Source organism: Anaerofustis sp., from assembly GCF_019420015.1.
In the GTDB taxonomy this organism is placed as follows: domain Bacteria; phylum Bacillota; class Clostridia; order Eubacteriales; family Anaerofustaceae; genus Anaerofustis.
This window is the reverse complement of record NZ_JAHZIA010000047.1, coordinates 28268-76587: the sequence shown is the minus strand read 5'-3', so window position 1 is coordinate 76587 and position 48320 is coordinate 28268. Positions and strand designations below refer to the sequence as shown.

47 protein-coding genes, 1 tRNA gene, 1 other RNA gene and 2 pseudogenes are annotated in these 48320 nt (G+C 31.7%); 38 read left to right on the top strand and 13 right to left on the bottom strand.

What is annotated here, in order from left to right:
- Positions 1-179, bottom strand: a pseudogene (locus QZ357_RS08550) (hypothetical protein); the annotation flags it as partial.
- A gap of 293 nt (positions 180-472) precedes the next feature.
- Here QZ357_RS08550 and QZ357_RS08545 point away from each other — a divergent pair.
- The 4 genes and pseudogenes from QZ357_RS08545 to QZ357_RS09845 form a co-directional block, all read left to right on the top strand.
- Positions 473-874 (top strand): hypothetical protein, encoded by a 402-nt coding sequence (locus QZ357_RS08545; protein ID WP_290776200.1) that lies wholly within the window; start codon positions 473-475, stop codon positions 872-874.
- A gap of 233 nt (positions 875-1107) precedes the next feature.
- Positions 1108-3774, top strand: coding sequence for a calcium-translocating P-type ATPase, PMCA-type (locus QZ357_RS08540; protein ID WP_290776198.1), 2667 nt, complete (start codon positions 1108-1110; stop codon positions 3772-3774).
- Between the two features lie 319 nt (positions 3775-4093).
- Positions 4094-7084 carry an SHIRT domain-containing protein gene (locus QZ357_RS08535; RefSeq protein ID WP_290776196.1) on the top strand — a complete coding sequence of 997 codons (2991 nt, stop codon included), beginning with the start codon at positions 4094-4096 and terminating at the stop codon, positions 7082-7084.
- A gap of 310 nt (positions 7085-7394) precedes the next feature.
- Positions 7395-7505, top strand: a pseudogene (locus tag QZ357_RS09845) (hypothetical protein); the annotation flags it as partial.
- 145 nt (positions 7506-7650) lie between these two features.
- On the opposite strand, the gene QZ357_RS08530 reads toward QZ357_RS09845, so the two are convergent.
- The gene (locus QZ357_RS08530) at positions 7651-8601 is read right to left on the bottom strand and encodes a Gfo/Idh/MocA family oxidoreductase (RefSeq protein WP_290776194.1); all 951 of its coding nucleotides are present in this window, start codon (positions 8599-8601) and stop codon (positions 7651-7653) included.
- A gap of 154 nt (positions 8602-8755) precedes the next feature.
- Positions 8756-9595, bottom strand: a complete 840-nt coding sequence (locus tag QZ357_RS08525) for a peptidoglycan-binding domain-containing protein (RefSeq protein WP_290776192.1) — start codon at positions 9593-9595, stop codon at positions 8756-8758.
- 93 nt (positions 9596-9688) lie between these two features.
- Between QZ357_RS08525 and pyrR the strand changes: the two genes are divergently transcribed.
- From pyrR to rpmB, 16 genes are all read left to right on the top strand, one after another.
- Positions 9689-10189 (top strand): bifunctional pyr operon transcriptional regulator/uracil phosphoribosyltransferase PyrR, encoded by a 501-nt coding sequence (gene pyrR / locus QZ357_RS08520; RefSeq protein WP_290776190.1) that lies wholly within the window; start codon positions 9689-9691, stop codon positions 10187-10189.
- A gap of 14 nt (positions 10190-10203) precedes the next feature.
- Positions 10204-11142, top strand: coding sequence for a DNA-binding protein WhiA (whiA, locus tag QZ357_RS08515; RefSeq protein ID WP_290776188.1), 939 nt, complete (start codon positions 10204-10206; stop codon positions 11140-11142).
- A 152-nt stretch (positions 11143-11294) separates the two neighbouring features.
- Entirely contained in the window at positions 11295-12065 is a 771-nt protein-coding gene (gene codY, locus QZ357_RS08510; protein ID WP_290776187.1) for a GTP-sensing pleiotropic transcriptional regulator CodY, read from the top strand.
- A 177-nt stretch (positions 12066-12242) separates the two neighbouring features.
- On the top strand, positions 12243-13382 hold the full coding sequence (locus QZ357_RS08505; RefSeq protein WP_290776186.1) for an AI-2E family transporter: 1140 nt from the start codon (positions 12243-12245) through the stop codon (positions 13380-13382).
- Between the two features lie 69 nt (positions 13383-13451).
- Positions 13452-13721, top strand: a complete 270-nt coding sequence (gene rpoZ, locus QZ357_RS08500; RefSeq protein WP_290776185.1) for a DNA-directed RNA polymerase subunit omega — start codon at positions 13452-13454, stop codon at positions 13719-13721.
- A 21-nt stretch (positions 13722-13742) separates the two neighbouring features.
- A complete protein-coding gene (priA, locus tag QZ357_RS08495) occupies positions 13743-16172 on the top strand; it encodes a primosomal protein N' (protein ID WP_290776183.1) in 2430 nt (809 codons plus the stop codon).
- A 9-nt stretch (positions 16173-16181) separates the two neighbouring features.
- Positions 16182-16691: a peptide deformylase gene (gene def, locus QZ357_RS08490; RefSeq protein ID WP_290776182.1), complete on the top strand. Its 510-nt coding sequence runs from the start codon at positions 16182-16184 to the stop codon at positions 16689-16691.
- The gene (gene fmt, locus QZ357_RS08485; RefSeq protein WP_290776180.1) at positions 16691-17629 is read left to right on the top strand and encodes a methionyl-tRNA formyltransferase; all 939 of its coding nucleotides are present in this window, start codon (positions 16691-16693) and stop codon (positions 17627-17629) included. Before def ends, fmt begins: the two co-directional genes overlap by 1 nt.
- Positions 17630-17894: 265 nt before the next feature.
- Positions 17895-18581 carry a zinc metallopeptidase gene (locus QZ357_RS08480; RefSeq protein WP_290776178.1) on the top strand — a complete coding sequence of 229 codons (687 nt, stop codon included), beginning with the start codon at positions 17895-17897 and terminating at the stop codon, positions 18579-18581.
- Between the two features lie 320 nt (positions 18582-18901).
- Positions 18902-20254 (top strand): 16S rRNA (cytosine(967)-C(5))-methyltransferase RsmB, encoded by a 1353-nt coding sequence (gene rsmB / locus QZ357_RS08475; RefSeq protein ID WP_290776176.1) that lies wholly within the window; start codon positions 18902-18904, stop codon positions 20252-20254.
- A gap of 52 nt (positions 20255-20306) precedes the next feature.
- A complete protein-coding gene (rlmN, locus tag QZ357_RS08470; RefSeq protein WP_290776174.1) occupies positions 20307-21335 on the top strand; it encodes a 23S rRNA (adenine(2503)-C(2))-methyltransferase RlmN in 1029 nt (342 codons plus the stop codon).
- A 2-nt stretch (positions 21336-21337) separates the two neighbouring features.
- Positions 21338-22069: a Stp1/IreP family PP2C-type Ser/Thr phosphatase gene (locus QZ357_RS08465; protein WP_290776173.1), complete on the top strand. Its 732-nt coding sequence runs from the start codon at positions 21338-21340 to the stop codon at positions 22067-22069.
- Positions 22069-24018 (top strand): Stk1 family PASTA domain-containing Ser/Thr kinase, encoded by a 1950-nt coding sequence (pknB, locus tag QZ357_RS08460; protein WP_290776172.1) that lies wholly within the window; start codon positions 22069-22071, stop codon positions 24016-24018. Before QZ357_RS08465 ends, pknB begins: the two co-directional genes overlap by 1 nt.
- A 2-nt stretch (positions 24019-24020) precedes the next feature.
- Complete coding sequence (gene rsgA, locus QZ357_RS08455; protein WP_290776170.1) at positions 24021-24899, top strand: ribosome small subunit-dependent GTPase A; 879 nt, start codon at positions 24021-24023, stop codon at positions 24897-24899.
- Complete coding sequence (locus QZ357_RS08450) at positions 24899-25531, top strand: thiamine diphosphokinase (RefSeq protein ID WP_290776168.1); 633 nt, start codon at positions 24899-24901, stop codon at positions 25529-25531. Before rsgA ends, QZ357_RS08450 begins: the two co-directional genes overlap by 1 nt.
- Before the next feature lie 118 nt (positions 25532-25649).
- On the top strand, positions 25650-25838 hold the full coding sequence (gene rpmB, locus QZ357_RS08445; protein WP_290776166.1) for a 50S ribosomal protein L28: 189 nt from the start codon (positions 25650-25652) through the stop codon (positions 25836-25838).
- 47 nt (positions 25839-25885) lie between these two features.
- Here the strand turns inward: rpmB and QZ357_RS08440 are convergent, their stop codons facing one another.
- Together QZ357_RS08440 and QZ357_RS08435 are read right to left on the bottom strand one after the other, a co-directional pair.
- Positions 25886-26056, bottom strand: coding sequence for a hypothetical protein (locus tag QZ357_RS08440; RefSeq protein WP_290776165.1), 171 nt, complete (start codon positions 26054-26056; stop codon positions 25886-25888).
- Between the two features lie 116 nt (positions 26057-26172).
- Positions 26173-27090, bottom strand: a complete 918-nt coding sequence (locus QZ357_RS08435; protein ID WP_290776164.1) for a ketopantoate reductase family protein — start codon at positions 27088-27090, stop codon at positions 26173-26175.
- A 158-nt stretch (positions 27091-27248) separates the two neighbouring features.
- Between QZ357_RS08435 and QZ357_RS08430 the strand changes: the two genes are divergently transcribed.
- On the top strand, positions 27249-27785 hold the full coding sequence (locus tag QZ357_RS08430; RefSeq protein WP_290776162.1) for a GDSL-type esterase/lipase family protein: 537 nt from the start codon (positions 27249-27251) through the stop codon (positions 27783-27785).
- A 13-nt stretch (positions 27786-27798) separates the two neighbouring features.
- Here QZ357_RS08430 and QZ357_RS08425 read toward each other — a convergent pair whose 3' ends face one another.
- Complete coding sequence (locus QZ357_RS08425) at positions 27799-28686, bottom strand: YihY/virulence factor BrkB family protein (RefSeq protein WP_290776160.1); 888 nt, start codon at positions 28684-28686, stop codon at positions 27799-27801.
- Positions 28687-28946: 260 nt separating this feature from the next.
- Between QZ357_RS08425 and QZ357_RS08420 the strand changes: the two genes are divergently transcribed.
- The 3 genes from QZ357_RS08420 to QZ357_RS08410 all read left to right on the top strand — a co-directional run bounded on the left by QZ357_RS08420 (position 28947) and on the right by QZ357_RS08410 (position 30464).
- On the top strand, positions 28947-29270 hold the full coding sequence (locus QZ357_RS08420; RefSeq protein ID WP_290776158.1) for a MerR family transcriptional regulator: 324 nt from the start codon (positions 28947-28949) through the stop codon (positions 29268-29270).
- Positions 29271-29399: 129 nt separating this feature from the next.
- Positions 29400-29819: a hypothetical protein gene (locus QZ357_RS08415; protein ID WP_290776157.1), complete on the top strand. Its 420-nt coding sequence runs from the start codon at positions 29400-29402 to the stop codon at positions 29817-29819.
- A 135-nt stretch (positions 29820-29954) separates the two neighbouring features.
- Positions 29955-30464, top strand: a complete 510-nt coding sequence (locus QZ357_RS08410) for a helix-turn-helix domain-containing protein (protein ID WP_290776156.1) — start codon at positions 29955-29957, stop codon at positions 30462-30464.
- Between the two features lie 276 nt (positions 30465-30740).
- Here QZ357_RS08410 and QZ357_RS08405 read toward each other — a convergent pair.
- Positions 30741-30816 (bottom strand) — tRNA-Thr (locus QZ357_RS08405).
- A gap of 97 nt (positions 30817-30913) precedes the next feature.
- On the opposite strand from QZ357_RS08405, the gene QZ357_RS08400 reads away from it, so the two are divergent.
- The gene (locus tag QZ357_RS08400; RefSeq protein WP_290776154.1) at positions 30914-31759 is read left to right on the top strand and encodes a patatin-like phospholipase family protein; all 846 of its coding nucleotides are present in this window, start codon (positions 30914-30916) and stop codon (positions 31757-31759) included.
- A gap of 24 nt (positions 31760-31783) precedes the next feature.
- Here the strand turns inward: QZ357_RS08400 and QZ357_RS08395 are convergent, their stop codons facing one another.
- Positions 31784-32755 (bottom strand): sugar-binding transcriptional regulator, encoded by a 972-nt coding sequence (locus QZ357_RS08395; protein ID WP_290776152.1) that lies wholly within the window; start codon positions 32753-32755, stop codon positions 31784-31786.
- 187 nt (positions 32756-32942) lie between these two features.
- Between QZ357_RS08395 and QZ357_RS08390 the strand changes: the two genes are divergently transcribed.
- Positions 32943-34274, top strand: a complete 1332-nt coding sequence (locus tag QZ357_RS08390; RefSeq protein ID WP_290776150.1) for a RuBisCO large subunit C-terminal-like domain-containing protein — start codon at positions 32943-32945, stop codon at positions 34272-34274.
- A 294-nt stretch (positions 34275-34568) separates the two neighbouring features.
- Here QZ357_RS08390 and deoC read toward each other — a convergent pair whose 3' ends face one another.
- Positions 34569-35261 (bottom strand): deoxyribose-phosphate aldolase, encoded by a 693-nt coding sequence (deoC, locus tag QZ357_RS08385; protein WP_290776149.1) that lies wholly within the window; start codon positions 35259-35261, stop codon positions 34569-34571.
- 183 nt (positions 35262-35444) lie between these two features.
- Between deoC and QZ357_RS08380 the strand changes: the two genes are divergently transcribed.
- Together QZ357_RS08380 and QZ357_RS08375 are read left to right on the top strand one after the other, a co-directional pair.
- The gene (locus tag QZ357_RS08380) at positions 35445-35786 is read left to right on the top strand and encodes a hypothetical protein (RefSeq protein ID WP_290776147.1); all 342 of its coding nucleotides are present in this window, start codon (positions 35445-35447) and stop codon (positions 35784-35786) included.
- A 79-nt stretch (positions 35787-35865) separates the two neighbouring features.
- Positions 35866-36276 carry a thioesterase family protein gene (locus QZ357_RS08375; protein WP_290776146.1) on the top strand — a complete coding sequence of 137 codons (411 nt, stop codon included), beginning with the start codon at positions 35866-35868 and terminating at the stop codon, positions 36274-36276.
- Between the two features lie 53 nt (positions 36277-36329).
- Here QZ357_RS08375 and QZ357_RS08370 read toward each other — a convergent pair whose 3' ends face one another.
- Entirely contained in the window at positions 36330-37118 is a 789-nt protein-coding gene (locus QZ357_RS08370) for an HAD-IIA family hydrolase (RefSeq protein ID WP_290776145.1), read from the bottom strand.
- A 180-nt stretch (positions 37119-37298) separates the two neighbouring features.
- On the opposite strand from QZ357_RS08370, the gene QZ357_RS08365 reads away from it, so the two are divergent.
- A complete protein-coding gene (locus QZ357_RS08365) occupies positions 37299-38177 on the top strand; it encodes a metallophosphoesterase (protein ID WP_290776144.1) in 879 nt (292 codons plus the stop codon).
- Positions 38178-38208: 31 nt separating this feature from the next.
- Here QZ357_RS08365 and QZ357_RS08360 read toward each other — a convergent pair whose 3' ends face one another.
- On the bottom strand, positions 38209-38562 hold the full coding sequence (locus tag QZ357_RS08360; protein ID WP_290776143.1) for a helix-turn-helix transcriptional regulator: 354 nt from the start codon (positions 38560-38562) through the stop codon (positions 38209-38211).
- A 257-nt stretch (positions 38563-38819) separates the two neighbouring features.
- On the opposite strand from QZ357_RS08360, the gene QZ357_RS08355 reads away from it, so the two are divergent.
- A complete protein-coding gene (locus QZ357_RS08355) occupies positions 38820-39038 on the top strand; it encodes a hypothetical protein (RefSeq protein WP_290776142.1) in 219 nt (72 codons plus the stop codon).
- Positions 39039-39085: 47 nt separating this feature from the next.
- Here the strand turns inward: QZ357_RS08355 and QZ357_RS08350 are convergent, their stop codons facing one another.
- Both QZ357_RS08350 and ssrS read right to left on the bottom strand, forming a co-directional pair.
- Positions 39086-39598: a ferritin gene (locus tag QZ357_RS08350; protein WP_290776242.1), complete on the bottom strand. Its 513-nt coding sequence runs from the start codon at positions 39596-39598 to the stop codon at positions 39086-39088.
- Between the two features lie 184 nt (positions 39599-39782).
- Positions 39783-39948: non-coding RNA, 6S RNA (gene ssrS, locus QZ357_RS08345), on the bottom strand.
- Between the two features lie 219 nt (positions 39949-40167).
- Between ssrS and QZ357_RS08340 the strand changes: the two genes are divergently transcribed.
- The 8 genes from QZ357_RS08340 to nusG all read left to right on the top strand — a co-directional run.
- Positions 40168-41385 (top strand): argininosuccinate synthase, encoded by a 1218-nt coding sequence (locus tag QZ357_RS08340; RefSeq protein ID WP_290776141.1) that lies wholly within the window; start codon positions 40168-40170, stop codon positions 41383-41385.
- Positions 41386-41651: 266 nt separating this feature from the next.
- On the top strand, positions 41652-42242 hold the full coding sequence (locus QZ357_RS08335; RefSeq protein ID WP_290776140.1) for an SIS domain-containing protein: 591 nt from the start codon (positions 41652-41654) through the stop codon (positions 42240-42242).
- Positions 42243-42526: 284 nt separating this feature from the next.
- Positions 42527-43987 carry an Asp-tRNA(Asn)/Glu-tRNA(Gln) amidotransferase subunit GatA gene (gene gatA, locus QZ357_RS08330; RefSeq protein ID WP_290776139.1) on the top strand — a complete coding sequence of 487 codons (1461 nt, stop codon included), beginning with the start codon at positions 42527-42529 and terminating at the stop codon, positions 43985-43987.
- A 10-nt stretch (positions 43988-43997) separates the two neighbouring features.
- Complete coding sequence (gene gatB, locus QZ357_RS08325) at positions 43998-45428, top strand: Asp-tRNA(Asn)/Glu-tRNA(Gln) amidotransferase subunit GatB (RefSeq protein WP_290776138.1); 1431 nt, start codon at positions 43998-44000, stop codon at positions 45426-45428.
- Between the two features lie 414 nt (positions 45429-45842).
- Complete coding sequence (locus tag QZ357_RS08320) at positions 45843-46889, top strand: alcohol dehydrogenase catalytic domain-containing protein (RefSeq protein WP_290776137.1); 1047 nt, start codon at positions 45843-45845, stop codon at positions 46887-46889.
- A 489-nt stretch (positions 46890-47378) separates the two neighbouring features.
- A complete protein-coding gene (rpmG, locus tag QZ357_RS08315; RefSeq protein WP_007049596.1) occupies positions 47379-47528 on the top strand; it encodes a 50S ribosomal protein L33 in 150 nt (49 codons plus the stop codon).
- An 11-nt stretch (positions 47529-47539) separates the two neighbouring features.
- Positions 47540-47776: a preprotein translocase subunit SecE gene (gene secE / locus QZ357_RS08310; protein WP_290776136.1), complete on the top strand. Its 237-nt coding sequence runs from the start codon at positions 47540-47542 to the stop codon at positions 47774-47776.
- Between the two features lie 7 nt (positions 47777-47783).
- On the top strand, positions 47784-48320 hold a 537-nt coding region (gene nusG / locus QZ357_RS08305; protein WP_290776135.1), incomplete at its 3' end, for a transcription termination/antitermination protein NusG.

Below are 48320 nucleotides of genomic sequence, written 5' to 3'. Positions count from 1 at the left end.
ATTTGAAAGCCGCTGTTTTTGATTGCGGCAAATACTCTTTCTTTTGATTCTTTTACCGCAACATCGGCAAGTCCAACTACTGCTATTGATGGCAGAGCTTTACTTATAATATCAATTTCCACACTGACTATTATTCCATCTACTCCGATTATACTTCCTGAATATAATTTGCTGAACATTTTAGTGCCTCTTTTCGTTTTTTTATATTTTATTAGAACGTTAGTTCGTAGTCAATGGTTTTGTCGAAAGTGGTCACATTTTAGTCACAAACTTAATATAAAATTATATTTTTTATGTTATTTTGCATATATATAAAAGTTGTTAATATATTTTTATTATGAAGAAAAATAAATTTTTAAGGATTTTCATCGCATTTTTAAGTGTTGTTTTTATAGGGCTTGTTGTTTTTACACTCATGTTCAATAAAAGTACTTTTCCCATATCGAATATAGAAAAAAACGTGCCGGTCAATATGAAAGAATTATTAAAGAAAGATTACGGAAAGAGTACGTATTATCAGTTAAAGGACGGGATAAGCATAGACTTGGAAAGGATTGTAAATGAAAATTATTTTATAACATATTCTTGGATGAGCGGAAATAAAAGTTCATTTTATCTCGTTTTTTTGGTTGAGAATAAAAACCGAAATCCTATAAGCAACCATAAGATAAATAATTTAAAGGCCATAGATAACCTTGGTATGGAATATAAACCTATAAGTTTCTTTTTCGATGATTATCCCGTAGATGAACCTCTTAAATATAAAGAAACTTTAAATGTCAGATTTCTACCTTTTAACAGTAATGTAAAAAGTATCACGATTACTTTTAACTATAACGGGAATGACTACATATTTAAAAATATCCCGGTATGATTTTAAGGTTTGGCAGTTTTCATATTTATATATTCTATTTGTTTTGCCGCTCTTTTGAGCGGTTTTTTATTTTAATTTGAATGCTATAAATTCTTTCTAATAATAATTTTATCTTTTAAAAATTTTAATATTGTCGGTAAGTACATAAAACTAAAATCCAATATATTTTGTTGTCAAAATATGATAAATTGTACCTTTTGTATTTAATATAATTTTTTATAAGGAGGCATGTTATGTTTTTTAATATAAAAATAGATGAAGTTATAAATATGTTAAGAAGTGATGAAAAAAACGGGCTTACAAGTGAGGAAGCCAAAAGCCGTCTTGAAAAATACGGGGAGAATATAATTATTGAAGAGAAAAAACATACTTTTCTCGATATATTTTTGAGCCAGTTTCAAGATTTCTTGATTTTGGTATTATTGGTAGCAAGTGCAGTTTCTTTTTTCATAGGACAAGCCAGCGATGCTTTAATCATACTTGTCATCGTTTTTGTGAATGCATTAATAGCGGCATTTCAAGAGTACAGAGCCGACGGGGAGTTGGAAGCGTTAAAAGAACTCAGCGTGAATGAAGCTAAAGTATATAGGGATGGACAGGTTATAAAAGTTCCTTTTCCCGAAGTTGTTGTGGGGGACGTTGTTTTTGCCGAAAGCGGAGATTTGATTGCGGCGGACGGGAGAATATTGGAAAGTGTGAATTTAAAAGTGGACGAGTCCTCTCTTACCGGTGAAAGCATACCTGTAGATAAAAACAGCGATATAATAGAAATGGACAAAGTTTCTCTTGCAGACAGGAAAAATATGGTATTTTCATCCGGAATCGTTACATACGGAAAATGCCGATATGTTGTTACTTCAACGGGTATGGATACAGAAATAGGCAAGGTTGCAAAAATGATCAACAGTGAAGATGATACGATTACGCCTATGGCTGAAAAAACTCAGGAGATAGGTACTGTTTTATCGATAGGATGCCTCATTATTTGCGCTTTGATTTTTGCGATAGGATTTTTTCACGGAAATAAAGCTTTGGATATGTTTATGACGAGTATATCTCTTGCCGTTGCGGCAATTCCCGAAGGTCTTCCCAGTGTAATTACGATAGTATTATCCATTGGCGTTACAAGGTTAAGTAAAAAGGGTGCAATTATAAGGAAAATGCATGCCGTGGAGACTTTGGGAAGTGCAAATGTTATTTGTTCGGATAAGACGGGAACTCTTACAATGAATAAAATGAGCGTGGAAAAAGTTTATGTGGCAGGAAGAACAATAGACAAAGAGGAATTTTCCACAAATAAGAGTATTGCATTAAAAATGCTGATGAATATAGCATACGACTGTAATGATGCCAATATCAATTATGATGAAGAAGGAAATGAAATAAAAGTCGGGGATACCACTGAAATAGCGCTTATAGAGCTTGCAAGATGCGGAGGAATTTCGAGGGATAAAAAAGAACGTTTTATGGAACTTCCCTTTGATTCTGCAAGGAAAATGATGAGTAGTGTATACAGTGAAGAAGGTAAGTATATCGTTTATACGAAAGGGGCCAGTGATGTTTTAATAGATAAATGTACGCATTATGTTTGTGAAGATAAAGTAAAAAAATTGACATACGAAGCTAGGCTTTCCTTTTTGGATGAGGTAAATAACCTTTCTGAAAATGCTTACAGAGTTCTCGGTTATGCTTATAAAGTGGTTGATAATATACCTTTAAAAGACGATATAGAAGATAATTTGATATTTGTCGGATTGACTGCTATGATCGATCCTCCAAGAGAAGAGGTTTTCGATTCTATTCAAACATGTAAAAAGGCAGGTATAAAACCTGTCATGATAACAGGAGACCATAAGCTTACGGCTCAAGCTATTGCCAAAGAACTAGGAATACTGAGTGAAGGTGAAGAATGCCTTACTGGACTTGAGCTTGATAAACTCAGTGATGAAGATTTAGAAGAAAGAATAGACAATGTAAGTGTGTATGCCAGGGTTTCTCCGAAGGACAAGGTCAGAATTGTTAAGGCTTTTCAAAGAAGAAATAATGTAGTTGCGATGAGCGGAGACGGCGTTAACGACGCTCCTGCCTTGAAGATGGCAGATATAGGCTGTGCTATGGGCATTACAGGTACGGATGTTGCGAAGAACGCTTCTGATATGGTTTTGTGTGACGATAATTTTTCTACGATTGTAATGGCTGTTAAAGAGGGTAGAGGCGTTTTTCAAAATATAAAAAAAGCGATACACTTTTTGATATCATGTAATATAGGGGAGATATTTACGTTATTTTTGGCTACACTGTTTAATTTTCCTATGCCGTTGCTTCCGGTACATATTTTATGGGTAAATCTGGTAACAGATTCCCTGCCTGCTTTGGCGCTTGGTGTTGATGATAACGGCAAAGATATAATGAAGCAAAAACCGGGTAAAAAAGGTGAGAATATATTTACTCCGGGCTTTAGTATCAGAGTTTTGCTTGAAGGTTTGATGATAGGCTGTGTTACATTAGTTGGTTTTTGGTTTGGTAATACATACTATTCTTTGGAAGTGGGAAGAACCTTTGCTTTTTTGATACTTTGTTTGTCTCAATTGTTCCATACGTTTAATGTTCGTGCGGTTAAGGAAAGTATATTTGATAATTCACCTCTTAGAAACAAAACTCTAATAGCTGCAAACATCATATCTGCTTTACTTGCGATTTTTGTTGTGATTATCCCTGTATTTCAAAAGATATTTGTTTTATCTCCTTTGGAGATTGAAAAGTGGGATTTTGTGTTGACTTTATCTTTGGTGCCTTTGGTTACATCTGAGATAGTCAAATTGGCAAGAGGGTTGTTTGTAGAGGAGAACAGTTTGTTAAACAGAGCAAAAGAAAATAAAAAAAGAAAAGAAATTGTTTAAGACATTATTTGAAAATGATGGATAATTTTTTTTAAGAGCTTATTTAAGCTCTTTTTTATTTTTGGTTCATGAATAGATAAAATTATCAGAAAATTCGAAAATAAGATTTTTCGTGAAAAAAATGTATACTTTTTGTGATAAGCAAAAATGCTTAATAACTAAATATAAAATGTAATATAAATATTTAAATTTAATAATATCGAGTAAAGACTCGAAGTCTATTACAATATATCATAAATGTTACAAAAAGTATACTTTTTATGGTTTACTTATATATTAAAATGTATTTGACTTCAAGATATAAGGAGGAAATATGAACATGAACTTAATTAAAAGGTTAATGGTATATTTGCTCATACCTGCTATGGTATTAAGCATGATACCTCAAACTGTATTTGCACAAGAAAAAGTTACTTCTTTACTTAAATATGAAGTTACACAAGAAATGAACGAAGATAAAACAGAAGTGACGATTTCATTAAAGCTTACTGATACAGAAAATATTCAGTTAGAAAAAGTAACATTACCAAACGGTACAGAAAAAGTAGAGGATTTATCAGAGGTTACTTATAATGTATCTGAAAATGGGAAATATGAATTTGTAGTAGATTATTTCAAAGATGGCATAGAAAAGGAAGAAATGATACCAGTTGAAGTAACTGAATTAGTGGAAAAGAAAACAGAAGAGGAAATTCCAACAGAAGAAAAGGAAAATCTTACTGATGTTGAGACAACTTATAATCTGTTGCAAACAGAAGGAAATACTTATGAGGTTTATAATGCTGATGAATTGACAAATGCATTAGAGCAGATTAAAAACAGTCAAGGAACAGCAGCAACGATTGTGTTAAATGCTGATATTGGAAGTAATGTGAAGTTTGTTGGTGTTGTTGATAAATCCATTACTGTGAAAAGTACAGACGGACAAAAACACGCACTTACTCTTGGAAGTGAATTGGTAGGTGATGTAACATTAGATAATGTAAAGGCAACTGCTGGAACCTTGTATTGTAGTGGATATAAAACCATTTTTACAGCGAGTTGTGAGTTTACGATTTCTGGTACTCTTTATGGTGGTGGAAAAGCAAAGACTGTGCCAAGCGTTTATGTAAAAATAAACGGTACAGGAAAAATCAACACTGCCGATATGGAAAATGTAGTTGTTGGCGGTAGTTATAAAGGTTCTGTAGAAGGCGATATTTATCTTGAACTTGCAGGAAATATTACTTACGGAACTGACGAAGGCGGTAATTATCTAGTAGGTACTAACAAATCAACCGCTTATGGTGGTGATAAGCCAAATACAGAAAAACCTTATGTAGGAGGCAATGTAACGCTTATTCTTGATAGTCCAATTAAAGATACAATGCCACAAAATGTTGTTGGTGCTTATAATTCTCATGTAAAAGGTAATGTAACTGTACAGGTTAAATCTGGTTACACAGTAGGAATTGAAGGTATGCGAGAAGATCCAAAGCAATCTATTGTTGATGGAGATATACATATTATTGTTGGAGATCCTGCGTATGCTGGTACGGATCGAACTTGTTTGATTGGTGGTAACTGGGATATTGTTGGAGCAGGAGAAAAAATAAATTTAACAGGAAACCTATTTCAAGTGGGTGGCAATGTAACGATTGATACATATGAAAATGTTTGGGGATGGAATAAAGGTGATGCTCTAGAAAGTGATCCACCAGGGATTGTGGGTGCAGAATCGGCGTCAGTTGAAGGGAATGTAACAATAAATGCTAATGGCTCACATTTAGAAGATATTATTGGTGTTGATGACTCTGCAACAACGGGCTCAGTTGTTAATGGAGATATTGTTATTAATGCTACTAATATTGATTTAAGAAATAGTTCCAATTATCAAAGTGGTATTATATCGGTTTATGCAACAGTTGGAAAGAATGTAACGGTAAATTTAAATGGTGGTTCTTTATCAGGAATATATGGCTATGGTGGTACTGTAGTTGGTAACATGGATATTAATATTACTGGGAAACCAGTGTTTACAAGTGATACAGCCGGAGTTTGGGGAGTGAATAATACAGATACAAAAGAAAGATCCGTGCTTAATTTTGATAAAGCTGAAACTTCTATTCCAATTGTCGGCTATTTTACAGAAATGAATGTTACCAATGATTCAGATGTAACCTTAGGAAATGAAAAAAAGAATGCGTTTAATATTTATGATATAAATATCAATTCAAATTCAAAATTAACAACGAATAAGCAAGCTTTTTCGAAAGGTGCTTTGACAATGGATCATGGTACTTGGGTTGCAAATGGTTTTCTTTATGTTACGGCTACAACAAATACCAAGAACTCTAATATTGTAATGAATGATTACGCGGCATTTGGATATGGTCATAAAGACGACAATGCATATAGTAATACAGTTGTGACAAGTAACAATGATACATATACATTTAATAAAAATGACTATACAGATAAAATCTACGGAAATGCTGAAATTACTGGCAGTACATGGAGCGTATTTGTACCAACGATTATTGGTGGAAATTATAATGCGACTACAAGTAAATTGAATTTATTAGTCTTCACAGGTGATGAAAATTATCCTGATAAAAAGATTCCTTTAGAAATCTTAGGAATAGCAAAAGGAAGTACAGCAGTGACGCTTGTTGATAAAAATGATACTTCAAAAGAAGGAAAACCTATTGTTGGGCAAAACTATATCAATGCATTAAAAACAAGTGAAAAAACTTTTGAATTAGCAAATGAAAATGCAAAATCAGAAGGTCTGTACTTTAAGAAGCTTGCAGATGCTGATACAAAAGATAAAGCAGATTATGATATGTGGCAAGTAGCTAAAAAAGATGCATACAGAGTTCTTTATTCTTTTGAAAGTGGAACATCTGAAAAGAGTCTTCCAGATGAAATAATTGATTTATTACCTACAGATTCTACAAAATACTATGAAGGAGATACAGTTACCGCAAATAATCCAACTCAATTAAAGTTTGAAGTATCTGATGGAGTATGGACATTTGAAGGGTATGATGCTGATAGCAAGATTGCAAATGCTGACAATCTAAACGATGAAGGTTATATACAGTTTATAGGAACATGGGAATTTAAAGAAAATGAAAATATGCCGGTTAATCCGAATGATTCAAATAATACAAACAAAGATAATACAATTAAGAACGAATCGGTAAATAATAAACAAAGTGCAAAAACAGGCGACCATACAAATATAGATTTATATCTATCTTTATTTGCAATTAGTGCATGTTGCATTATATGCTTGATATTATATAAAAATAAAAAAGAATACTAAAAAACAAATAAAAGTCTAAGAAATTTTTCTTGAATACGCAACTTTCAAATAATAAAACCGGGAATAAATATTTTTTATTACATAACAAAAAATATGCACTAATATATGATAAACTTTACATTTACTAAATAAACATTGTGTTTAAACTTAAAATTTAAAACTTATACATATATACTAAAAAAAATCATAAATAAAATATTAAAAATGTCAAAATAATAAATTAAGTAAGGGGTATAAAGATAATACCAACGTTAGCAAAGGTGTAAGTGTTTCTTCTGATAAAGAATTAAAAGCCTCTTCTGTAACACCAAAGACGGGAGATGATGCAAATATAGTTCTTTATGTCGGTATTTCTTTAATATCTTTTGCGGGAATCGGTATATGTATAGTTCAGTTTATAAAAAGAAGATATCTGCACTAAAGATAATAAATTAATTATTTAATATCGTTAAAAAAAAATATATATATAACTGTGTATTTAAGGATGTACAATAAAAACAAGTATACTATTAATAGATATACTTGTTTTTTAGTTTTGATAGTATTTGCTTAAATTCGTTTCATTCTTATTTCCATGAGTTTTGTATGTTTTCCAGTATTTCAACTGCATGGATTGTCATATCTTTTGTTATGATATCGCTTGTGGTTTTGCCTTTTTTTATACAGTTGTTAAAGTGATTTACCTCATATGTCATTTCACATGATGCCGGATGATTTATGATTTTGTCTTCTTTTTCGTCATAGTAATGTATTGTCATTTTATCCGCTTTGTAAAAATTATCTATTTCGATATATCCTCCGGTTCCGTAAATGACAAGTTTGTTTTGGAATTGTATATATCCCGAAATTTTGCTTGTGGCTAAAGTTTTATTGTCGATTTTGAAGTTTAATATACATTCCTTATCGCCCTTGAATTCTTCGCTTATTAGCCTCATTCCTGAATAATCGGTTATTTTGCCGATTACAAATTCAATATATTCTATACAGTATACCGCATTTGTGAAGAATACTCCGCCACCTTTGGATAAGTCAAGCGTCCAAGGGTTATAATCTCCGGGAAAAGATGTTGCGAAATCCAAAAGTCCTATTTCGCCTATTTCTTTTGTTTCCACTATTTCTTTTACTTTTTTTGTTATAGGCAGAAATACTTCTTTTTGTGCTTCTGCCAAAAAAAGTCCTTTTTCTTCAGCAAGATTAAACAGTTCTATCGCCTGAGATTTTTCTAATACCATAGGTTTTTCGCATACTACGTGTTTACCTGCATTCAAAGCATCCTTAATGTTTTGATAGTGGGCAAAGTTGATTGTTGCAATGTATATTACATCTATTTGTTTGTCGTTATACAGTTCTTCGTAAGTACCGTAATATTTAGGGATGTCTAATTCTTCCGCTTTTTTCTTGGATTTTTCGATTTCTCTGGATGCAATTGCCACAACTTCTGCATTTTCACTTTCTCTTATCGCTTTTACAAATCTTGGAACTATTGACGCTGTGCTTAAAATACCGTATTTAATCATATTTTTCTCCGTTTTTTGTTTTTATTATATACCTAATAGATATATTAATAAAGCATATATTTCATTTATTTATAATGTAATTTTTAATACTCTTATAAAAATTTGCAATAGATGTTTTTTATAATAAAAAAACGAAGGTATTTACCTTCGTCTTTTATTTCTCTTTATCCAATGCTTCTCTTGTTTTTACATCCAACATACCGCTTGAAGCAAAGCCGTTTTCGGTTTGGTATTTTTTTACCGCATTTGTTGTTTTTTTGTCAAATGTTCCGTTTGCCTCGCCTTTTAGATAGCCGAGTCTTATTAATATTTCCTGATACGATTTGATTATGTTACCGCGGTGTCCTTCTTTATAAGTCAATGTTTCGTTATCAAGGCTCTTTCTCGTTTGAGCCGTGATGGTTCCTGTAACAGGTAGGTCTTTTTCTTTTTGGTACTCTTCGCATGCAACTTTTGTTTCTGCTGTAAAATTGCTGTTTGGTTCATCTTCGATGTATCCCAAATAGTATAGGATATAGTTGTATCTTTTTATATCCTCACTTGATTTGCCGGATTTATAATCCACAACCTCGCTGTCAAGTGTTTGCATGGTTGTTTTATCTAATTTTCCGGTTTCCTTTAAGCCTCTGCCTTTTTGATATTCGATGATTGCATTTTTTGTTGTGCCGTCAAGGACGTTGTTTGGAGAATCTGACAAGAAATCCAAGTAATATAATATAAGCTTGTAACTCAATACGTTATCATTTGCATCTCCTTCTTCATATGTGGTTGAGTAATCTTTATTTAAAGAAGATAGAGAGATGTCTTCTTCGTCGGATATTTTTCCTTCTATGTAATCATCCAGATTGCCGGCAAAAGCATAATACAAAGTTTTTCCCGTTATATTTACTGAGTAAGCATCTTTTAAATATTTGTCGCTGAAGAATGATGCCGTAAGCAATATAAAGAATAAAAAGGATATTGTATATATTAAAAATGATTTGATTTGTTTCATTCATGCACCTCTATATTTGGACAATTTTTTATAAATATGCTACAATTATAACATAATACGGTATTAATTCAAAATATTTTATTGGAGAAAGCAATGAAAATTTTAATGACAAATAATGACATTAACAGGAGCATAAAGAGAATATCTTATGAGATAATAGAAAAAAACCACGGTGTGGAAAATTTGGTTATAGTCGGAATAAAAAACGGTGGAGTTTCTTTGGCAAAGATGATAGCCAACCATTTAAGCAGTATGGAAGATACTATAGTCCCTGTAACTTTTGCCGATATAAGACCGTTTAGGGATGATAATAAAAAAACCGAAAAGATATCGGATATAGGTATCAATATAAATGACAAGTCGGTTATTATAGTTGATGATGTACTTTTTACCGGCAGAACCACAAGAGCGGCTTTGGAGTGTATATTTCATTTTGGGAGACCGAAAAAAATCCAGCTTGCGATACTTGTGGACAGGGGACACAGACAGATTCCGATAAGAGCTGATTTTGTGGGGAAAAATATTCCGACTTCAACGGATGAAAATGTAAATGTCGTTATAAACGGAGAAAATTCTTTTGTCGAAATCAATTGAGTTAAGGAGTAAATATGAGCTTTTGCAGTGATATAAAGAATAATTTGTGTCATATAACGCTTAATACGTTGTATGAAAAAGAATGTGAGTTATACGGATATTTGCATTGTCTCAGTTCTTTGTCATTAAAAGGAAAAGGTCGTCTTAACTTGGTATTTGAAACCGAAAATCCGTCTGTTGCCAGAAGGATTTTTACTCTTGTTAAAGATTTGTTTGGTATAAATCTTGAAATTGCGGCAAAAAAGAGTAATCTCAGAAAAGGGCATTTCTTATATAATCTGATAGTTCTTGAAAGCAGCGACTCAATGAATATTCTCGATTATTTTAATATAATTGATTTCAGCCGTGGATTTGAAATAAATAATACCATAACGCACGATATATTACCTACGGTAAGCGAGATACGCCACTACATGAGAGCTGTGTTTTTATCCTGCGGATATGTAAGTGATCCGAAAAAGAAGGGGTATCAAATTGAGTTTGTTTTTAACAAATTCGAATATGCGAAGAATCTCATAGAGCTTTTAAAGAGTATAGACATATATTTAAAATATGTAAAGAGAAAAGAGTCTTATGTAATATATACGAAAGATTCAAATATGATAACAGAAATTCTCGCAAATATAGGTGCTCACAATGCTGTACTCGAGATAGAAAGCACTAAAGTTATAAAGGAAATGAGAAACAATGTAAACAGAAGACTCAACTGTGAAACCGCCAATATGGATAAAACCGTAAATACGGCTCTTAAACAAATAAATGCCATAAATAAAATAATAGACAGATACGGGATAAATTATCTTGATGAGCCTATAATTACTTTGGCAAAGTTGAGACTTCAAAATCCCGAGGCTTCTTTGAATGATTTATCAAATATGTTTACTCCTCCGATAAGTCGTTCAACCATAAATAACTGGTTTAGGAAAATACTAAAAATTGCCGAAGGGATATAGAGTGTATTTAGGTTGTATTCTGAGAGAGAATTAAATGTATACTATTGTCAGAAAATTTAAGAGTATTCAAAACATTTAGAATATTTATTGAAAAGTGTTTTATTTTAGTGTAATATATAATTAATATTATTTTTTGGAGGACGTATAAAATAATGGAATCGGTTTTACTTGATAGAATCAGGAAATTAAACGAAATTCTCAAGCTTACTGCTATAGAAGCGGTATCGTTTGAAGAACTTACAAATGAGCTTAGTAAGATATTGAAAGTTAACGTTTATATTTCCGAAATAGACGGTACTATATTGGCATATTCAACCAGTGATGAGTACAAATGTGATTTGACCTATTATTCAAATGAGGAAACTCATTTTCCTGAAAATTTCACAAAAAAACTTTTATCTTATACGGATACGGTTGAAAATGTATATGAGCAAAGTCCGGTTTGTACATTTGGGTCTCAAGGACCTTGTGTTTATAAAGACAGATATATGACGATTGTACCTATAAACGGGCTTGGAGAAAGAATAGGTACATTACTGTTTTGTAAGTATGGCGGAAAGTTTGTCGATGATGAAATAATTCTTTGTGAATATTCTGCCGCTATTGTTGTTATGGAACTTTTAAGATACATTCAAGACCAGAAAAAGAAAAACAATGCTGATGTTGCAGCTGCCAAGATGGCACTGTCGACATTGTCTTATTCGGAGATCGAAGCCGTTAAGATGATATTTGATGAAGTAGAAGGGGAAGGTCTTGTTGTTGCAAGTAAAATAGCAACGGAAGCTCGCATTACACGGTCTGTTGTTTCAAATGCTTTGAGAAAGCTCGAAAGTGCAGGTATAATAGAAACCAGATCCCTTGGGATGAAAGGAACGTATATAAAAATAGTAAACGAAGAGTTGAGAAATCAACTTGCAATTTAAGACACTCATGAGAGTGTCTTTTAAATTTTACGTTTTTTTGTTTTTTGGGATTATTCTAAATATTTAAAAGTTGATTATACTTTTACTTAAGGGTTATAATAAAAATTAGATTTATTGACATTTAACTATATATATATTAGTATTAGTTAACAAGAAACAAAGAGGTTACAGTTATATATGGATAATTTGGAAAAAAGAGAATTAAAGAAGTATATATTATTAATAAGTTATGCGATTTTATTTTACTATGTAATCACCAACTTCAGCAGTGTTCTTAGGGTGGTTTCGACTTCTTTTGGTATACTTTCTCCTTTTATAATGGGGTTTGCTTTGGCATTCATTTTGAATAAGCCTTTCATAGGTTTTAGGGATAAAGTGTTTATTAAGTTAAAAAAGAAAAACAAGGAAAGACTAGGGATTCGTTCCGGGCTTTCTATATTATGTGTATATGTTTTTGTTGTATTATTCGTTGTACTTTTGTCTTCTTTTGTAATACCTCAGCTCATAACGAGTATATCTGGTCTTATAAATTATATTCCGGAATATTCAAAGAATTTATTTGATTTTATAGACGGTATGCTCGATAAATTCATTATAAATGAAGCGATGCTTGATACCATTCAAAAAGCGAGTACAACAATTATTTCTACCATAAAAAATATTTTGTCGGATGCTGTGCCAAGAATAGTTGCATTTGTTTCTAATTTTGCGTCTAATGTTATAAATATAGCGATTGCGGTTATAGTATCCATTTATCTTTTAATAGATAAAGATCATTTGATTTATCAATATAAAGTTTTGGTTAAAGCTTTCTTAAGTGAAAAAAAGGCGAAAAGAGTTTTAGATGTGACGGAACTGACATCTAAAACATTTTCTGATTTTATCGGTGGTCAAATTATAGATGCGATAATTATCGGGGTTCTTTGTGGTATAGGGCTTGCGGTTTTAAAAGTTCCTTATGCTCTTTTGATAGGAACCATTGTCGGATTTACGAATATTATACCGTATTTCGGACCTTGGATAGGGTCAATACCGAGTGTTCTCATTCTTTTCATGGTAAAACCGACTTATGCGATTGTATTTATAATTTTTGTTGTTATTTTACAGCAGGTTGATGCAAATATAATATATCCGAATGTTGTAGGCAGCTCGGTGGGGCTTGATGCCTTGTTCGTTACATTTGCAATTATAGTCGGTGGAGGGTTGTTTGGTTTACTAGGTATGATTCTCGGTGTTCCGGCTTTTGCTGTGATTTATACTTTGATAAAAGAAAAAGCTTATAAGAATTTAAAGAAAAAGAATATTACAAAAGTGTGATAGACCTTGACAAGTAAGGTATAAACGTTATAAAATATCTATTTAGAAAAGATAAAGGAGACGTATGTTATGTTTACAATGATAAATCCCCCTATTAATGAACTTTTGGATAAGGTTGATAATAAATATGTACTTGCTATGCTTGTTGCGAAGCGTTCTAGAGAGTTATATGAGGGAGATGAACAGTTGGTTGACGAGCACTTTGTAAATCTTATTACTACAGCAGTGGAAGAAGTTTATGAAGACAGAATAGGTTATTATCTTATCGAAGAAGGAGACAGAAAATATAGAGTTCATAAAAGTGTTGATTTAAATGAAATGTTAAACAGTTCTTTATAATTTTTTGTTGAGAATTAACCAATGATAGCAAATGTTTTAATTGATGCCTTAGGGGCGGTAGGAGACAAAGTATACGATTATAAAATACCTGATAATTTAATAGACGAGATTGAAATAGGCAAGAGGGTTCTTGTCTATTTTGGTAGAGGCAGTAATTTGGTTTCTGCTTTGGTGGTAGGTATTTGTTCAAAAAGTGAGTATGATTTCGATAAATTAAAATATATAAAGGAAATAGTTGATGAGGAAGTAATTGTTCAAAATTATTTAATCGATATGATTAAATACATGAGGGACAATTATTTTTGTACTTATATTGACGCATTAAAGTGTATATTGCCTTCTTTGGAACAACTGAAAAGAAAGGAATTTTATACTTGCATTGATGAAGAGAAAAAGGTTGACGAAAAATATAAGTCTGTTCTTGAGTTGATAATAAAAAGAAAAGGAGATGCAAGTTTTGATTATATAAAATCAAAGCTTGGATATACAAAGGCAGAACTCAAAGAAATCGTTAAATACCTTGTAAAAAAAGAAGTAATTCGTAAAGAGGTGTCCTATTCGGTTAAAGAAGAAAAAAAAGAAGAGATAGTATCTTTAAGCGGTAAATATAAAAATATAGACGGATATCTATGCTGTATAAGAAAAAATGCGAAGAAACAGATTGCGGTATTAAAATATTTGGAAAAAGGTGAGCTTCTTTATGAAACTCTAGTCAAATCTTCAGGAGCCAATAGAGGTATTATAAATAAGCTTGCAGAGCTTGAGCTTATAAAGATAACTTATAGAAATAAAGACAGTTATATTGATTTTGAAGATGAATGCGAACACGAAGAAATTGATTTGAACGAAGAACAAAGAAATGTATTGAGTAGTTATTTGGAAGAAACAGACATTAGAAAATTTCTGCTTCATGGGGTAACCGGAAGCGGAAAAACAGAAATATACATAAAAATGTTTAAGGAACAGATAGAAAAAGGAAAGCAGTGTTTATTTTTGGTTCCTGAAATTGCTCTTACTCCTCAAATGATGAGAAATATATATTACAGATTTAACGGAGAAGTTGCAATTATGCATTCAAAACTTACGATTTCCAAAAGGATGGAAGAATGGGAAAAAGTAAGGAGCGGAAAGGCTAAAGTTGTCTTGGGTGCGAGAAGCGCGTTGTTTATGCCATTTAAAAATCTTGGATTGATGGTTATAGACGAGGAGCATGAAACCACGTATAAATCAAGTCAAACTCCGAGGTATGATACTATTGAACTTGCAAATTTCATATCCGACAGAACCGGTGCAAGACTTGTGCTTGGCAGTGCCACTCCGAGTGTAGAGAGTTATTATAAAGCTGTAAAAGGCGAGTATAAACTTCTAGAAATGAAGAAAAGAGCTAACGGTAAAGATTTTCCGGATGTTAAAATAGTGGATATGACAGATGAGATGAAAAACGGAAACAGGTCTCCAATAAGCAGAGCTTTGAAAAAAGATATAGAAGAAAGACTTGAAAAAAGAGAACAGATAATATTGTTTATGAACAGGCGAGGATTTTCCACGTATGTATTCTGCCGAAAATGCGGCTATATAGAGCAGTGTCCAAACTGTGATGTTTCTCTTACTTTTCATGCGAATACCAACTCTCTCAAATGTCATTATTGCGGTTATGAAAAATCCGCTCCCATTATTTGTCCTGAATGCGGAAGCAGTAAAATAAAGCGGGCAGGTACGGGAACACAGAAAATAGAAGCCGAAGTGAAGAGTCTGTTTCCCAAAGCGAGAGTTTTGCGAATGGATTTTGATACTACAAGGAAATCCGGGAGTATGGAGAAGATTTTGTCTGATTTCAGAGATGAGAAAGCAGATATACTCATAGGGACTCAGATGGTTGTTAAAGGTCACGATTTTGCAAATGTTACATTGGTAGGTATTTTGCTTGCGGATACGGCTCTTAATTTTCCGGACATAAATTCTCCGCAGAGGACATTTCAGCTTTGTACTCAAGCTTCCGGGCGTGCGGGCAGAGCAGAAAAAGAAGGCAGTGTTGTTATGCAGACATATTCACCGAAAAACAAGACTTTGGTATATTCTTCCATGCATGATTATCGGCGATTCTATGGGTATGATATAGAGTTTAGACAAAAGATGAATTATCCTCCTTTTTCGGAGATACTCGGGATATTTGTTGCAAATGAATCGGAAAGTAAAAGTAATGAAGATATAAATTATGTATATAATAAAATAAAAGAGTTCTTAAAAGAAAAGGGAAGAGAAGATGTAAAATTATACCAGCCTATGGATGCTTTTATTCATAAACTTAAAAATAAATATATTATGCACATCCTTTTGAGGTATAATAAAGATGATATAATAAAATATGATGTGCGAGAACTTTTCGGAGAATTAAAAAAAGAAATAAATTCTACAATTTTTGCGGAAATCAATCCGGTTACATTATTATAGGAGGTATACATGGCACTTAGAACAATACGAACAAAAGAAGATGATATTTTAAGAAAAAAAAGCAAGGAAGTAAAAAAAATCACTCCAAGGATACATGAGCTTATAGAAGATATGCTTGAAACTATGTACGACGCTCAAGGTGTAGGTTTGGCGGCTGTGCAGGTTGGTGTTTTAAGAAGAGTTGTTGTTATCGATGTAGGAGACGGACCTGTTGTTTTAATTAATCCTGAAATCATATATAAAAGTGAAAATGAATATCTTGAAGTAGAGGGATGTTTAAGTGTTCCCGGAGAACAAGGATATACGTACAGACCGGAAGAAGTCAGTGTAAAAGCATTGGATGGAGACGGTAATGAAAGGGTAATAGAAAGTAAAGACAGATTTTTCTCAAAAGCTATTTGTCACGAACTGGAACATCTTGACGGGATTTTATATACAGATAAAACAGTAAACCCTACCGAGGCGGAGATAAAAGAAGTAATAAGGCAAAGGGAGCTGGCTTTGGAGGAAGATGAGTAATGAGAGTAGTGTACATGGGAACACCGGAAGTGGCAATGTTGCCTTTGGAAGAAATAATCAAGAGCAAACATGAAGTAGCATTGGTTGTAACTCAACCGGATAAGAGCAATTCAAGAAGAGGGAATAAAGTTATATTCTCTCCGGTAAAGCAATGTGCAATAGATAACGGGATTGAAGTTTTTCAGCCGGAAAAAGTAAGTGAAGAAGAAGCCGCTTCATATATAAAGTCCTTTAACCCGGATATCATAGTTGTGTGTGCATACGGACAAATTGTTAAATCAAATATTTTAAATATGTCAAAATACGGTGCAATAAATATTCATGCATCTCTTCTTCCACATTTAAGAGGGGCTGCTCCGATTCACAGAGCAATCATGCAGGGTGATAAAGTAAGCGGTGTGACGATTATGCAAATGGATGAAGGACTCGATACCGGAGATATGCTTTTAAAAGAAGAAATAGAAATTACGGAAAACATGAATGTGGGCACTCTTCATGATAAGATATCTTTGGTCGGAAGCAAGCTTATTGTAGAAGCTTTAAATAAGATTGAAAAAGGTGAGATTAGTGCAGAAAAACAGGATGACGACAAGTCTAGTTATGCAAAGAAAATTTTAAAAGAAGATTGTCATATAAATTTTGAAAACGATGTAAAAAACATATATAATCAAATAAGAGGGTTAAATCCTTTTCCTCTTGCTTATGTGAATTTAGATGAGAAAAACATTAAAATATATGATAGTATTATTAAAAATGAAAAAACAACGGAGAAATATGGTACAATTCTCTCATATAGTAAAAAAAACAAAGCCTTAATGGTTGCGGCAGGAGATGGTGTCATAGGAATTAAAGAACTTAAGATGCAAGGTAAAAAGAGAATGGATGCTGCGAGTTTTTATAATGGAAACAGAAACATTATAGGCAAGAGATTTAATTGATAAATATGAGAAATTTATATGTTTGGGGCTATATTTGCATTAGCGGCAGGAAGTATTTACTTATCTGTTGATTTTAATAAGCATTGGTCTTATTTTAGGGGTGATTACTGCTATAGGACTTATTAAGATATTTATAATTATTTGTATCAATATTTACCATTTATTGAAAAGTTGAGAAAAAAAATTATAAAAGCAAAAAGTAAATATTGATTCCAAACATAGGGGATATAAATAATATATTAATTTATAATAAGGAGATAAAGGTATGTTTTTTGATTATTATTTTAGTTATTGGATTTTAATACCTGCTGTATTATTGTCTGCATATGCGAGTATCAAAGTAAATTCTACATTTAAAAGATATTCCAGAGTATCGAATAGCAGAGGTATTACAGGTTATGATTGTGCAAGAAGAATTCTTGATTCCAACGGACTTTCTGACGTTGAGATAGAAAGAGTATCAGGAAGTTTGACAGACCATTACGATCCTCGCAAAAGAGTTTTGAGACTTTCAGAAACGGTGTTTAATGCAAGTTCGGTTTCTGCAATAAGCGTTGCGGCTCATGAATGCGGTCATGCAATACAACATCAGGAAGGATATGCTCCTTTGAGTTTCAGAAATACAATTTTTCCTGTTGTTAATATTGCTTCATATGCTTCTTGGATTTTTATAGTTCTCGGAATTATTTTTTCCGGCTTTTCGTTTTTAGTGCCGTTGGGGATTATATTCTTTGCCGCTACGGTTTTATTTCAACTTGTAACTTTACCTGTTGAATTTGATGCCAGCAACAGAGCTCTTAAAATATTGTCAGAAACCGGTATGGTTTATGGCGGAGAAGAAAAGGCTGCAAAGAAAGTGCTTAGTGCTGCTGCGCTTACTTATGTTGCCGCTGCTTTGGCTGCAGTATTGCAGTTATTAAGACTTATAATAATATTCGGCAATGACAGATAAATAAAATTAAGGGGTTTTATTCTTTGATTCTAGCGGATTTGCTTTTGCTGTATTTAATATATTTAAGTATGGCAAATGGGTGTTAAATTTTTATGAGGATGAAACCCCTTAAAAATTTTTTAAAAAATTTTATCTTTGATGTCTGTGAGGTTTTATTGGGTAAATGCTGGTTTTATGATATTTATTTTATAAAAATATCGTATATTTGAATTAATTTGACATAACTATACGCAGATACTGTAAGGTAAGGGTAAAATTTTTTGAAGAATTTTTTATATATTTAATTATTATTAAAATTTAAAGGATTGGCGGAAAAAAATATGGCGAAGAACATTAAAATCTCTCCCTCGAGAGTAAGCGCTTATAAAGTGCTTAATGAAGTATTTATGATTGGGACTTACAGCAATATTTCATTGACAAAACATTTAAGAGCAATAAATATAGAAGCAGACAGAAGGCTATGTACCAATATAGTCCACGGAGTTATAAAAAAAGTAAATAAGCTTGAATATATCCTTTCAAAGCTTTCAAAAATGCCTGTTAATGAGCTTGATGAAAGAGTAAAGGTAAGTTTATTTATAGGGTTGTATCAAATTATATATTTGGATAAAATTCCGGAATATGCGATCGTTAATGACAGCGTAAATCTTGTAAAGATGTTTGTAAATAAAAAAGTTTCAGGATTTGTAAACGGAGTTTTGAGAAGTGCATTAAGGAAAAAATATGAACTTAAAGAAATCGAATTCCATGATTTTTATGATATAATGTACTATGAATATGGATTTAAGAGAGCTTTGGTTAAAAAGCTCTTATTGTCATATACAAAAGAAGAATTAATGGATTATGCAAAATTTTCTATGCTTCCTCCTGTTTTATCGGTGAGAACCAACATGTTAAAAACAACCAGAGAAGAGCTTATGAATAAATTTTCTATAAAAGGGTTTGATGTTAAAGAATCCTTTGTTCCGGAAGGTATTGAAATACATTCTTCCGTAAATATGACATTGTTGGAAGAGTTCAAGAATGGGCTATTTTCCATACAGGATTCTGCGGGTATGTTGGTTGCGTATTCTTTGGATTTAGAAGAAGACCTGAACGTTATAGATATGTGTGCTGCACCGGGAGGAAAGAGTATGCATATATCCGAGATGATGAAAAATACCGGTAGTATTATATCTTGTGATATATATAAGAAAAAGTTGGAACTTATGGATTTTAGAAAAAAACAGCTTGGGATAAGTAATATTAAAACTTTGAAACAAGACGGTACTGTTCTTAACGAAGATTTTATTGACAGATTTGATAGAGTGGTGTGTGATGTGCCTTGTTCAGGGCTTGGAGTTATAAGGCGAAAACCGGAAATTTTAATGTCATATGCAGACGAAAAGATAGACAGTTTGAAAGATATACAAAGAAAGGTATTGGATAACGGGATAAAGTACTTAAAAAAAGGTGGGGTTTTGGTATATTCGACCTGTACCGTAAATAAAGAGGAAAATGAGGATATTGTTTATGATGCCGTTAAAAATAATTCCGATATTAAGCTTGAAAGTATAAAATTACCTTTTGAATTTGATTATGATAAAGAAGATGCAAAAAAAGGTATTTTAAATATCAAAGGTGATAAAAACGATATTGACAGCTTTTTTATCGCCAAACTTGTCAAAATATAGTTAAAAATATAGAAAAATTTATTTGTGTATTATATAATTTACTGGAGGATTGATGGTTAATTTATTCGGTTTAAACTTGGAAGAATTAGAAAAAATAATCACAGAAGAGTTTAAGGAACCTAAATTCAGAGCTAAACAGATATTTAAATGGCTTTATACTTCTTATGTTGAGAGTATAGACGATATGACAAATCTGTCACTTTCACTTAGAAATAAGCTCAAAGAAAAATATTATATAGCTCATTTGTTACTTGAAAAAAAGTTTGTTGAAGATAAAAGCAATACCGTAAAATTTTTGCTTAAAACAGAAGATAATATATTGATAGAGAGTGTCCTGTTGATTTATGAAGCCGGTGCGACGTTATGTGTTTCTACACAGGCAGGTTGCAGAATGGGATGTGTTTTTTGTGAATCGGGAAAGTGCGGACTTCTCAGAAATTTGACAAAGGGTGAGATTCTTAACGAAATATATCTTGTAAGTGAAGTTGAAAATATAAAAATTTCAAATATAGTGCTTATGGGCAGTGGAGAGCCTTTGGATAATTATGAAGAAGTTGTAGGGTTTTTAAAACTGGTTATGGATAAAGATTCTTTGAATTTATCGAAAAGGAGTATCACTCTTTCGACGTGCGGTTTAAAAGATAAAATTTATCTTTTGGCAGACAGTGGGCTCGATATTAATTTGGCACTGTCTTTACATGCACCTTTTCATGAATTGAGAGCCAGCATGCTTCCTGTTGAAAAATCAAATAATATTAATGATGTTTTAGAAGCGACATTTTATTACAGATTTAAAACCGGAAGAAGAATTACGTATGAATATTGTTTGATAGAGGGGAAAAACGATACTAAAGAATGTATTGATAAACTTTATGAATTGTTTAAGGGGAGCGATTCTCTTATAAATGTTATAGGTGTCAATGACGGAACAATGAATAAAGTTAACGACAAATACATACATGCTTTTGTTGATAAACTTAGAAGCAAAGGCATAAATGTTACGCTTAGACGACGACTCGGCAGCAGTATAAATGCGGCTTGCGGTCAGCTTAAAAGCAGATATTTAAACGAAGAGGTATAAGTATGAGACTAGTTGGAACCAGTGACGTAGGTATGGTTAGAGAAATAAATCAAGATAGCTTTTTAATGCTTGAAAATAAAGAAAAAAATATTATAGCTTTCGGAGTTGCGGATGGACTTGGGGGGCACAATGCCGGAGAGCTTGCAAGCGCTTTGTGTATGGATATTTTAAGAGAATATTTTAATATCTCAAATAAATTTTATGATGAGATGAAAAGTGAAGTAAAAGGCATTATAGAATATGCAAATAAACGGATTTTGGATTTTGCCAATGAGAATGAAGAAGCTTTAGGGATGGGAACAACCCTTACTTTATGTATATTTCATGAGGGAGATGCATTTGTCGTTCATATAGGAGATTCTAGATGTTATACAATAAATCAAAATGAAATTAAGCAGATTACCGTAGATCATTCATTGGTTTCTCATATGGTGGCAAGCGGGGAAATAACGAAAGAGGAAGCAGAACATCATCCAAACCGTAATATTATTACCAATGCTCTTGGTACTCAAGAAGAATTTTTTATCGATACTTATGAATTAGATCTAAAAAAAGGCGATATAGTATTAATATGTTCGGACGGACTCAGTGAACATGTAAGTAAAGAAGATATAATGGATATTGTAAATAACAATGATTTGGAAGAAGCTAAACATTTACTTATAGATAAGGCCAATGAAAACGGCGGTACCGATAACATAACCGTAGTACTGTTTGACGGAGGAATAGAATAATGATGATAGGAAGAGTTCTAAACGATAGGTATGAGATAGTACAATTTGTCGGTCAAGGTGGGATGGCAAAGGTTTATATGGGATTTGATAAGGTCCTTAACAGAGATGTTGCCATTAAAATTTTGCAAGAAGAGTTTACTGACAATGAACAATTTTTGAATAAGTTCAAAAGAGAAGCTCAAGCCGCGGGCAAGCTTTCACATCCTCATATTGTAAATATATATGATACTGGTAATGATAATAATATTTATTATATTGTTATGGAATATGTGGATGGCGGAACCTTAAAAGATTATATAAATGCCAAAGGCAAATTAAGTTACAGAGAAAGTATAAATTATGCTTTGGCTATTGCTTCTGCCCTTGGTCAAGCTCATAAAAACAATATTATTCACAGAGACGTTAAACCTCAAAATATTCTTCTTACAAGAGCAAGAAGACTTCCTAAAGTTGCGGATTTCGGTATTGCAAGAGCTATAACTTCCTCAACCATGACTATGGTGGATGAGACGATGGGAAGTGTTCATTATTTGTCTCCGGAACAGGCAAGAGGCGGATATCTTGATGCAAGATCCGATTTATATTCTCTTGGAATACTTTTATATGAAATGGTTACAGGTAAACTTCCTTTTGATTCGGATTCTCCGGTGGCAGTTGCCTTAATGCAAATACAGGAAGATATTGTTCCTTTAAGGGATATAGATCCTAATGCACCTAAGGGGCTTGAGGTTATTATTCAAAATCTCACTGCAAAATCTCCTAATGACAGATATCAAGATGCAGCAAGTTTGATAGAAGATTTAAAGAAGGTAAGATCCGATTTTAATGCTCATATAAACAGAATAGGGATGGAAGATACTTCTCCGACAGAGAGGATTCCGATAATAAGAGACGAAGAAATAGAACAGGTACCCAAAAGAGTTCCTTTGGAGAATAATAATGATTATGATAAATTGAGAGAAGAGGAAAAGCCTGAAAAAAATAAGAAGAACAAGAAAAATAAAAAGGGTTTTAAAAACTTACCTTTGAAGATGAAAATTTTGATTGGTGTGTTGGCTGTCTTCTTAATAGCAGGAGGGACTTTTGCTGCAACAAGAATATTCGCAAAAGAAGTATCCGTTCCGAATATTACCAATATGACGGTTGAACAGGCAACAGTAGAGCTTGAAAAAGTAGGGCTTAAACCGGGAACTCCGAAGATGAAGAGCTCTATAGATGTAGAAGAGGGTAAAATTATTTCTCAATCTCCTAAAATGGGTGTGAAAATAAAGACTTATCAAAAGGTTGAAATTGTTGTTTCGAGTGGTCCTAAGGATGTAAAAGTTCCAGATGTATTGGGAACGGCACAAGAAGAGGCGGAAAGTAAAATAACCAACTTGGAACTTACGGTTAAAGTTAAGAGTGAATACAGAGACGACGTTAAGAAAGGCGAAGTATTCAAACAAGAGCCAAGCGGCGGTGAAACAATTAAGCAGGGGCAATCCGTTACTATTTATGTAAGTAAAGGTGAAAATAAGGTTACTATGGAAGATTTGTCCGGTTTAAGTTTGAGCGAAGCAAGATCTCGAATAGAAAATCTTAAGCTTGAAGTCGGTGAAATAGAATATGAAGCCAGCAGTAAATACGGAAAGGATGTCGTTATAAGCTCATCCCCTTCTCAACATGAGGAGGTTAAAATTGGATCGAGTGTCGATTTGGTTGTAAGTAAAGGGCTTATTCAGAAAAAAACTATGTCAATAGATATAGGAGACTACTTGAACAGTATCGGGAAAAGAGTAAAGGTTGATATTATATATGTTGATCCTGATGGGGAAACGAGTACTGTTTACAGTGGAAGGGTCAAAGATACCGATATAATAAATGTTACATTCAGAGGATACGGGGTCGGTTATTACAAGGTATATATTAACGGAAGCGAAAAAGGTAATGGAGGAATAGTTACTTTCTAATCATGTTAAGAGGTAAAATATTAAAAGGAGTAGGCAGTTTTTATACTGTCTATTCTTATGACGATCAAAAGGAATACGTACTAAAAGCCCGAGGAATTTTCAGAAAACAAAAGATAACACCTACAGTAGGAGATAATGTATTGTTCAGTGCCGTAGCGGAAGATGAAGGAAATATAGAAAAAATAGAAAACAGAAAAAATCTGTTGATAAGACCAAGTATTTCCAATGTTGACAATATAATTATTGTTTGTGCCATCAAAGAGCCTGATATAAGTTATTTCCTTTTGGATAAAATGATTATTAATGCGAGCATAAAAAATGTCAATTTAAATGTATGTTTTAATAAAAGTGATCTTGTAGATGAAGAAGAGATGAATCGAATAAAGGGAATATATGAAAATGCGGGGTTAAATGTTATATTTACAAGCAATGTGACAGATGAGGGGATTGGTGAAGTAAGAAGGCTGCTGAAAAATAACTCAAGTGTTTTTATGGGGGTATCCGGTGCCGGGAAATCTTCTCTTATCAATTCTTTGTTTGAAGATTTTAACCTTCAAACATCTCATGTTAGCAGAAAGATAAAAAGGGGAAGACATACTACCAGACACTGTGAACTTTTTATGGAAGATGAGAATACTTTTATTGCCGATACTCCCGGATTTTCATCTTTGGAAGTGTTTGATGTGAAAAAAGAAGATTTACATCATTATTACAATGACTTCCTACCGTATGCAGAATGTAAATACCTTAACTGTGTTCATATAAACGAACCTAATTGCGGTGTGAAAGACGCTGTAAACAGAGGGAAAATAAATTTAACCAGATATAATACATATAAGCAAATTTACGAAGAATTAAAAATAAAGGAAAATAAATATTAGTGAAATTTTTATTAGTAAGTGGCGGAGAAGTTTTCGATTATAACTTTTTTAAGAAGACAGTAGATACATATAATCCGGACTTTACTATTGCCATTGACAAAGGTGCAAATTACCTTGATCATATAGGAATGGAAGCAAATCTGTTAATTGGCGATTTGGATAGTGTGGACATAAAATTAAAACAAAAATATGAAAATAAAATATTGAAGTTGAAGGTTGAAAAAGACGATACAGATACTGCCGTCGCTTTGGATTATGCATTAAATAACGGAGCAAAAGAGGTGCTTATTCTCCAGGGAGTCGGGTCCAGGTTTGATCACACTTTCGGTAATATTCTTATTCTTAAGAGAGCTCTTGATAGAAATATAAAATGCACCTTGATTAATGAGCAAAACGAGATAAGAATGCATAAAGAAAGTTTTGTTTTAGAAAATATGACAGGAAGTACGGTTTCTTTTTTTGCTTTGGACAATGATGTAAATATAACTTTAAAAGGATTTTATTATCCTTTGAATAATTATATATTAAATAAATACGATCCGATTGCCATAAGCAATAAAGTTATTTTGGAATTGGCAGAAGTTATATTTGATAACGGTAATTTGCTTTCTGTAGTTTCAAAAGACAAATAAAAGCTATAAATTTAAAAAAAATGCAAAAATAAGTTTGCATTTGGTATAAAACTTTGATATAATATTGTGTACTGTGAAGAAGTAAGAAATTATGTTTTAGATATAGGAGGAATGTATTATGCCTAAAGAATGTTATGTATGCGGTAAAAAAATTACAAGCGGTCACCAAGTAAGTCACTCAAACATTCACACAAAGAGAACTTGGAAACCTAATTTGAAGAAAGTTAGAATTGTTGAAAATAATACAACCAAAAACGTACAAGTTTGTACTAGATGTTTACGTTCTGGTAAAGTAGAAAAAGCGTAAATTAAAGATAATATAAATAAAGATAGTTTGTTAACTATCTTTTTTTATTACCTTCCTATGTTATGAAAATTATCTTTGAACATATTGAAAAAGCAATATACGACTCCGGCTATTATAAGAGCGTACCATATCCATTTAGGAAAGACCAAAACAAGTAAAATGAAGATAATACAAGCGAGCAGACAATCTATTATCATTCTATCATTATGGCAATTCATTTTTTTCTTTCCTCCTTATTATTTATACTATATAGTATTAAGGATGAATAAAATTTGTGAATGATATTTTAAAGTGGCATATGGTACGGCAATATTCGGATTTAGTATATTATCATTTATTTATAACTGTTTTCAATTTCTTTTATTTTTTTGTATAAATAGTCATTAAGGGGTGTTTTGATATTGTGTTTTTTCCCCAGTTTTATCATTGTTCCCGAGAACAGCTCCACTTCTGTTTTTCTTTTTGCTTTTGTATCTTGTCTTAAAGATGGCATATTGTTTGGTGAAAGAGTATCCATAAGCATGAGCCAGTTTTTAATGTCGTTATCGGTTAGTGTTACCCCTTCTGCCTTTGCTATTTTTTGAACTTCCTTCATTACATCTATTACCATTTTGCGTGCTTTTCCTTCTTTTTGAATTCCTCCGTAATTTGTTTCGAATACTGCACATACTTGGTTTACGGCATCGTTTAACATTAACTTATTCCACATTTTATATTTAATATCCCGGGGGATTTCATAATTAAGTCCTGATTTTTCTAATAGATTTTTTACTTTTATTACATCTTCGTTTATTTTGTTGTCTTCACTTGAAAAGCATATTGTACCGACATTGTCAAAATAAATTTTATTATCTTCTTTTACTGCGTCCATTCCATGAACTTCACAGTAAAGCAGATGTTTTTTTGAATAATGCTTTTTTATTATTTCTTCACTTTCTATTCCGTTCATTACGGAAAGAAAGATAGTATTGTCATCCACTATATTTTTTACTGTTCTTATTGCTTGATCCATACCTGTGAATTTTACTGCAAATATTATTAAGTCTGCCTTTTTTGATGTTATTTTTTCACAAACAAAATTAAAAATATAATGTTTATCATTTATGTAATAATCTGTATTATTATATTTTAATGTTCTTTGTTCGTCTGCTATAAAATAAACATTGTCTTTTCCAAGTGCATTTATAAAAAAAGGTGCGTACATCATTCCGAGTGCGCCTGCTCCTACAATAAATACATTTTTTATATCCATTTTTATTTTACCTCCGTATTTATTTTAACATAAATATGATTTAAATTTTTTATAAACTTGATTTGTCCTTTTGTATTACATTATTAACACATGTTTTAATGATAAAATTGTGGTAAAATTTGTATATGATATTTTATTATTTAAAGACGGAGTGAAACATGAAAGTAATATGTATAGGAGACAGTCTTACTAACGGAGCAATCGGATATACTTACAGAGGCTTTTTAGATGAAAAATATATAACGGTGAACAAAGGTATTGACGGAGATACGGCCGAGGGAGTATTGTTTAGGCTTAAAAGATGCTTGGAAAATGAGGAATATGATGATATAAGTACATATATTTTATTTGTCGGTATAAATGATTGTTTGTTTTTGAATGAAAATGAATTTTTATTTGATAATGTATATGAAAGGATTCTAAAACTGCTTAAAGAAAAAGATAAAAGAGTTGTGGTAATAGGTCTTCCTTATGTGGAGTTCATTTATAACACCAATGAATTAGTTGTTCACAGAAACAAAGTTATAGAGGAACTTAGTGTAAAGTATGATTTTTATTATATAGATATTTATTCAAAGCAAGAAATGCTTAAGTCAGCAGGGGCTGATATTACTATTGATGGTGTACATTTTAGTGAGCTATCGGCAAAATCCCTTGCTGATGAGGTTAATAAGGTTTTGGCTGAACTTGGATAGAAGTATGTTTATTTTAAAACAATAGTTTTATATAATCTTTTAAAGTTGCTTTTTTTCTTGGTTTTGTAAACCAGAGTTTTATCTTTTTTCTGATATTGTAGTTTTGAAAAATAACATTTATTTCTCCTCCGAGAAAAATGATATACATACAAAAATAAAGCCAAAGCATAAATAGAATAACGGCGCTTAAAGAACCGTAAATCAGTGAATTTGCTCCCACCTTTGTTATATAAAGAGAATATAAGAATGAGAATATAATCCATCCCGCTGCAGAAAAGATTGCGCCGGGAAGTTCTTTTAATATTTTAAATTTTCTTTTAGGCAGAAAGCAGAACATAATCAAAAATATGATACACAAAAGAAGGAATCCGCCTATATAGCTGTAATTGATATGAAAAGAGCCTATAAAGAACAGTTTGCTTTCCAAGAATTTAACTATATTGATTCCGAATATTAAAAGTATAATAATTGTTAAAAAAATCAAACCGAAACATATTGTATATATTAAAGATATACCTCTTATATAAATGTAGTTTCTGCTGTCTTCGGTTCTGTATATGGTATTAAGACCTTTGGATATGGCATATATGCCTTTTGAAGCGGACCAAAGAAGGGTTATGAATGTTATGGCAAGAACAGTGCCTGAATAATTTATATATAAACCTTTAAGTAAGTTATTAATGAATCCCGACAAGGCATGAGGGAAGATATGCATCGATATGCTTATCAATTCCTCTTGTGTAAGAGGAAGATACTGGACAAGCAGTACGATAATCATTATTAGAGGAATAAATGAAAACATCATAAAAAAGGCTGTTTGGGCAGCGAAAGTATAAATATAATCTTTGCTTAATTTATCAAAAAACCCTTTTATGTCCTTTAAAAATTGATAAAAATTCATATATTACCTCTCCTTCTATATTTTACACCAAAATGCAAGATTAATAAACATTAATTTTTTTGTGATAATGTATTATATAAATATTGTCCGTTAATTTAAAAATATTTAAAAGAATATTTTTAATTAATAATATAATCGTTATAATAAACAAATTAAAAAACAGTAATTTGTCACTTAATTAAGTATTATAAAAAATAAATAAAAAAGTTATTGACTATGCCATTACGGGGTGGATTACAATAATATAAGAGGTGATTATAATGTTTATAAATGAAGTTGCGAAACTATGTGGTTTAACTAAAAAAGCAGTTGAATATTATACTGAACAAGGGCTGGTAACTCCACATGTTCTTGAAAACAGATATAGGGATTTTTCAAATCAGGATATAGAAATTTTAAAGAAAATTGCTTTATATAGAAGATTGGAATTGAGTATATTTGAAATTAAAAGTATTCTTGCAAGACCGGATGAATTAAAGTCTATTCTATATAAAAGGACTCTTGAATTGGAGAAAGAAAAGGTAAAGCAAGATATTTTACAAAGGCTATGTAGCGGAGAAAGTTTAGAAAATTTAGAGCAGTAAATAAATAATATAAATTCCAAATCGATTATTATTAAAAAATTGGAGGAGTTATTTCCAAGTTATTATGGGAAACTTATATGTTTAAATTATTCCAGGTATCTTACAGGGAGGATTGAAACGGCCGAACAAATGGAGGCTTTTAAAGAGATAATTGACTTTTTTGACGATGTTCCAGATATTGAAATACCAAAAGATTTACAAGAATATTTAGATGAGTACTTAGAAAGGTATGCAAGCGAAGAATGGCAAGAAAAAATAAGTGATATTATTCGAGCAAAGGATGAGAATATAAAGGATATAGATAATTTTGTAAGAACAAACAAAGAAGTATTAGACCAATATAATAAGTATAAGAAAACAGATGAATTTAAAACCTCACCTGCCAATAGGTTAATGGAAATAATGAAAAATGTTTGTGCTATCAATGGTTATTATGAAAAGTTTATACCCGCAATGAGAAAATTAAGTCCACTTTATAATGAGTATTATGAACATATGATAAAAGCAAATGATAAATTTATTAAAAACTATCCCGAATATATAAAATAGCATATGTTACATAAACTCCAATATATCAGTAAGAAATGTTTATTTACAATGATAAACTTTAAATGTTAATAAGCATTGCTTGCCGCAACGGGTTGTCGTTTATATAATATTTGCAAAGAAGGGAGTTATTTTAAAATGTTAAAAGAAAATCTTAAATCAGCAAGAAAATCAAAAGGACTTTCGCAAGAAGAGCTTGCTATAAAGTTAAATGTGGTTAGACAGACAGTTTCTAAATGGGAAACGGGTTTATCGGTTCCTGATGCACAAATGTTAATTTCGATATCAGAAATTCTTGAAATACCTGTAAGCACATTGTTGGGAGAAAGTATTGCTGAATCTAAAGTTGATGATTTAAAAGTGATTTGTGAAAAACTTGAGATAATAAATTTACAATTATCACAAAGAAGTAACAAGAGAAGAAAAGTGATGCATTGGACATTAATTTCATTATGCATAATTGTAATGGGTATTTTTATATCTTTGATTTTATTAGACAGTCCATATTTAAGTTGGAATTATAATAGCCCCGAAAATGCTGTTTTAGGCGTTGCTTTCCATTCATTTGAATGGTTATTTGTTAGGGTATCACCGGTTATAATTATTGGATTATTTATTGGTATTATCTTGACCAGAAAGAAAAGTTAAAATTGTTTTGATTTATTGATGAGATAATTAGCATTATACCGAAAGGGTAGGTGTTTTTTATGTAAGAAATAGAAAGCGTCAATAGGAATCACAATAATATTATGTTTATAAATTGGATTTTTTATTTATATTTGCTTTTAATATATATATGTTTTTGTATTTGGATTGAATATCTTAATAATTTTAAATTTTATAGAAAAAAATTTTCGAAAAGAGAATTTTAGTTATAAAAAATAAACCTTACAAACTGTTGTCTGTAAGGTTTTTCTCTTAAGATGGAGCTATTAGTCGGACTCGAACCGACGACTTACTCATTACGAATGAGTTACTCTACCAGCTGAGTTATAATAGCTCGTGGTTATATTTTAATTAATTTTTGGTTAAGTGTCAAGATGATTTGTTTACTATTATTTAAATTTTGTTATAATATAAAAAAGAGGTGTTTGAGTATGTTTAATTTTATAAAAAAGAAAAAAAAGGGTATATGTTTCAGCGGTGGCGGAATAAAAGGTTTTGCTCATATAGGTGTCATCAAAGCTCTTGAAGAAAATGGAATAAAGTTCGATATGGTAAGCGGCAACAGTGCCGGAAGTATCGTCGGAGCTCTTTATGCTTTGGGGGTTAGTGCGGATGAAATGCTTGATTACTCCCTCAGCATGGAAGTAAGGGATATAATCAACTATAAAAGTGTAAGAAATAAACTTAGTTTTGAGTCGCCAAAAGAATTTTTAAATTCTTTTAAGGGGTTAAGTTTTTCCCCTTCGATAGATTCAAAAAATATTGAAGATTTTTTTATCGGTATAGGCGGGGATAAATTATTCAACGAAACTTTGATTCCTTTCTATGTTGTAAGTGTAGACTTGAAGAGCGGTGGATTGGTTGTGATGGATAAAGGTCGCCTTGCAACGGCTGTCAGAGCCAGCAGTGCCATTCCCGGAGTTTTTACTCCTGTTGTGAGTGATAAGTATACTCTGGTTGATGGGTTGGTGTTAAATAATATGCCTGCAGACATACTTAAAGATAAAGGTTGTGATAAAGTTTTGAGTGTGAATTTAAAAGCATATTCCAAAATCGGAACTGACAGTACCAAGTATTTTGATATGATATTTGCAACCATGGATATTATGGCAGCAAGAAGTCTCATAAAAGGTATTGAATCTTCTGATTTGATATTGAATCCTTATCTTGAAGATACGAAGGTTAAATTGGATGAAAATTATATAAAACAGGTTTATGATTTTGGATATAAAGAAGCTGTTTCTCATATGAACGAAATAGTAAAGATGTTTAAATAAAAAAAGACTGCGGTATGCAGTCTTTTACATTTGCATTAAACTTTTTGCCAAATTATAATCTATGATCAGTACATCGGCAAGTCCTCCGTCAATTGCTGCCTTTACACTGTATTTTTTATATTCACCGCTTACCATGATTATTTTTGTGGGTATTTTCTTTAAGTCTTCATATGAAATTCCGATGGTTCTGTTTTTTAAGGATGTATTGCATTCATTGCCTTGTTTATCTATAAGCCTTAGTCCTACATCGGCATATACATTTTCCTTTTCCAATTCTTTTAGTTCTTCTTTTGAAAAATAATTTTTACTGTATAAATAAGAAACCCGTTCAGGATAAAAAGAGCCTATTCCCGAAACTGATATGTTTACATGTTTGAACTTATCGAATACTTCATTGTTGTCTATTCTGTTTATCATCATTTTTGCTTCATATTCACTGTTTGCATGCCCCGGTGCTTTTATGGTATAGTTTTTCCCGCCAAAAGACATTGCCATTCTTTCTGTCAGAGTATCTACATTAAAATCTTTATGTATTTTTCCTATACTGCCATGTAGTGTTACAAATTGCGTTTCTGTTTTTTTACATGGATTAAAAGAATTTATCATATGATATATTGTTCTTCCGAAGGTGATACCCAAAATATCGTTATCTTTTATGATTCTTTGTATGTATTGAGCGCCTTCAAAGGCGACAAGTTTTTTTATATCTTCTTTATCGGGTTCAAATTTCTTTTCCATCCACCTTGCTATGATTACATCTTTTAGGTTAAATTTTTCTTTTAAAATGTCTTCCAAATCGGCAACTTCAAGTACTCTTTCATCCACAACGAAGGATATCATCTTTTCTTTTTTTGCATTGTTTAAAAGCCTTGATACGGTAGAAACCGAAATGTTGAGTTTTTTTGCTATTTTACTTTGAGAAAGGCCTTTTTCATAATACAAAAAGGTAGTTCTCATCATTAAAGAGTTGGATTGTCTGTAAATTTTTGGATCCATATTTGCTCCTTTAACTGTTGTATATAATAATTATAGAAATTAACGACAAATAATTCAAGAAAAGCTTAATAAATTTTAATATTGTTAGTGCAAAAACTTTCACTCTAACGCAAAAATTTTCTGTATTGTGAATATATATTATAGGGAATATACTATAGACATAGAAAGATTTAGGAGGAACAAAATTATGTCAAAAGTAAAAATGACTTATGATCCGACCATGTTCGAATTATCAGATAACATAGACAGAGATAGTTTCATTATCGCTACATATGCTTATCAAGGAAAAACAACTACAAATGCACTAAAACAATCATTCGCTTTGGCGGTTGAACAATCTACCGGTACTTGGTTGCCTGTACCTGAAGAGACCCCTGAAGTAAGAAGAGAGCACGTGGCGAGAGTTTGCGGAATATATGAAGTTCCGAATCATTCGTGGTGTGTGCCTGATGATGTAAAAGAAAGAGCTTGGATTATTCAAATAGGATTTCCTGTTGCGAACTTTTCTGTACAATTTGCGATGTTGCTTACAGCTACGGTTGGTAATATTTCGGGAGGCGGCAAATTAAAACTTGTAGATATATCATTCCCTAAATGTTGGCTTGAAGCTTTCGACGGTCCTAAATATGGGGTAGAAGGTGTAAGAGAACTTCTCGGCGTAAAAGAAAGACCTTTGGTTAATAATATGATTAAACCTTGCTGTGGACTTACTCCGGAAACGACAGCCAAAATAGCTTATGAAGTTGCTCTTGGCGGCGTTGATTTAATTAAGGATGACGAACTTATAGCAAATGCAGGTTACTCAAAGATAGAAGACAGAGTAAGTGCCGTAATGGATGCTTTAAAAAGAGCGGATGATGAAAAAGGTGAAAAAACAATTTATACATTCAATATAACAGATACACCTGATCAAGCTAAGAGAAATGCTGAAAAAGCAATTAAAGCGGGGGCTAACGGATTAATGCTTAACTGTTGGACTTTAGGACTTGATGCTTGTAGAGATATTATTAAAGAATTTGATGTTCCATTCTTATTCCATCCTGATCTAACAGGTTCGTTATATGTATCTCATGATTATGGTTTGTCAGCCGAATTGATTCAGGCTAAACTTCCGAGACTTGCTGGTTTTGATATGGGTATAGTACTAAGTCCATACGGAAAATTCCCTATGATCGAAGATAAATTCCAACAAATTTGTATGACTCACTTGGCTCCTCTACATAACATAAAACGTTCATTCCCAATGCCTGGAGGAGGAACTACACAAGGTCATATTGAAGAAGTTATGACGAAGTTCGGTACAGATGTTGTCATTGCTGCCGGAGGAGCCGTTATAGGACATCCTGACGGATCAGTTGCCGGAGGTAAAGCATTCAGACAAGGAATTGATATTGTAATGAATGGCGGACATTTGAATGATGAAGAAACCGTAAAACAATATCCTGAACTTAAAGCTGCTCTTGATGCATTTGGTGTATATGAAGAAGAAAAACACGGTATTTTTGATTTAAAAGCTTAATTTTTAAATAACACGATAAAAAGCACTCTTACATTGAGTGCTTTTTATTATTTATAAATATTATAATATGGATAAACTTTATTTTTATCAGTTAAGAATTATAAAAGCCGCCGATTATATTGGCGGCTTTTCGTATAATTAAATATGATAATTTAATCCTTGGGTAACGGTATAATTCCGGATTGATAAAATGTTTTTTTATTTAAACAGTCGCTCATAATTAATTATACAATACCATAACTTCTTTTGCCACTTATAATGGCTGTATAATAAAATAGAAATAATGAATCTATTTTATTCTCCGAATCTTTCTTTTGCTTCTTCGAGGATGGTTCCGGCAGTTCTTACACCAAGTCCGAATCTGTTGCATCCCACTTCAAGCATTGCCACAAGGGTATCTAAATCTTTTACGCCACCGGCAGCTTTTATTAAAGCATCATCTCCTATAGTTTCTTTTATAATTCTTACTGTATCTACTGTAGTAGGTTTTGGTCCCCAACCTGTACCTGTTTTTACATATGTAACACCTGCTTTAACGCAAAGTTCACTTGCTTTTCTTATTTCATCATCGCTTAGATAGCAAATTTCTATAATAGCTTTTACTGGTACTCCGTCTGCAGCGTCAACAACGGCTTTTATATCGTCTACGAAATAATCATATTTACCTGATTTTAGAGCACTTACATTACTTACCATGTCAAGTTCTTGACATCCCATTTTAATATTTTCTTTGGCTTCGATGATTTTGTTGGCAGTTGTTGCAGCTCCGCTTGGGAAACTTACAACCCCTGTTGTTACTATATCAGGGTAGTCTTTTAATCTGTCGATTGTGTATTTTGTAACCCATGGCATAGGTGAAGCACAGATACAATTGTACTTAATTACTGTATCAATCATTTCTTCTACTTCATCCATGACGATATCCGTTCTAACCGTGCTTACATCAATCATTCTGTTGATATTTTTCAAATCCAATTCTTTTTTCATTCTTAACCTCCGATGTTAAACATCATTATCTTTTATGTTTTTATAATAACAGGTAATTACCTTTTTGTAAAGTATTTTTTGAAAATTTTATGTTTATAATATATTAAGAGGGTTATGTTTTTTATAAGTGTATGAAATATGTCGAATTTTGTGTTATAATATCATTTATATGAGGAGGATGTAATGATTAGCTTGATACTTGGAATATGTTTTTCTTTTGAATCTTTTGCAATATTTGTATCAATTTTCTTTGCTGTTAAAAATATATTATTAAATGAAACCAGTCCTATATTATTATTTGTGCTTATATTCTATGCTTTGGTATGTTTTTTTATAGGTCAATTGTTTTTTTATCTTTCAAGAAAAAAGTTTGATGTTGAAAGTATAATGGATATTCCGCTTTTGGATGTGACTTTAAAGGAAGAACAAAAATATGAACAGATCATAGAGGGTAGGGATATAGCTGAAATTAAAGACGGGAAAATAACCTTTGTGGAAAATGACAATAATGATACTGTTGATTAATGCACTGTTTTATACAGTGTTTTTTTATTTTTTATGTTGTGTTATTATATGTTTATACAAATAAAAAAGAGGTTTGTTTATGAAGGATTATGAATATAAAGCAAGATACTATGAAACGGATAAAATGGGGATTATACACCATTCAAATTATATAAGATGGTATGAGGATGCCAGAATATACTTTATGGAAAAATTGGGTATAAGTTACAAAAAAATGGAAGAAAAGGGGATTGTTTCTCCTGTATTAAGCGTCAGCAGCGAGTATAAAAATATGGTTTGTTTTGATGATGTTGTTTCGATTTCTGTAAAGATAAAAAAGTATAACGGAATTAGGCTGGAACTTGATTATGTTATAAAAAATAAAAGTACGGATGAGATTGTCAATACAGGAAGCAGCAATCATTGTTTTCTTTTTAATAACAAGATTATTAATTTAAAAAAGAATGCGCCGGAATTTCATGAAATGTTGTTGAAGGGGATAGATATATAGAATTAAATTTTATATTAAAAAAAGAGTGGCAACACTCTTTTTACGGTAAAATTTTATTTTATATAAGGTATCATATCGTATGCTTTGTTGAATATTAAATCCGGTTTGGTATCAAATTTAGGAATGTCTTCTTCCTTGGTTTCTCCGCTTAGAACTAAAATACCTTTTGCTCCGTTGTTTACTCCGGTAGCAACGTCTGTATAAATTCTGTCTCCTATGAATGCAATTTTTTTCTTATCTATTCCGGTATGTTCCACAATCATATCGACGGTTTCTTTAAACGGTTTACCTATATATTTAGGTTTTACACCGGTAGATTTTGTAATTAATTCACACATTGCTCCGCAGTCCGGCATAAATCCGTTTATTGTCGGGCAATTTATATCCAGATGTGTTGCAAGAAATATTGCGCCGTTTCTTATATAATGGCATGCTTTATCCAATTTTTCGTATGTAAGGGATGTATCAAAGGTCATAACCACTATGTCCGGATTTTCTTTTGTTAAATTTATTCCTGAATTTTTAAAGCTTTGTGTTACCTTATCCGTTGCGACAAGATAGACTTTTTGATTTTTATGATTTGTGTTTAAATATTTTATTGTGACATCTCCAGAAGTCATAACTTCATTATCTTTTACATCAAAGCCCATATCATTCAATCTTTTTACATAAGTTTCACCTGTTCTGGAAGAATTATTGGTGAAGAAAAGAATATTTTTTTTATGTTTTTTTAAATGTTCTATAAATTCAAGAGATCCGTCTATTAATGTTGAGCTTAGGTATATCGTTCCGTCCATATCGAGAACGAACAATTCGATATTTTTTAAATCCTCTTTTTTCATGTTTTTCCTTTCCGTTATAATATATTTTAAAAATTACGTGATAGTATTTTATTATCTTTATCAAATCGTTTTATATTATATCATATAAATTTAATTATTAAAAATACTATTTTCCCCTTTGTAATAAAATATATTGTGTTATAATAACTGATACACTGTATAATTTTAAGGAGGTTTTGATTGCGAAAATTTAAAATTTGTTTTTTGATATTTTTATTGTTGACTTTTGTATATCTTTATTTTGAAAATACCTCTTTATTTATAGTTGATAAAAAAGAAATTGTGTCAAGTAAAATAGACAGTAGCTTTGACGGTTATAAAATTCTTCAATTATCCGATCTTCATTCCAGAAGTTTTGGTAATAACAATGATAAATTGTTAAAAAAAATTGATAAGATAGATCCTGATATAATTGTCTGTACGGGGGATATGATGAACTCGATGGATGATGAGGGGAATGTTTTTATAGATTTAGCGAAAAAGTTATCTTCAAATTATCCTATATATTATATTGACGGCAATCACGAACAACTCGTAAATTATAATAATGTAAGTGTATACGATAAGTATATGTCAAGGCTTAAAGAGTTAGGCGTTACGGTAGTAAAAAACAAGAAAGTTAATATAAAAAAGGGAAGCTCTTATATAAATTTATATGGACTTAATGTGGATTTGGTTTATTATTCCACAAAAACGGCGTTAAAAGAGTCCAATATCAAATACACTCAAAAGAACTTTTCAAAAACCATAAATAAGGAAACTTTTGAAGCTGATAAATTCAATATACTTCTTACACATAATCCTTTATATTTTGATGTTTATGAAAAAAGCGGTGTGGATTTGATTTTGTCCGGACATGTTCATGGAGGTATTGTTCGAATTCCTTTTAAAGGAGGAGTGTTATCTCCCGATCAAGAATGGTTTCCAAAGTATTATCACGGGTTGTATAAAATAAATGATACAAGTATGATAGTAAGCGCCGGGCTTGGAAATGATACTGTGAATTTCAGAGCTTTTAATCCTTTTGAAATTAATTTGATAACATTAAGAAGTGAATAAAAAAAGATACGGATATTTATCCGTATCTTTTTTATTTGAAACTGTTTTGCATATCTTTTAATTGATATTTAGTAAATTTTAGGTTTTCTATTAAGAATCTTTGTTCTTCGAAATTACATCCTCTGAAAATATCTTCGTATTCTTCTATTAATTTTATTTTTGCTGTTTTCATGACGTTATTTTGCAAAATTTCATCCACACTGGTGTTTAAAGCATCTGCTATGTCAATTATGGTTTGCAAAGATGCTTTCGTTGTTCCCTGTTCGATTTTGCTTATGTGAGTTACTGATTTATTTATTATGCTTGAAAGTTCTTTTTGTGTGATGTGTTTATCTTTTCTTTTTTTCTTGATTATTTTTCCCATATGTTTGTAGTTGATTTTCATTATATGCATTCCTTATTTATATAACTATATATACTTATAGATATTTATAGTTTAATTAATTATTTTTAGCTATTTACAGATATTTGAGTATATTATACATTTAATTATAAGAAAATACAATATATTTCATTAAGTGAGTAAAAATACAAATATATACTGATTTTTATAAAAATAGTATATATAGTTCTATAATTCGACAAATTGTTACATGGGATTGTTATATAATGTCGATAAATAACAGGAAAGAAGGTAAACTGATGAAAAAAATCAAATTATTTTTTATGTATCATATTATTAATGTTATGGAGAAGATAGGTGATAATATGTATTTAAATATAAGGACAAAAGTGGCAGAGAATGGTAACAACAGTATCGGGGAAGATACAATAAATATGTATAAAAGATATTTCAAATTCAGGGTTATTCAATTGAGAGTAAAGAAAACTTATTTTAATTTGTCTATGAAATTAAATTAATTTTGAAAATGCAATAAAAAAAACACCTTAATAGGTGTTTTTTATTTTTATTCAGCAGTTGAAGGAGCAGTATATGCTCTTGCCAAAAATTCTTGGTCTAGAGAATAAAGTCCTTTAGGATCTGAACCGAATAGTTCAAATTTTCTTATGTTATCTTCTGCATTTTTTTCTTCTTCCATTTGTTCGTTAACAAACCAATCTAAGAATTGCATTGTTCTGTAATCTTTAACTTCATGAGCTGCATCGTAGATGTTATTTATTAATCCTGTTACGATTTTTTCATGGTGAAGAGTTTTTACTAATGGATCCATTGGTTTTTCATAAGTATATTCAGGTTTTTCAATTAATTCACTTGTAATTTTATGTCCGTTGTCTTTTAAGTATTCTCTCATCATCATTGCATGGTCTCTTTCTTCTTGGGCTTGAATATAAAACCAGTTTTCAAATCCGTCAAGACCATAGTCCGCATAGAAGTTTGCCATATCCAAATAGATATAAGCAGAATATAATTCTTTGTTTATTTGATCATTTAATAATTTAGCAACTTTTTCATTTAACATTTTTCGCATCTCCTTTGTTAATTTATACTTTAAATTATATTCATTCTAATTTAAAAGTCAATAGTAATATTAAAAATTTTGTTTTTTCTTTTAAATATTATAACATAACAAATTTATATACAAGCTGTTTATTTTAATATTTTTAAGTATTTTAATCGAAATAATAATTTTTGTCGTATAAATAAAACAACCTTAAAATTGCCAAGATTTTGATCCTATCAAAAAGATAGGTGGGTTACCTGCTTACAGCTTTTGCCGTCCACTTAACAGAGGCTTGACAGCCGCCTAAAGACCCGATATCCCTGTATAAAAGTGTAGGTTCAAAATAATAGCAAAATTTTAAGGTCATATATATTATATGATTAAACGAAAAAAATATCAATAAAAAATAATAATACAAAGAGTTAAAATTTGGTAATTTTATAAATATAAACGTAGAAAAAAGCTAAAAAATGTATATAATAAAATAAATTAATAAAAAAACACTTTTATTGTTGACTAATTATGCATTTTTATGTATAATTAGTCAGTATTTTAAATCAGTTAATTGTTTTGGAGGTATATATATAATGAAAGATAAAATTGTATTGGCATATTCCGGGGGACTTGATACATCAACTATAGTTCCTTGGCTTAAGAATAATTATGATTGTGAAGTTCACGCTGTTTGTGTTGATGTCGGTCAGGTTGATGAAAAAGAAAAACCCGATTTGGAGAAACGAGCTATTGAATATGGGGCGGATAGTATAGATATTATTGATGCTACCGAAGAATTAGTCAATGATTATATTTTCCCTATGCTTAAATCAGGTGGGGTTTATGAAAATAAATATTTACTCGGTACTTCTATTGCAAGACCTTTGATTTCAAAAATCTTGGTTGATAAAGCCAGAGAACTTGGTGCAAACTGTATCTGTCACGGGGCTACCGGCAAAGGTAATGATCAAGTTCGTTTTGAACTTACAATAATGGCTTTGGCTCCTGATATCAAGATAATTGCACCGTGGAGATTATGGAATATCAAATCAAGACAAGATGCTTTGGATTATTGTATTCAACATGATATTAAACTTAATATGTCAGCAGAAGAAAGTTATTCGAGAGATATGAACATCTGGCATTTATCTCATGAAGGATTGGAACTTGAAGATCCTGCCAATATGCCGGATTACAGAAATTTGCTTCAAAAAACCACTTATGTTGAAGATGCACCTGCAGAAGCTGAAGAAATCACATTAGAGTTTGAAAAAGGTATTCCCGTAAAATTAAACGGCGAAAAAATGGATGGTGTATCATTATTAACCAAGTTGAATAAGATTGCAGGCAAACACGGTATTGGAGTTGTGGATATGGTAGAAAACAGGGTTGTCGGTATGAAATCTAGAGGTATATACGAAACTCCCGGAGGAACTGTTCTTTATTATGCGCATAATGAACTTGAGCAGCTTTGTTTGGATAGAGAAACACAAGCTTATAAAAGAACTGTTGCTGTAAAATATGCCGATCTTGTATATTCAGGTATGTGGTTCTCTCCTCTAAGAGAAGCGTTGGATGCCTTTGTTGATAAAACACAGGAAACGGTTAGCGGTAAAGTATCTTTAAGATTATATAAAGGCAACACTATAACAAAAGGAATTGAGAGTCCTTATTCTGTGTATAATGAAGAAATTGCTTCTTTTGATACAGGTGAATTATATGATCATAATGATGCAGCAGGATTTATTAAACTTTACGGACTTCCTTTGAAAATCAGAGCATTTATGAAACAAAAAAATGAAGATAAATAATTAAAATAGAATTGTATTTTTTATCTTTCACTTTTAAAAGCCCTCTTCTTTAGTAAAAAGAAGAGGGCTTCTTAATTATTTATAACGTATTATATATGAATATAATTGTTATATGGTATAATTTATATATATTAAAAAAAGGAGGTATTAGGTGGAAGGTATATAAATGTATTTGCAAACTATTTAGGTTTAAGGTTAAGGTTTTGTGTTTGTTTTAGTAAAGTATATTTTTACTGTGCGGTAAATAAGGTTAAGGAGAAAATGATATGAATAATAAAGAAGTATTAAGGGATGCGCTGAAAAGAGAGATGGATGCGGTTAAGAATCTTGAAAAAGTATTGGATTTTGATGTATTGGATGAGGCTGTGAATAAAATTGCCGAATGTAAAGGCAATGTTATATTTGCAGGATGCGGTTCTTCCAGTACAACTGCGTTTAGGGCTGCAAATATTTATAATTTTATATATGTACCTTCAATTGCGATAAATGTTATGAATGCTCTTCACGGTGAATATGGGATGATAAGAAAAGGTGATATATTCATTCCGATATCAAAAAGCGGAGATACAGAAGAACTGGTAAGCTCAATTCCAATAGCAAAGGAACTTGGTGCTTTTGTTATCGGGCTTACAGAAAACGATAATTCTTATATTGCGAAAAACTCTGATTTGTGTATTTTGTTTAATTCTCTAAAGGAGCTTGATGATAAAGATATGGTTGCCACATCGTCAACTACCTGTTCTAGCGTTATTTTGGATATGATTTGTGCGGGAATTATGCGAAAAAAGAATATTACCGATAAGGATTTCAAACTTATACATCCAAACGGAGCTGTTGGACACATGCTTAATGATTGATTGTGTATAAAATTATATCCACAAAACGAACATCATCTTAAACCAAATTGTTTAAGGTGGTGTTTTATAATATTTTCATTTAATTGTTTTTCTTGAATAAGTATGGAATGGATTTTGATATATTTAATGTAGTGACCTTACTATTCAAAATATTTATATGTATTTATTAATGTACTTCTTATTTAAGAATTAACATTGCAAAAAATACGAAAAAAATGTATAATAAAACAATTAACGGAATTGATTTTTATAAAATAAATAATAGAAAATACGGAGGACAAAATATGGCTTTATATGAAAAAACGATATATGAGTTGAGAGATATGCTCGATAAAAAAGAAGTCAGCACGAATGAAATATTAGACAGTTATATTGAAAGAATAGAAGCTACTGACGGTAAAGTCAATGCCTTTTTAACAAAGACTTTTGATTTTGCGAGGGCGCAGGCGAAGGAGAGTGAAGAAAGAATATTAAAGGGAAACGCTTTAGGTTTCTTGGATGGTATTCCTTATGCACTTAAAGACAATATATGTACCAAAGATATAAGAACGACATGTTCATCTAAGTTTCTTGAAAATTTTGTACCTCCTTACAGTGCCACTGTTTATAAAAAACTTCAAAATAACGGTGCCGTACTATTGGGCAAGGTAGATATGGATGAGTTTGCGATGGGGTCTTCAAATGAAAACTCTGCATATGGCACTGTAAAAAATCCATGGGATACATCGAGAGTTCCCGGTGGTTCTTCCGGTGCCAGTGCCGCGAGCGTAAGTGCTTTACAGGCTGCGTTTTCTCTTGGATCGGATACAGGTGGTTCCATAAGAACACCGGCTGCATTTTGCGGTGTGACAGGGCTTAAACCTACCTACGGTAGGGTATCAAGATATGGGCTTGTCGCATTTGCTTCATCGTTGGATCAAATAGGTCCTATGGGTAAAGATATTAAAGATGTTGCGAATGTGCTTAATGTTATTTCCGGATATGATGAGAATGACTCTACCAGTATGAAAGTTGATGTACCTGACTATACTTCTTTCTTGACAGAAGATATAAAAGGAATGAAGATAGGTGTTGATTATTCTCTTTTGGATGAAAATAAAATAGATAAAGATGTAGTTGAAAATATTAATAAAGCAATAGAAAACTTTAAGGAACTTGGTGGAGAAATAATAGATATTTCTTTTGATTGTTTTGATTATGCCATACCTGTATATTATTTGATATCTTCATCGGAAGCTTCGTCAAATCTTTCAAGATTTGACGGTATAAGATACGGAGTTCGTGAAGAAGGCGAAAGTATGGAAGATATAATTATAAATTCAAGAACGAAAGGCTTCGGTGAAGAAGTTAAGAAAAGAATACTTTTGGGAACTTACGCTTTATCTGCGGGATATTATGATATGTATTACAATAAGGCTTTAAAGGTCAGAAGACTTATAAAGGAAACATATGATAATATATTCAAAAAGTGTGATATAATTCTTACGCCTACCACAACAAGCGAGGCTTTCAAAATAGGCGAAAAAAGCGAAGATCAGACAAAGATGTATTTGGATGATATCTTTACTGTAACTGCAAATTTGGCAGGTATACCTGCTGCCAGTATCCCTTGCGGATTTTCTAAGAACGGAATGCCTATAGGTCTGCAGATTTCGGCAGATGCTTTTGGTGAAGGGAAAATAATAAAGGCTGCTTATAACTATCAAAACGTTACGGATTATCATAAGCAGTATCCAAATTTATAGGAGGTAAGAAATGAAAAATTATACAATGGTAATAGGGCTTGAAATTCACTGTGAGCTTGGTACAAAAAGTAAGATTTTTTGTTCTTGCCCAACCGAATTCGGAGCCGAAGAAAATGCTCATGTTTGTGAGAGATGTATGGGAATGCCGGGAACGCTTCCTGTTCTTAATAAAAAAGTTGTTGAATATGCTGTTAAAGCAGGGCTGTCGTTGAACTGTAATATTCAAAATTATTCAAAATTAGACAGAAAAAACTATTTTTATCCCGATCTTCCCAAAGCTTATCAAATATCTCAATACGATGAGCCCATATGTCTTGGGGGATATCTTGATATAACAAAAGAAGACGGTGAGAAGAAAAGAATAAATATAACAAGAATTCATATTGAAGAAGATGCAGGTAAGCTTATACATGAAGATTATCAGACACTTCTTGATAATAACAGGTGTGGTGTGCCTTTGATAGAGATTGTTACGGAACCTGAAATAAGAAGTGCGGAAGAAGCTCTTCTTTTTGCGGAAACTGTTAGAAACAATCTTTTGACTGTTGGTGTTTCTGATTGTAAAATGCAGGAAGGTTCTCTTCGTTTTGATGTTAACTTATCTGTTATGCCTGAGGGATCTAGTGAGTTTGGAACAAGAACGGAGATGAAAAATCTTAATTCTTTCAGATCTTTAAAAAGAGCAATAGAGTATGAATACAAAAGACAGGTAAGAGCTGTTGAAAAAGGTGAAGAAATAGTTCAAGAAACTAGAAAATGGGATGATGAAAAGGGTAAGTCTTTTTCTATGAGAAGTAAAGAAGATGCTCATGACTATCGTTATTTCCCTGACCCGGATTTAGTGCCGATTATTTTAACGGATGAAGAGATTGCAGAATATAAAGCTCAAATGCCGGAACTTCCTCAAGCTAAGAAAGAAAGATTTATGGAAGAATATTCTCTAAGTGAATACGACGCTAACTTTTTGGCAGGATCAAGTGAAATAAGTGATTTCTTTGAAGAAGCGATAAAAGATACTAAAAATATCAAATCCGTTGCAAATTTCCTAATGGGTGATATATCTGCTTATTTAAACAGTAACGAACTTGAATTTGCGGATATTAAATTTACACCTGCAAACCTTGCAAAACTTATAAATCTTGTGGATAAAGGAGATATAAATTTATCTACGGCAAAGAAAGTATTAAATGAAATGTTTGCAAGTGGGGATGATGCAGAAAAGATAGTTGAAGAAAAAGGCTTGAAACAAATGAATGATACCGGGGAAATAAAATCAATTGTGGAAAAAATATTAAACGATAATCCACAGGTTGTTGAAGATTTAAAAGGCGGTAAGAAGAAAGCTGGAGGTTTTGTAGTTGGACAGGTTATGAGACAGACAAAAGGAAAAGCAAATCCAGCAATAGTAAATCAACTTATCAATGAAATTCTTGGATTGTAAAATAAAAAGACTGTGTATGCACAGTCTTTTTTTATTGATATAAGTGTAAAAATATCTTTGTATATTTGTTCAATAAAGTATATTGTAAAAAATATCTGCGGGATTGGTTAAATAAACGTTGAGTTTTTTTGTTATATATAGATTTTTAATTAAGTTTTCTTTGTGGCTTTATACGTTTTTTTTATTTTATTAGGTTATTAAAAGTATTTAACTGAGATATAAAAGATAATTATTAATGTTTTGTGTATTTATTGTGGTGTTTGATGTGTAAACCTCTTGAAATTCGCTAATAATCTCTGATTTTGTGTGTTATTTGAAATAATACTTGCAAAATAAATAATTATGTTTATAATAATATTATAGCAATACATAATTATGTTATTGTTTTAGGTTTTAATAAAAGGAGAATATAAAATGGAAGCAATTGTATTTAGAGGTCCCGAGGATTTCGGGCTTGAGAATGTAGAAACACCAAAGTGTCCAAAGGGAGGAGTTTTAATAAAAGTTGAAGCCGTAGGTCTTTGCGGTTCTGATGTTAGAACTTTTAGTTCTGGACATTTTGCAGTTACTCCGCCTTATATATTGGGACATGAAGCTGCAGGGGTTATTTGCGAAAGTGATAATGAAAATTATCCTGTAGGAGAAAAGATCGTTATTAATCCGCTTGTCGGACTTTGCGGAGAATGTTATTACTGTACACATAATTTGAAGAACCACTGTGAAAATAAGATTACACTCGGAACTAACTTGCCTGGAGGATATGCTCAGTACACTGCACTTCCTGAAGATTGCTGTACAGATGATACTATAGTAAAAGTTCCGGATGATTTTAATCTTGATTTGATTCCACTTGCCGAAACGACATCGAGCGTTTATTCTGTTCAAGAATTCGCAAGAGTAAAAGAAGGGGACGATGTGGTTATTATGGGTGCAGGTCCTTTGGGGAATTTACATAGTGCTATTGCCAAAGCAAGAGGAGCAAGAAAAGTTATAATTTCAGAACCTAGCGAATCTAGGCTTGAAATGGCTCATAGATTTGAATCTACCGATGTATTTAACAATCCTAAAGAAGAGCCTCTTGAAAAATGTGTAGAAAGAGAAACCAACGGCTACGGAGCTGATGTTGTAATAGTTGCTTGTCCTGTAGGTGCTGCTCAAGAACAGGCTACGCATCTTGTTAAACCAAGAGGTACTGTAGTTCTTTTCGGCGGACTTCCAAAGGATAATTGTCATGTTTCATTTGATTCTAATTTGATTCACTATAAAGAATTGAACGTTGTAGGTGGATTTGCTTATGCGCCTGATGTTTTTGCAAAAGCTGTAGAATTGATAGTTAGCAAAAAAATAGATGCTACGAAATTTGTTACTCATATTATGCCGTTAAAAGACATAAAAGAAGGAATTAAGGCGATAAAAACCGGAGAAGCGATAAAAGTCGTTTTAAAACCGTTTAATGATTAAAGTGCTGATTTAACATTATTCTTTAATATTATTTGATTTATAATTTTGTTTTGGATATATAATGTACAGAAAAATCAGTCTTTTATATATTAAAAATTATTGATTAAAATAAAACAGGGTGAGTAAAAAACTCTTCTCATTCTGTTTTTTTATAATGCATCGGAAAGTATACAAAAAAAGAGATTGATTTTACTGGTAGGATTTTTGTATTAGTTGATTTATTTTATCTTATGTGAACTTTGAAACTTTGTATTTTTTAGGGGTGCATATATCTTTAAAAAAAACAAAAAAATCCTTTAATTCTCTTGATTTTTTTACTTAATATGATATACTTATTGGTGCTAAAGGCAAAAAGCCTTTTTTTAATGTTGCAAATTTATTTTTTGATGATGATGTGGACTCCATCTGAAAAAGATATTTTGCAGAGGTTTTATATTAAGTCCTGTCGATATAAAGCTTCACCAAGTAATACAGCGGAGGTTGTAAATAATGAGAGTAAAAGTAACACTTGCATGCGAAGAGTGTAAACAAAGAAACTATAATACAATGAAAAACAAAGATAATCCAAAAGAGAGATTAGAGCTTAAAAAGTATTGTAGATTTTGCAAGAAACATACTAATCATAAGGAAACAAAATAAGGAGTATGGTTATGGCAAAAGGTAAAAATACTAAAGCCGCAAAAAAAACCGAATTCTTTTTAATCAGATGGATTAAAGGTATAATTGAATTTTTCAGAGGGGTAAATGTAGAACTTAAAAAAGTTAGTTGGCCGACTAAAGATGAGTTAATTCAGTATACTATTGTCGTTATTGTAATTTGCGGTATATTGACATTATTTATTTGGGGCTTTGATACCGTTTTAGGATTATTAAAAGGTCTTTTTTAAGTAGGTAATGGTTATGAGTGAAAATGTAAAACAAATTGAAAGTGACAGCACTAAAGCACTTTGGTATGTAGCTCATACATATTCAGGATACGAAAACAAAGTCAAAGAAAATATAGAAGCTGCGGTTATTCGTAGGAATATGTCGGATGTTATAGAAGAAGTAGTAGTGCCTATGCACAAAGTAGAAGAAACCAAAAACGGCGAAAGAAAAGTTGTTGAGAAGAAGGTTTTCCCAGGATATGTTTTAGTTAAAATGTATATGACTGATGATGCTTGGTATATCGTAAGAAATACCAGAGGGGTAACAGGATTTGTTGGACCTGCATCAAAACCGGTTCCTTTAACTGAGGAAGAACTTAGAAATCTCGGAATAATAGAAAAAGAAGCTATTACAACCGATCTTAAGGTTGGAGATGAAATCGAAGTTTTATCCGGACCTTTCGAGAATTATACGGGTGTAATCGAAGAGATAAATATTGATAAAGCTAAATTAAAAGTAAATATATCTATGTTCGGCAGAGAAACCCCTGTTGAACTGGATTTC

Excerpts from the sequence above, each read along its gene's own strand:
- QZ357_RS08410 (WP_290776156.1), top strand. The coding sequence starts at position 29,955 with ATGTTAAAAGAAAATCTTAAATCAGCAAGAAAATCAAAAGGACTTTCG.
- rpmB (WP_290776166.1), top strand. The coding sequence starts at position 25,650 with ATGCCTAAAGAATGTTATGTATGCGGTAAAAAAATTACAAGCGGTCAC.
- QZ357_RS08415 (WP_290776157.1), top strand. The coding sequence starts at position 29,400 with ATGGAGGCTTTTAAAGAGATAATTGACTTTTTTGACGATGTTCCAGAT.
- gatB (WP_290776138.1), top strand. The coding sequence starts at position 43,998 with ATGAAAAATTATACAATGGTAATAGGGCTTGAAATTCACTGTGAGCTT.
- fmt (WP_290776180.1), top strand. The coding sequence starts at position 16,691 with ATGAGAGTAGTGTACATGGGAACACCGGAAGTGGCAATGTTGCCTTTG.
- QZ357_RS08530 (WP_290776194.1), bottom strand. The coding sequence starts at position 8,601 with ATGATTAAATACGGTATTTTAAGCACAGCGTCAATAGTTCCAAGATTT.
- rlmN (WP_290776174.1), top strand. The coding sequence starts at position 20,307 with ATGGTTAATTTATTCGGTTTAAACTTGGAAGAATTAGAAAAAATAATC.
- def (WP_290776182.1), top strand. The coding sequence starts at position 16,182 with ATGGCACTTAGAACAATACGAACAAAAGAAGATGATATTTTAAGAAAA.
- QZ357_RS08425 (WP_290776160.1), bottom strand. The coding sequence starts at position 28,686 with ATGAATTTTTATCAATTTTTAAAGGACATAAAAGGGTTTTTTGATAAA.
- QZ357_RS08340 (WP_290776141.1), top strand. The coding sequence starts at position 40,168 with ATGAAAGATAAAATTGTATTGGCATATTCCGGGGGACTTGATACATCA.
- deoC (WP_290776149.1), bottom strand. The coding sequence starts at position 35,261 with ATGAAAAAAGAATTGGATTTGAAAAATATCAACAGAATGATTGATGTA.
- QZ357_RS08440 (WP_290776165.1), bottom strand. The coding sequence starts at position 26,056 with ATGAATTGCCATAATGATAGAATGATAATAGATTGTCTGCTCGCTTGT.
- QZ357_RS08400 (WP_290776154.1), top strand. The coding sequence starts at position 30,914 with ATGTTTAATTTTATAAAAAAGAAAAAAAAGGGTATATGTTTCAGCGGT.
- rsgA (WP_290776170.1), top strand. The coding sequence starts at position 24,021 with ATGTTAAGAGGTAAAATATTAAAAGGAGTAGGCAGTTTTTATACTGTC.
- QZ357_RS08390 (WP_290776150.1), top strand. The coding sequence starts at position 32,943 with ATGTCAAAAGTAAAAATGACTTATGATCCGACCATGTTCGAATTATCA.
- whiA (WP_290776188.1), top strand. The coding sequence starts at position 10,204 with ATGAGCTTTTGCAGTGATATAAAGAATAATTTGTGTCATATAACGCTT.
- QZ357_RS08525 (WP_290776192.1), bottom strand. The coding sequence starts at position 9,595 with ATGAAACAAATCAAATCATTTTTAATATATACAATATCCTTTTTATTC.
- secE (WP_290776136.1), top strand. The coding sequence starts at position 47,540 with ATGGCAAAAGGTAAAAATACTAAAGCCGCAAAAAAAACCGAATTCTTT.
- rpoZ (WP_290776185.1), top strand. The coding sequence starts at position 13,452 with ATGTTTACAATGATAAATCCCCCTATTAATGAACTTTTGGATAAGGTT.
- QZ357_RS08430 (WP_290776162.1), top strand. The coding sequence starts at position 27,249 with ATGAAAGTAATATGTATAGGAGACAGTCTTACTAACGGAGCAATCGGA.
- pknB (WP_290776172.1), top strand. The coding sequence starts at position 22,069 with ATGATGATAGGAAGAGTTCTAAACGATAGGTATGAGATAGTACAATTT.
- QZ357_RS08320 (WP_290776137.1), top strand. The coding sequence starts at position 45,843 with ATGGAAGCAATTGTATTTAGAGGTCCCGAGGATTTCGGGCTTGAGAAT.
- QZ357_RS08360 (WP_290776143.1), bottom strand. The coding sequence starts at position 38,562 with ATGAAAATCAACTACAAACATATGGGAAAAATAATCAAGAAAAAAAGA.
- QZ357_RS08465 (WP_290776173.1), top strand. The coding sequence starts at position 21,338 with ATGAGACTAGTTGGAACCAGTGACGTAGGTATGGTTAGAGAAATAAAT.
- QZ357_RS08335 (WP_290776140.1), top strand. The coding sequence starts at position 41,652 with ATGAATAATAAAGAAGTATTAAGGGATGCGCTGAAAAGAGAGATGGAT.
- QZ357_RS08480 (WP_290776178.1), top strand. The coding sequence starts at position 17,895 with ATGTTTTTTGATTATTATTTTAGTTATTGGATTTTAATACCTGCTGTA.
- QZ357_RS08350 (WP_290776242.1), bottom strand. The coding sequence starts at position 39,598 with ATGTTAAATGAAAAAGTTGCTAAATTATTAAATGATCAAATAAACAAA.
- QZ357_RS08505 (WP_290776186.1), top strand. The coding sequence starts at position 12,243 with ATGGATAATTTGGAAAAAAGAGAATTAAAGAAGTATATATTATTAATA.
- QZ357_RS08535 (WP_290776196.1), top strand. The coding sequence starts at position 4,094 with ATGAACTTAATTAAAAGGTTAATGGTATATTTGCTCATACCTGCTATG.
- QZ357_RS08370 (WP_290776145.1), bottom strand. The coding sequence starts at position 37,118 with ATGAAAAAAGAGGATTTAAAAAATATCGAATTGTTCGTTCTCGATATG.
- QZ357_RS08420 (WP_290776158.1), top strand. The coding sequence starts at position 28,947 with ATGTTTATAAATGAAGTTGCGAAACTATGTGGTTTAACTAAAAAAGCA.
- QZ357_RS08540 (WP_290776198.1), top strand. The coding sequence starts at position 1,108 with ATGTTTTTTAATATAAAAATAGATGAAGTTATAAATATGTTAAGAAGT.
- codY (WP_290776187.1), top strand. The coding sequence starts at position 11,295 with ATGGAATCGGTTTTACTTGATAGAATCAGGAAATTAAACGAAATTCTC.
- gatA (WP_290776139.1), top strand. The coding sequence starts at position 42,527 with ATGGCTTTATATGAAAAAACGATATATGAGTTGAGAGATATGCTCGAT.
- rsmB (WP_290776176.1), top strand. The coding sequence starts at position 18,902 with ATGGCGAAGAACATTAAAATCTCTCCCTCGAGAGTAAGCGCTTATAAA.
- pyrR (WP_290776190.1), top strand. The coding sequence starts at position 9,689 with ATGAAAATTTTAATGACAAATAATGACATTAACAGGAGCATAAAGAGA.
- QZ357_RS08355 (WP_290776142.1), top strand. The coding sequence starts at position 38,820 with ATGAAAAAAATCAAATTATTTTTTATGTATCATATTATTAATGTTATG.
- QZ357_RS08435 (WP_290776164.1), bottom strand. The coding sequence starts at position 27,090 with ATGGATATAAAAAATGTATTTATTGTAGGAGCAGGCGCACTCGGAATG.
- QZ357_RS08380 (WP_290776147.1), top strand. The coding sequence starts at position 35,445 with ATGATTAGCTTGATACTTGGAATATGTTTTTCTTTTGAATCTTTTGCA.
- priA (WP_290776183.1), top strand. The coding sequence starts at position 13,743 with ATGATAGCAAATGTTTTAATTGATGCCTTAGGGGCGGTAGGAGACAAA.
- QZ357_RS08545 (WP_290776200.1), top strand. The coding sequence starts at position 473 with ATGAAAGAATTATTAAAGAAAGATTACGGAAAGAGTACGTATTATCAG.
- QZ357_RS08395 (WP_290776152.1), bottom strand. The coding sequence starts at position 32,755 with ATGGATCCAAAAATTTACAGACAATCCAACTCTTTAATGATGAGAACT.
- QZ357_RS08375 (WP_290776146.1), top strand. The coding sequence starts at position 35,866 with ATGAAGGATTATGAATATAAAGCAAGATACTATGAAACGGATAAAATG.
- rpmG (WP_007049596.1), top strand. The coding sequence starts at position 47,379 with ATGAGAGTAAAAGTAACACTTGCATGCGAAGAGTGTAAACAAAGAAAC.